60 protein-coding genes (2 of these 60 cut by a window edge) are annotated in these 53,225 nt (G+C 71.4%); 30 read left to right on the top strand and 30 right to left on the bottom strand.

Going from position 1 to position 53,225, the window contains the following annotated elements:
- Window positions 1-684 carry the 3' portion of an NAD-dependent epimerase/dehydratase family protein gene (locus tag DEJ29_RS17865; RefSeq protein WP_111094115.1) on the top strand. The gene continues 285 nt to the left of window position 1, outside the view, so the window shows 684 of its 969 coding nt (coding positions 286-969); its start codon lies beyond the left edge, outside the window; it ends in the stop codon at window positions 682-684.
- A gap of 23 nt (window positions 685-707) precedes the next feature.
- Here the strand turns inward: DEJ29_RS17865 and DEJ29_RS17860 are convergent, their stop codons facing one another.
- Window positions 708-1,154, bottom strand: a complete 447-nt coding sequence (locus DEJ29_RS17860) for a MarR family winged helix-turn-helix transcriptional regulator (protein WP_284173938.1) — start codon at window positions 1,152-1,154, stop codon at window positions 708-710.
- A 175-nt stretch (window positions 1,155-1,329) separates the two neighbouring features.
- On the opposite strand from DEJ29_RS17860, the gene DEJ29_RS17855 reads away from it, so the two are divergent.
- The 4 genes from DEJ29_RS17855 (at window position 1,330) to DEJ29_RS17840 (ending at window position 4,635) form a co-directional block, all read left to right on the top strand.
- Window positions 1,330-1,983, top strand: coding sequence for a COG1361 family protein (locus DEJ29_RS17855; protein WP_111094114.1), 654 nt, complete (start codon window positions 1,330-1,332; stop codon window positions 1,981-1,983).
- A 115-nt stretch (window positions 1,984-2,098) separates the two neighbouring features.
- Complete coding sequence (locus DEJ29_RS17850) at window positions 2,099-2,983, top strand: S26 family signal peptidase (RefSeq protein ID WP_111094113.1); 885 nt, start codon at window positions 2,099-2,101, stop codon at window positions 2,981-2,983.
- Complete coding sequence (locus DEJ29_RS17845; protein ID WP_111094112.1) at window positions 2,980-3,834, top strand: LamG domain-containing protein; 855 nt, start codon at window positions 2,980-2,982, stop codon at window positions 3,832-3,834. The genes DEJ29_RS17850 and DEJ29_RS17845 overlap by 4 nt, the downstream gene beginning before the upstream one ends.
- A 231-nt stretch (window positions 3,835-4,065) precedes the next feature.
- Window positions 4,066-4,635, top strand: coding sequence for a manganese efflux pump MntP (locus DEJ29_RS17840; RefSeq protein WP_027466883.1), 570 nt, complete (start codon window positions 4,066-4,068; stop codon window positions 4,633-4,635).
- Between the two features lie 82 nt (window positions 4,636-4,717).
- On the opposite strand, the gene DEJ29_RS17835 is transcribed toward DEJ29_RS17840, so the two are convergent.
- Window positions 4,718-5,050 (bottom strand): DUF4190 domain-containing protein, encoded by a 333-nt coding sequence (locus DEJ29_RS17835; RefSeq protein WP_071404111.1) that lies wholly within the window; start codon window positions 5,048-5,050, stop codon window positions 4,718-4,720.
- A 65-nt stretch (window positions 5,051-5,115) separates the two neighbouring features.
- Here DEJ29_RS17835 and DEJ29_RS17830 point away from each other — a divergent pair, with 65 nt between their 5' ends.
- Window positions 5,116-5,268, top strand: coding sequence for a hypothetical protein (locus DEJ29_RS17830; RefSeq protein WP_181438106.1), 153 nt, complete (start codon window positions 5,116-5,118; stop codon window positions 5,266-5,268).
- Between the two features lie 29 nt (window positions 5,269-5,297).
- On the opposite strand, the gene DEJ29_RS17825 is transcribed toward DEJ29_RS17830, so the two are convergent.
- Window positions 5,298-6,710, bottom strand: coding sequence for a hypothetical protein (locus tag DEJ29_RS17825; RefSeq protein ID WP_181438105.1), 1,413 nt, complete (start codon window positions 6,708-6,710; stop codon window positions 5,298-5,300).
- A 138-nt stretch (window positions 6,711-6,848) separates the two neighbouring features.
- Here DEJ29_RS17825 and DEJ29_RS17820 point away from each other — a divergent pair, with 138 nt between their 5' ends.
- Window positions 6,849-7,571 (top strand): SDR family NAD(P)-dependent oxidoreductase, encoded by a 723-nt coding sequence (locus tag DEJ29_RS17820; protein WP_111094111.1) that lies wholly within the window; start codon window positions 6,849-6,851, stop codon window positions 7,569-7,571.
- Window positions 7,572-7,587: 16 nt separating this feature from the next.
- On the opposite strand, the gene DEJ29_RS17815 is transcribed toward DEJ29_RS17820, so the two are convergent.
- The 3 genes from DEJ29_RS17815 to DEJ29_RS17805 all read right to left on the bottom strand — a co-directional run bounded on the left by DEJ29_RS17815 (window position 7,588) and on the right by DEJ29_RS17805 (window position 9,029).
- A complete protein-coding gene (locus DEJ29_RS17815) occupies window positions 7,588-8,541 on the bottom strand; it encodes an AraC family transcriptional regulator (protein ID WP_111094110.1) in 954 nt (317 codons plus the stop codon).
- Window positions 8,542-8,622: 81 nt separating this feature from the next.
- Window positions 8,623-8,814 carry a hypothetical protein gene (locus tag DEJ29_RS17810; RefSeq protein ID WP_146248278.1) on the bottom strand — a complete coding sequence of 64 codons (192 nt, stop codon included), beginning with the start codon at window positions 8,812-8,814 and terminating at the stop codon, window positions 8,623-8,625.
- The gene (locus DEJ29_RS17805) at window positions 8,811-9,029 is read right to left on the bottom strand and encodes a hypothetical protein (RefSeq protein ID WP_111094108.1); all 219 of its coding nucleotides are present in this window, start codon (window positions 9,027-9,029) and stop codon (window positions 8,811-8,813) included. The genes DEJ29_RS17810 and DEJ29_RS17805 overlap by 4 nt, the downstream gene beginning before the upstream one ends.
- Before the next feature lie 280 nt (window positions 9,030-9,309).
- Between DEJ29_RS17805 and DEJ29_RS17800 the strand changes: the two genes are divergently transcribed.
- From DEJ29_RS17800 to DEJ29_RS17770, 7 genes are all read left to right on the top strand, one after another.
- Window positions 9,310-10,002: a DUF6766 family protein gene (locus DEJ29_RS17800; RefSeq protein ID WP_258375876.1), complete on the top strand. Its 693-nt coding sequence runs from the start codon at window positions 9,310-9,312 to the stop codon at window positions 10,000-10,002.
- A 182-nt stretch (window positions 10,003-10,184) separates the two neighbouring features.
- The gene (locus DEJ29_RS17795) at window positions 10,185-11,195 is read left to right on the top strand and encodes a LacI family DNA-binding transcriptional regulator (protein ID WP_181438104.1); all 1,011 of its coding nucleotides are present in this window, start codon (window positions 10,185-10,187) and stop codon (window positions 11,193-11,195) included.
- 134 nt (window positions 11,196-11,329) lie between these two features.
- Entirely contained in the window at window positions 11,330-12,595 is a 1,266-nt protein-coding gene (locus tag DEJ29_RS17790; RefSeq protein ID WP_071404107.1) for an ABC transporter substrate-binding protein, read from the top strand.
- Window positions 12,596-12,620: 25 nt separating this feature from the next.
- Window positions 12,621-13,574, top strand: a complete 954-nt coding sequence (locus DEJ29_RS17785) for a carbohydrate ABC transporter permease (RefSeq protein ID WP_111028862.1) — start codon at window positions 12,621-12,623, stop codon at window positions 13,572-13,574.
- Window positions 13,571-14,443, top strand: a complete 873-nt coding sequence (locus tag DEJ29_RS17780; protein ID WP_071404106.1) for a carbohydrate ABC transporter permease — start codon at window positions 13,571-13,573, stop codon at window positions 14,441-14,443. The genes DEJ29_RS17785 and DEJ29_RS17780 overlap by 4 nt, the downstream gene beginning before the upstream one ends.
- Before the next feature lie 53 nt (window positions 14,444-14,496).
- Entirely contained in the window at window positions 14,497-15,774 is a 1,278-nt protein-coding gene (locus tag DEJ29_RS17775) for a family 1 glycosylhydrolase (RefSeq protein WP_111094106.1), read from the top strand.
- 86 nt (window positions 15,775-15,860) lie between these two features.
- Window positions 15,861-17,543: a CBM35 domain-containing protein gene (locus DEJ29_RS17770; protein WP_111094105.1), complete on the top strand. Its 1,683-nt coding sequence runs from the start codon at window positions 15,861-15,863 to the stop codon at window positions 17,541-17,543.
- 93 nt (window positions 17,544-17,636) lie between these two features.
- Here the strand turns inward: DEJ29_RS17770 and DEJ29_RS17765 are convergent, their stop codons facing one another.
- Window positions 17,637-18,032, bottom strand: coding sequence for a MerR family transcriptional regulator (locus DEJ29_RS17765; protein ID WP_071404104.1), 396 nt, complete (start codon window positions 18,030-18,032; stop codon window positions 17,637-17,639).
- A 94-nt stretch (window positions 18,033-18,126) separates the two neighbouring features.
- On the opposite strand from DEJ29_RS17765, the gene DEJ29_RS17760 reads away from it, so the two are divergent.
- Together DEJ29_RS17760 and DEJ29_RS17755 are read left to right on the top strand one after the other, a co-directional pair.
- Window positions 18,127-18,828 carry an SDR family oxidoreductase gene (locus DEJ29_RS17760; RefSeq protein ID WP_071404103.1) on the top strand — a complete coding sequence of 234 codons (702 nt, stop codon included), beginning with the start codon at window positions 18,127-18,129 and terminating at the stop codon, window positions 18,826-18,828.
- Window positions 18,829-18,950: 122 nt separating this feature from the next.
- Window positions 18,951-19,937: a matrixin family metalloprotease gene (locus DEJ29_RS17755; protein WP_111094104.1), complete on the top strand. Its 987-nt coding sequence runs from the start codon at window positions 18,951-18,953 to the stop codon at window positions 19,935-19,937.
- A gap of 75 nt (window positions 19,938-20,012) precedes the next feature.
- On the opposite strand, the gene DEJ29_RS17750 is transcribed toward DEJ29_RS17755, so the two are convergent.
- Entirely contained in the window at window positions 20,013-20,663 is a 651-nt protein-coding gene (locus tag DEJ29_RS17750; protein WP_111094103.1) for an NAD(P)H-binding protein, read from the bottom strand.
- A gap of 147 nt (window positions 20,664-20,810) precedes the next feature.
- On the opposite strand from DEJ29_RS17750, the gene DEJ29_RS17745 reads away from it, so the two are divergent.
- From DEJ29_RS17745 to DEJ29_RS17735, 3 genes are all read left to right on the top strand, one after another.
- On the top strand, window positions 20,811-21,296 hold the full coding sequence (locus tag DEJ29_RS17745; protein WP_163342984.1) for a DUF4126 family protein: 486 nt from the start codon (window positions 20,811-20,813) through the stop codon (window positions 21,294-21,296).
- Between the two features lie 99 nt (window positions 21,297-21,395).
- Window positions 21,396-22,367 carry an NAD-dependent epimerase/dehydratase family protein gene (locus DEJ29_RS17740; protein WP_111094102.1) on the top strand — a complete coding sequence of 324 codons (972 nt, stop codon included), beginning with the start codon at window positions 21,396-21,398 and terminating at the stop codon, window positions 22,365-22,367.
- A gap of 30 nt (window positions 22,368-22,397) precedes the next feature.
- Window positions 22,398-22,595, top strand: a complete 198-nt coding sequence (locus DEJ29_RS17735) for a helix-turn-helix domain-containing protein (protein WP_111094101.1) — start codon at window positions 22,398-22,400, stop codon at window positions 22,593-22,595.
- A gap of 1 nt (window position 22,596) precedes the next feature.
- Here DEJ29_RS17735 and DEJ29_RS17730 read toward each other — a convergent pair whose 3' ends face one another.
- The 5 genes from DEJ29_RS17730 to DEJ29_RS17710 all read right to left on the bottom strand — a co-directional run bounded on the left by DEJ29_RS17730 (window position 22,597) and on the right by DEJ29_RS17710 (window position 26,975).
- The gene (locus DEJ29_RS17730; protein WP_111094100.1) at window positions 22,597-23,790 is read right to left on the bottom strand and encodes an MFS transporter; all 1,194 of its coding nucleotides are present in this window, start codon (window positions 23,788-23,790) and stop codon (window positions 22,597-22,599) included.
- On the bottom strand, window positions 23,787-24,485 hold the full coding sequence (locus DEJ29_RS17725; RefSeq protein WP_111094099.1) for a carboxymuconolactone decarboxylase family protein: 699 nt from the start codon (window positions 24,483-24,485) through the stop codon (window positions 23,787-23,789). Before DEJ29_RS17725 ends, DEJ29_RS17730 begins: the two co-directional genes overlap by 4 nt.
- 61 nt (window positions 24,486-24,546) lie before the next feature.
- Window positions 24,547-24,879: a hypothetical protein gene (locus DEJ29_RS17720; protein ID WP_111094098.1), complete on the bottom strand. Its 333-nt coding sequence runs from the start codon at window positions 24,877-24,879 to the stop codon at window positions 24,547-24,549.
- Between the two features lie 4 nt (window positions 24,880-24,883).
- Window positions 24,884-25,762 carry a helix-turn-helix transcriptional regulator gene (locus tag DEJ29_RS17715; protein WP_111094097.1) on the bottom strand — a complete coding sequence of 293 codons (879 nt, stop codon included), beginning with the start codon at window positions 25,760-25,762 and terminating at the stop codon, window positions 24,884-24,886.
- Window positions 25,763-25,817: 55 nt separating this feature from the next.
- Window positions 25,818-26,975: a PQQ-dependent sugar dehydrogenase gene (locus DEJ29_RS17710; protein ID WP_111094096.1), complete on the bottom strand. Its 1,158-nt coding sequence runs from the start codon at window positions 26,973-26,975 to the stop codon at window positions 25,818-25,820.
- A gap of 110 nt (window positions 26,976-27,085) precedes the next feature.
- Between DEJ29_RS17710 and DEJ29_RS17705 the strand changes: the two genes are divergently transcribed.
- Window positions 27,086-27,484, top strand: coding sequence for a (R)-mandelonitrile lyase (locus DEJ29_RS17705; RefSeq protein ID WP_071248546.1), 399 nt, complete (start codon window positions 27,086-27,088; stop codon window positions 27,482-27,484).
- Entirely contained in the window at window positions 27,481-28,152 is a 672-nt protein-coding gene (locus DEJ29_RS17700) for an SDR family NAD(P)-dependent oxidoreductase (protein ID WP_111094095.1), read from the top strand. Before DEJ29_RS17705 ends, DEJ29_RS17700 begins: the two co-directional genes overlap by 4 nt.
- A 121-nt stretch (window positions 28,153-28,273) precedes the next feature.
- Here the strand turns inward: DEJ29_RS17700 and DEJ29_RS17695 are convergent, their stop codons facing one another.
- Window positions 28,274-28,708, bottom strand: a complete 435-nt coding sequence (locus tag DEJ29_RS17695) for a hypothetical protein (protein WP_111094094.1) — start codon at window positions 28,706-28,708, stop codon at window positions 28,274-28,276.
- A gap of 263 nt (window positions 28,709-28,971) precedes the next feature.
- Here DEJ29_RS17695 and DEJ29_RS17690 point away from each other — a divergent pair, with 263 nt between their 5' ends.
- A complete protein-coding gene (locus DEJ29_RS17690; protein ID WP_111094093.1) occupies window positions 28,972-29,613 on the top strand; it encodes a hypothetical protein in 642 nt (213 codons plus the stop codon).
- Between the two features lie 81 nt (window positions 29,614-29,694).
- On the opposite strand, the gene DEJ29_RS17685 is transcribed toward DEJ29_RS17690, so the two are convergent.
- The 7 genes from DEJ29_RS17685 to DEJ29_RS17655 all read right to left on the bottom strand — a co-directional run bounded on the left by DEJ29_RS17685 (window position 29,695) and on the right by DEJ29_RS17655 (window position 36,453).
- Complete coding sequence (locus tag DEJ29_RS17685) at window positions 29,695-32,517, bottom strand: ABC transporter permease (RefSeq protein WP_111094092.1); 2,823 nt, start codon at window positions 32,515-32,517, stop codon at window positions 29,695-29,697.
- A complete protein-coding gene (locus tag DEJ29_RS17680) occupies window positions 32,514-33,242 on the bottom strand; it encodes an ABC transporter ATP-binding protein (protein WP_027466859.1) in 729 nt (242 codons plus the stop codon). The genes DEJ29_RS17685 and DEJ29_RS17680 overlap by 4 nt, the downstream gene beginning before the upstream one ends.
- Window positions 33,239-33,817, bottom strand: a complete 579-nt coding sequence (locus tag DEJ29_RS17675; RefSeq protein WP_258375874.1) for a PadR family transcriptional regulator — start codon at window positions 33,815-33,817, stop codon at window positions 33,239-33,241. The genes DEJ29_RS17680 and DEJ29_RS17675 overlap by 4 nt, the downstream gene beginning before the upstream one ends.
- A gap of 154 nt (window positions 33,818-33,971) precedes the next feature.
- Complete coding sequence (locus DEJ29_RS17670) at window positions 33,972-34,853, bottom strand: aldo/keto reductase (protein ID WP_027466858.1); 882 nt, start codon at window positions 34,851-34,853, stop codon at window positions 33,972-33,974.
- A 74-nt stretch (window positions 34,854-34,927) separates the two neighbouring features.
- Window positions 34,928-35,515, bottom strand: coding sequence for a YdeI/OmpD-associated family protein (locus DEJ29_RS17665; RefSeq protein ID WP_111094090.1), 588 nt, complete (start codon window positions 35,513-35,515; stop codon window positions 34,928-34,930).
- 32 nt (window positions 35,516-35,547) lie between these two features.
- Complete coding sequence (locus tag DEJ29_RS17660) at window positions 35,548-36,093, bottom strand: acyl-CoA thioesterase (protein ID WP_111038397.1); 546 nt, start codon at window positions 36,091-36,093, stop codon at window positions 35,548-35,550.
- A gap of 123 nt (window positions 36,094-36,216) precedes the next feature.
- Window positions 36,217-36,453, bottom strand: a complete 237-nt coding sequence (locus tag DEJ29_RS17655; RefSeq protein WP_111094089.1) for a hypothetical protein — start codon at window positions 36,451-36,453, stop codon at window positions 36,217-36,219.
- Window positions 36,454-36,564: 111 nt separating this feature from the next.
- Here DEJ29_RS17655 and DEJ29_RS17650 point away from each other — a divergent pair, with 111 nt between their 5' ends.
- Window positions 36,565-37,551, top strand: coding sequence for an aldo/keto reductase (locus tag DEJ29_RS17650; protein ID WP_071248528.1), 987 nt, complete (start codon window positions 36,565-36,567; stop codon window positions 37,549-37,551).
- A gap of 164 nt (window positions 37,552-37,715) precedes the next feature.
- Here DEJ29_RS17650 and DEJ29_RS17645 read toward each other — a convergent pair whose 3' ends face one another.
- The 5 genes from DEJ29_RS17645 to DEJ29_RS17625 form a co-directional block, all read right to left on the bottom strand.
- On the bottom strand, window positions 37,716-38,198 hold the full coding sequence (locus tag DEJ29_RS17645) for an FBP domain-containing protein (protein WP_071406263.1): 483 nt from the start codon (window positions 38,196-38,198) through the stop codon (window positions 37,716-37,718).
- A 181-nt stretch (window positions 38,199-38,379) separates the two neighbouring features.
- Complete coding sequence (locus DEJ29_RS17640; RefSeq protein WP_111094088.1) at window positions 38,380-39,111, bottom strand: class I SAM-dependent methyltransferase; 732 nt, start codon at window positions 39,109-39,111, stop codon at window positions 38,380-38,382.
- Window positions 39,112-39,142: 31 nt separating this feature from the next.
- A complete protein-coding gene (locus DEJ29_RS17635; protein WP_071406260.1) occupies window positions 39,143-40,054 on the bottom strand; it encodes a helix-turn-helix transcriptional regulator in 912 nt (303 codons plus the stop codon).
- Between the two features lie 226 nt (window positions 40,055-40,280).
- Entirely contained in the window at window positions 40,281-41,555 is a 1,275-nt protein-coding gene (locus DEJ29_RS17630; protein ID WP_111094087.1) for a hemolysin family protein, read from the bottom strand.
- Between the two features lie 161 nt (window positions 41,556-41,716).
- On the bottom strand, window positions 41,717-42,835 hold the full coding sequence (locus DEJ29_RS17625; RefSeq protein ID WP_110865319.1) for a M23 family metallopeptidase: 1,119 nt from the start codon (window positions 42,833-42,835) through the stop codon (window positions 41,717-41,719).
- Window positions 42,836-42,997: 162 nt separating this feature from the next.
- Between DEJ29_RS17625 and DEJ29_RS17620 the strand changes: the two genes are divergently transcribed.
- Window positions 42,998-43,492, top strand: a complete 495-nt coding sequence (locus DEJ29_RS17620; protein WP_111094086.1) for a hypothetical protein — start codon at window positions 42,998-43,000, stop codon at window positions 43,490-43,492.
- 3 nt (window positions 43,493-43,495) lie between these two features.
- Here DEJ29_RS17620 and DEJ29_RS17615 read toward each other — a convergent pair whose 3' ends face one another.
- Window positions 43,496-43,861: a hypothetical protein gene (locus tag DEJ29_RS17615; RefSeq protein ID WP_111094085.1), complete on the bottom strand. Its 366-nt coding sequence runs from the start codon at window positions 43,859-43,861 to the stop codon at window positions 43,496-43,498.
- A 193-nt stretch (window positions 43,862-44,054) separates the two neighbouring features.
- Here DEJ29_RS17615 and DEJ29_RS17610 point away from each other — a divergent pair, with 193 nt between their 5' ends.
- Complete coding sequence (locus DEJ29_RS17610; protein WP_111094084.1) at window positions 44,055-46,265, top strand: NADP-dependent isocitrate dehydrogenase; 2,211 nt, start codon at window positions 44,055-44,057, stop codon at window positions 46,263-46,265.
- A gap of 223 nt (window positions 46,266-46,488) precedes the next feature.
- Here DEJ29_RS17610 and DEJ29_RS17605 read toward each other — a convergent pair whose 3' ends face one another.
- The gene (locus tag DEJ29_RS17605; RefSeq protein ID WP_111094083.1) at window positions 46,489-46,944 is read right to left on the bottom strand and encodes a DUF3817 domain-containing protein; all 456 of its coding nucleotides are present in this window, start codon (window positions 46,942-46,944) and stop codon (window positions 46,489-46,491) included.
- Between the two features lie 82 nt (window positions 46,945-47,026).
- The gene (locus tag DEJ29_RS17600) at window positions 47,027-48,466 is read right to left on the bottom strand and encodes a DUF4832 domain-containing protein (protein WP_111094082.1); all 1,440 of its coding nucleotides are present in this window, start codon (window positions 48,464-48,466) and stop codon (window positions 47,027-47,029) included.
- 141 nt (window positions 48,467-48,607) lie between these two features.
- On the opposite strand from DEJ29_RS17600, the gene DEJ29_RS17595 reads away from it, so the two are divergent.
- Window positions 48,608-49,384 (top strand): ThuA domain-containing protein, encoded by a 777-nt coding sequence (locus tag DEJ29_RS17595; RefSeq protein ID WP_258375873.1) that lies wholly within the window; start codon window positions 48,608-48,610, stop codon window positions 49,382-49,384.
- Window positions 49,381-50,538, top strand: a complete 1,158-nt coding sequence (locus DEJ29_RS17590) for a PP2C family protein-serine/threonine phosphatase (RefSeq protein ID WP_111094081.1) — start codon at window positions 49,381-49,383, stop codon at window positions 50,536-50,538. The genes DEJ29_RS17595 and DEJ29_RS17590 overlap by 4 nt, the downstream gene beginning before the upstream one ends.
- 54 nt (window positions 50,539-50,592) lie before the next feature.
- Here the strand turns inward: DEJ29_RS17590 and DEJ29_RS17585 are convergent, their stop codons facing one another.
- Window positions 50,593-51,036, bottom strand: coding sequence for a disulfide bond formation protein B (locus tag DEJ29_RS17585; RefSeq protein ID WP_110865313.1), 444 nt, complete (start codon window positions 51,034-51,036; stop codon window positions 50,593-50,595).
- 90 nt (window positions 51,037-51,126) lie between these two features.
- Between DEJ29_RS17585 and DEJ29_RS17580 the strand changes: the two genes are divergently transcribed.
- The 3 genes from DEJ29_RS17580 to DEJ29_RS17570 all read left to right on the top strand — a co-directional run.
- Window positions 51,127-51,777: a ScbR family autoregulator-binding transcription factor gene (locus DEJ29_RS17580; protein WP_111094080.1), complete on the top strand. Its 651-nt coding sequence runs from the start codon at window positions 51,127-51,129 to the stop codon at window positions 51,775-51,777.
- A gap of 117 nt (window positions 51,778-51,894) precedes the next feature.
- Entirely contained in the window at window positions 51,895-52,770 is an 876-nt protein-coding gene (locus DEJ29_RS17575) for an aminoglycoside phosphotransferase family protein (RefSeq protein WP_111094079.1), read from the top strand.
- 58 nt (window positions 52,771-52,828) lie between these two features.
- Window positions 52,829-53,225, top strand: partial view of a DUF6197 family protein gene (locus DEJ29_RS17570; protein ID WP_111094078.1) — the 5' portion only. The gene runs 206 nt beyond the window's last position; 397 of the gene's 603 nt are visible here — the first part of the coding sequence; the start codon lies at window positions 52,829-52,831; its stop codon lies off the right edge, out of view.

Here is a 53,225-nt window from a genome sequence, read left to right as displayed (position 1 = left end):
CTGGTGTCCACGGTCTCGGTGTACGCGGACAACGACGAACCGGGCGCTGACGAGTCCGCCCGGCTGGTGGAGCCGAGGGACCCGTCCGAGTACGCCGACGCGAAGGTCCTCGCCGAGCGCATGACGCGGCTCCGGCTCGGGTCACGGCTGCTCATCGCCCGCCCGGGGTTGATCGTCGGCCCCGGCGACCCGAGTGACCGGTTCGGGTACTGGCCGGCACGCCTCGACCGCGGTGGGCCGGTGCTGGTGCCGACGACGGCGGAGCGGTTCGTCCAGGTGATCGACGTCGCAGACCTCGCCGCCTGGCTCGTCCGTGCCGGGAGCGACGGGTTCGTCGGCACGGTCAACGCCGTGGGCGCTCCGACGCCGATGCAGGAGTTCTTCCGGTGCGTGGCGGAGGTCACCGGGTTCGATGACGAGCTGGTCGCGGTCGACGACGACGTCCTGCTCGCGCACGACGTGGCCTACTGGGCCGGACCGCGATCACTCCCCCTGTGGATCCCGGTGTCGGAGGGCGGGTTCGCACAGCGCTCCACCGTGGCCTTCAGGGACGCCGGCGGAGTGACCCGACCCCTCCGGGACACCGTCGTGCTCGTGCTCGAGGACGAGCGCGCCCGCGGGACGGCTCGGGAACGCCGTGCCGGCCTCACCTCGACGGAGGAACGGGCGATCCCCACCAGGTAGACGCGCGGTCCCCGCGAGCGAGATCAGGACGCGGCGGCAGCCTGTTCGTACAGACTCGTCGCCAGGTCGTTCAGTACCTCGTGCAGTTCGCCCTTGTGCGCCCCGTCGACGGCCCGGAGCATCGCTGTGTACCGCTCTTGGTAGTCCGACACGACGACATGCCCCGGGGGCAGCAGCCGCAGCAGTGAGCCGCGGCGATCCGCCGGGTTCGGTGCGCGCTCGAGCAGGCCGGCGGTGCTCATCCGGTCGATCATGTTCGTCACCGCGCCCGAGGTCAGCCCCAGGTACCCGGCGACCTCGGTCGGCGTGGAGTACCCGGTGTCACTGATGAGGACCAGGGCGCGGAGGGCGTTCTCGTGCACGCCCGCACGAGCGCTCAGCTGACTCACCAGGCTCGCGTTCGCACGTACGACGGCGGTGAACGCGGCCATGAGGTCGGCCGCGTCGTCGTCGTTCGGTACTGCTGCCACGAGGGCCTTCTTCCGTGTCGGGGACCGGGGGACAAAGAGCGTCCCCCGCACTGGGGTAAGTATACGAGTGGTCAACTTGGTGAATCAGTGACTATCTTAACCATTGAAGCAAAACAGCCCGAACGCCTTGCTTCCCCCGACTTCCTGCAACCACCACCGAACGAAGAGGTACCCCGTGTCCACCAAGCTCCGCACCTCCGCACTGAAGCGGATCCGCTTCGCCCCCGTGGCGCTCCTCGCGGGTATCTTCGCCGCCGTCCTGCTCTCCCTCTCGCTCACCGGCACCCTCTCCGGGTTCGCCGCGAGCATCACCAACAGCAGCAACACCGCCGGCAGCGGCACGCTGATCATGCAGGAGCAGAACGCCGGCGCGACCGTCACCTGCCTCAGCACCGACGGCGGCTCGGTCTCGACGAACTCGGCGACCTGCTCGACGATCAACAAGTTCGGCGGCAGCACGACGATGACCCCGGGCAACACGGTCAACACCGCGATCTCGATCAAGAACACCGGCACCGCGAACGCCAGCACCTTCACGCTGAACCCGGGCACCACGTGCACCCAGTCGGCGAACGGCTCGGCCAACGGCACCGCGACCGACCTCTGCGCCAAGATGAACCTCGTCGTCACCTCCGGTTCGACCACGGTGTTCAGCGGCACCCTCGCCAGCTTCAAGGGTGCGGCGGCGTCGGCCTTCACGATGCCGCAGGCCCCGGCCGCCGGCGCGAGCGTCCCGTTCAACTTCGCGGTGACCCTCGACTCCTCGGCCGGCAACACCTACCAGGGCCTCGCCGCCTCGGTCCCGATGACCTGGACCTTCACGGCCTGATCCAGCCTGATCCGGCCTGATCCGCCCCCCATCCCCCTCCCCCAGACCGGCGACGCTCGGCCGACCCCCCTCCGGTCGAGCGTCGCCATTCCCCTGAATCCCCGGAGCAGAGCCCATGAGCCAGACCGCAGCGATCCCGCTCAGCGGCATGCTCGACCGCCCGGTCCTCCGCGGCCGTCAGGTCACCCGCTCCGAGACGGTCCTCGCGTGGTCGGTCGCCGCGATCGCCGCACTGCTCCTCACCGCCGCTGTCCTGTTCCTCTCCGCCGGCGGCCGCTGGTTCGTCGTCGAGACCCCCTCGATGGGCGAAGCCGCCCCCGTCGGCACCCTCGTGCTCGACCTGCCGGTGGACGTCGCCACGCTCAGCGTCGGCGACATCGTCTCGTTCGAGACCTCCGCCAACCCGGACGTCGTCTACACCCACCGCATCGTCTCGATCGACGCGGACGGCGGGCTCCACACCCGTGGTGACGTCAACGGCGCGACCGACCCGTGGACGCTCACCCAGGCCGACGTGATCGGCACCCCCGCGCTCCTGGTCCCGCGCATCGGCTGGCTGCTCCGCGCCGCCCCGATCCTGCTCATCGGCACGCTGATCATCCTGACCCTGACCAGCGCGTTCACCGACCGGGTGACCCGCACGTGCCTGCGGATCGCGGGCAGCGCCCTCACCGCCTCGTACGCGGCGTTCGTGTTCAAGCCGTTCGTCAACGTGACGACGATCACGAACACCTCGAGCCCGACCGGCGTCGAGGCCACCGTGATCTCGTCGGGGATCTTCCCGGTCCGCGTCGACGCCCACGGCGGCAACAGCGTCCACCTGGTCGACGGCGAGATGGGCAAGGTCGTCATCCACGAGCTGACGAAGAACGGGCACTACCAGCTCATGTCGAACATCGACCTCGACCCCCTGGGTTGGGTCGCCCTGTTCGCCGTGTGCCTCGTGCCGCTCGTGGCGTGCCTGGCGGTCGGCCGCGTCGAGGCGGTGCGTCCCTCGTGATCCTCCGTCACCTGCGCGATGGTCGCGTCGTCGCCGTCCTCCTCGTGGTCGCCCTGGCCGTCGTCGTCCTGCTGAACCAGTTCGCCCCGACCCGCTCGGCGTACACCGCACGCGTGACCAACAGTGCGAACACGGCCGCGACCGCCCCGTACTTCACGTGCACGGGTGCCGTCGGCGCGGACACCGCGAACGCCCTGTTCGCCTACCGCCTGACCGAGGCCTCGGGTTCGCGGACGGCCACCGACTGGTCGGGCCGCGGCGCGAACGGCACCTACCAGGGCACCATGACCGCGACCACGCCGAGCCCGAACGCCTGCCCGCGTGACAGCGGGAGCGCCTACGCGCTCAACGGTTCGACGAGCTACGTCTCCACCCCGCGCTCGTACGCCAACCCGACGACCTTCAGCGAGGAGGTCTGGTTCCGAACCACGGTCGCCGGCGGCATGCTCATCGGTTTCGGCAGCAGCCAGACCGGAGCGTCGAGCCAGCACGACCGGAAGCTCTACCTGACCACCAGCGGACAGCTCGCGTTCGGCACGTACAGCGGCGCCACGCAGGTCCTCACCTCGCCGAAGGCCTACACCGACGGCGCCTGGCACCACACGGTGGCGACGATGTCGCCCACCAACGGCATGCGCCTGTACGTCGACGGCACGCTCGTCGCGTCGAACGCGGCCTTCAAGAGCCCCGAGAACTTCACCGGGTACTTCCGCGTCGGCTACGACGTCGTCAGCGGGTGGCCGGGTGCCACGAACAACCCGTACTTCACCGGGTCGATGCGGTACGCCGCCGTCTACGGCACCGAACTGACGGCCAGCCAGGTGGCCGCGCACGCGGCCGCCGGTTCCTGACGCACTGACTGCCGGACTGGAGGCTCGTGGCCGTGCCCGCCACGAGCCTCCAGTCCGTCCCCTGGTCACGTCGAGAACGTGGGCCGGGTTGGCGGACCGGGCCCACCAACCCGCGGATTCGGGGCGACGAATCCCGCTGATCAGGCCTTTTCGTGCCCGGGACCGTGCCAGGATCGTCAGGTCCTGAGACGTCGGAGTCTCCATCCGACCGTCTCGAAAGGCGCCACCCCCATGTCGTTCTGGGCCCTCTTCCTCATCGCGCTCGGCGTCTCCGCGGACGCCTTCGCCGTCGCCCTCGGCAAGGGCCTGCACATGAAGCGCTTCGACGTGCGGCACGCGATCGTGATCGCGCTGACGTTCGGGGTGTTCCAGGCGGTGATGCCGTTGCTCGGCTGGCTGCTCGGGTCGGCGTTCGCGCAGTACATCGCGGCCTTCGACCACTGGGTCGCGTTCGGGCTGCTCGCGTTGATCGGCGGGAAGATGCTGTGGGAGGCGTTCTCGAAGCACGAGGACACCGAGCAGGACACCGATCGGCTGCCGGTCCGCGAGCTCCTCGTGCTGGCGGTCGCGACCAGCATCGACGCCCTGGCGGTGGGCGTCACCCTGGCGTTCCTGCCCGTCTCGATCGGCGGCGCGGTGCTGCTCATCGGGATCACCACCGCGGTGCTGTCGTTCGTCGGGGTCCTGGTCGGTCGCCGTGTCGGTGCCCGTTTCGGCAAGCCGGCGGAGATCGCGGGTGGTGTCGTCCTGATCCTGATCGGTCTGAACATCGTGCTGGAGCACACCGGCGTCATCGGCTGAGGCCACGGGTCGGAACCGACACCGGACAGACGGGAGGCCCGCGGCGAGCTGCCACGAGCCTCCGGTCTGGTGCTGGTGGACGTCAGTAGCTACCCAGGCTGCCCGCCGGAGCGTTCGCGACGACAGCGATCACGAAGATGATCCAGATGATGCCGAACACGAGCGACAGGGCGCTGATGATGATGCCGGCGAGGGCCAGGCCGCGGCCGCGCTCCCCGGTCTTCTTGATCTGCGAGAGCGCGATGATCGACACCACGAGGCCGGCGATGTTCACCACGAAGGCCAGGACGAACCCCACGATCGCCATGACGTTGAAGCGGTCGGACGACGGCTGCATCGGAGCGCCGTAGGGCTGCCCGCCGGCGGCGTAGGGGTTCGGGTTCTGCTGGTTGTACTGGGGCGTGCCGTCACTCATGGCGCCGCGTCCTCTCTGGTCAGGGGGATGTCTACACAGGGAACGTACAGGACCAGCGGGCCGCAATGTGCGGTGGGAACATCGGAGGATGGGATGGCTTCGTCGACAGCTGCTGCACGGCGGCCGGTACGACGAGCGAGTACGCCGACGGGGCGGGCGGGCTGCTTGAGGACCTGAACGCCGTGGCGCTCGAGCTGCGCGCCGTCGCCGAGGTCTGATGAGGCACTGACCGGCAGCGCAGCGCCCGTCAGATGTCGAGCACCCCGTCCACCGCGTCCGACCGGTCGGCGATGTGCCCGCTGTCGATGTCCTCGTCCAGGTGCACGCCGACGTAGGTCCAGTCCTCCACGTGCCCGGCATCGTCGAACACCCGGTAGCGCCGACGGAGCCGCAGGTACGGCACGGTGCGGTGGTCGAACGACACCACGACCTCGGTCGCCGGCCACTCGCTCTCGACGGTGACCTCGACGGCTCGGTAGTCGCTCGCCGACCGCCGGGGTTCGGGGTGGTCGCGGGTCCACAGGATGCCGGGCTGGTCGAGCGCCTCGAACACGCCCACAAGGTCCGCGACCGCGCGCTCCCGTGCGGCAGCGTCCAGGTCGTGCAGCGGCCAGTACGCGCCCTCGACGTCGGTCAGGTCGAACTGCTCCGTCCACGGAGCGCGGGCTGCTTCCAGACGCTCCTGTTCGTCCTCCCACGACGTCTCGTCCTCGTCGCTCGCGGCACGGGACGGCAGGTCATCGGTGGTGACGACGCTGGGCAGGCCGACAGCGACGTCGAGGTCGACCTCCCGAGCGTCGTAGTGGTAGGTCAACCCGCCCGTCAGATCGGGCGTGCGCCGGGGTCCGGTGGGCATGTACCGGATGGTGAGGACCGAGCCGGTGCGGCGGACGTCCTCGACCAGGTGGTCGACGGTGATCGTCGTCCGGCTGCCGTCGGTCCGGACGAGCACGAGCTCGGTCGGCGGGGTCGGCAGGGGTGGTGCGGGCTCGGCCGGTGGTCCCGACCGACGAGGGAAGTCGTCCTCGTCGGCGTCGGATCCGGCGCGCCAGAAGTAGCGGGGGCCGTCGTCGTCATCGTCGTCGTCCAGCAGCTCGGGGTCGTCGTCCTCCGGCTCCTCGCCGGCCGCCAGCGTCGCCGCCCACTCCTCCGGCGACGGCCAGAACGGCTCCGACGGCGCCCACGGCAGGGTCTCCGGGTCGACGCCGTCGAGCGGGTCGTCCGGGTCCCCGTCGTCGTCCTCCGGATCCTCGAAGCCCTCGGCCTCGGAGTCCTCGTCCTCGTCATCGTCGCCCATCCACATCGACGCGTCACGCGGGTCGCCGATCCACAGCCCGTCGACGTCCGCCCCGAGGACGCGTCGGTCACCGAGGTCGACCGCGCACGTCACCCCGGTCGGCGTGACGTGCACGGCGGTCCGGGACGTCTCGTCGAGGTCATCGCCCACTTCCTCGCGCGACCCGTAGACGACCCAGGCGCCCTCGTCGGCCGCGAGGACCCCGACCTCGTCGACCGCACCGTCCGGCAACGGGGCGTCCGGCCACGTCACCCACCGCACGTCGTCGCCCGTGACGACCGCCGCGACCGGTCGTGTGGCGTCCGGCACGATCGTCGCGTCACCGACGCGGACGGCGTCGATGGGCTCGAGGAAGCTGCTCATGCAGCGACCGTACCGCGGCCCTGTGGCCGGCCCGTGAACGGCCGGGAGGCCCGTGGCGGACCCGCACCGCGCTTCCCGTCCGCGCGTTGCCGGTCCACCTGCCGGACCCGCCGCACCCATCCGGCGCATGATGGGCGGATGGCACGCATCCTCGTCACCGGATCCACCGACGGCCTCGGGCGGGGAACCGCCGACTCGCTGCTCCGCAGCGGACACGACGTCCTCGTCCACGCACGCAACACGGCCCGCGCCGCGGCGGTCGCCGACCTGGTGGAGCGCGGCGCCGAACTCGTCGTCGCCGACCTGGCCGACCGCGACGCCGTGATCGCCACCGCCCGCGAGCTCGACGCCGGCACCCCGCTCGATGCCGTCGTGCACAACGCCGGGGTGATCTCGGGCCGGTCGCTGATCCCGGTCAACGTCGTGGCCCCCTACCTGTTCACCGCGTTGCTGCAGGCCCCGAAGCGGCACGTGTACCTGAGCAGCGGCATGCACCGGGGTGGCCGCCCGCGCCTGGACACCGTCGACTGGACCGGTGGTTCGGAGACGAACTCGTACTCCGACACGAAGCTGTTCGTGACGGCGCTCGCCGCCGAGGTGCCGCTGCGGCGTCCGGGCGTGCTGAGCAACGCCGTCGACCCCGGCTGGGTGGCGACCAAGATGGGCGGGGCGGGCGCTCCGGACGACTTCGAGCTCGGCCACCGTACGCAGGAGACGCTCGCGACCGATCCGGACCAAACCGTGACGGGTGGTTACTGGTTCCACGGGAAGCAGCAGGAACCGCACCCGGCGGTCGCCGACCAGCGGTTCCGCACCGAGCTGCTCGACGCACTGGCGACGGCCACCGGCATCACGCTCTGAGTCGCGCCCACCGCCGTCAGGAGCGGCGGAGCGTCTCGCTCGGGTACTCGCCGTGCCGGTCGGCGTAAGCGGCCGAGAACCTGCCGGCGTGGGCGAAACCCCAGTGGCGGGCGACGTCGGCGACGTTCGTGGTGGCCGGGTCGGACGCCAGCAGCTCGGTCCGGATGCGGTCGAGCCGGACCGCCCGGATGTAGGCGTTGGGCGACATGCCGAGCAGTCGGCCGAACGCGCTCTGCAGGGCACGGAGGCTGAGGTTCGCCATCGCCGCGAGCTCGGTGCTCGTGATCGGCAGGTGCGGGTGCTCGTGGACGTACTCGACGACCTGTCGGATCCGACGGTGCTGGGGCAGGAGCAGCTCCGGCGGCAGGTCGACGGTCGCCCGGGGGTAGAGCTCGAGCAGGGAGACGGCCGCCAACCGGTCCATCTCCGCCTGCAGCAGCGGCGAGGCCTCACGGTCCACCGTCGTGATCGAGATCAGCTGCACGGTCTGCCGCCACTGCCGGATCGCGGCGTCGTCGATCTGCGCGGTGTGGTCGAAGCGACGGAGTGCGAGTCCGCGCTCGGCCGCCACCCCCTCGACCAGAGCCCGGTTGACCTGCACGAGCCGCTGCTCGTAGTCCTCGAAGCGGAACCGGAACGGCTCGGTCGGCCACATCTGCGGCCGGCCCGGCACCAGGTGGATCGCACCGCCCGCGCCACCCAGGATGCCCAGCCCCCTGGTGATCCACTGCACGACGAAGTCGTCACCTGTCGGCATCTCGCCCGTCAGCCGCCCGCCGAAGTGCACGGCACGGAGCGTCATGGTCGCGTCACCCGCGGCGGCGTACCGGTACTCGAAGCCGTCCCCGGTGGCGTCCGCGGCCCACTCCATGCCGTCGTACGCCGTGGCGAGGGTCCGCTTCGCTGCGGCGAGGTCGGTGCCGCGTTCGTCGAAGCGGATGCGCGCGGGCTGCTCGGTGTGGTCGGTCATGTCACTCGAGCGGTAGTTTCACACCACCGCTCGGGCGCACCACGCCATTGTCCAGAAGCGGTCAGGACCAGGAGGGCGTGCTCACCCGCCGGCGAAGAAGTCGGCGTACGTGGGGTCCGCCGGGACACCGCGGACGGCGCCCGCCAGTCGGCGGGCGATGATCGCGTCGAGCTCGGCCGGCGGCGTCAGGCCGCGGCGCCGCCACTCGACCGGCTCGGACCGCAGGACGTCGAGCACGGCGTCGTCGTGCACGTGCCCGGCCATCGCGCTCACGCGCCCTGGCCGATCACGACGACGGCGGCGGACGCCGTGGCGGTGACCGAGACGATGCCGGTGGTGGTCGCGACGATCATCAGTGTCCGCAGGCGCGCGTTCTCCCGGATCTCGGTGAAGGGGCTGCGCTCGGACACGCAGCGGGCTCGCCGTGCGAGAGCGCGGTGGGCGTGCTTCGGTTCGAGTGCGCCGTCGGTGGTGGTGAACGTGGTCATGGGGCCCATTCCTCTCTCGGTGCTGCTGGCTCGGGCGACCCGGATCACCCGGGCCGCACTCGACGGTAGGTCGCGGTCCGCCCACCGTGGCGACCCGGCAGCCCCGGACAGCGAAACCCGGACAGCGGCTCGGCGGAAGGCGTCCCGAACCGGCTGCCGGGCCAGCGCGATCCGGCCAGCGCGGTCGTCCTGCGAGGGCGGTCGTGGAGCCGAGACCAGAATGGCGACGGCGCCACGACCGGGCGCCGTCAACAGCTCGGTGCATCGAACGGAGGACCCGGTGACCCTCGCCCTGCGAGACCGATCGAGTGCGCGGTCGAGGATCCGACGACACGGCCTGTTCCTGGCGAACGTCGTGGTGTTCCTCGCCTGTTTCGTGGGGATGGTGCTGGCCGGGTGGCGGGTGTCCGTGGCGGACGCTGTGCAGCACGGGCAGGCCGCGGAGTCCCTGTGGGGGTTCCTGTCGAGCGGCGACTTCGCCGAGGCCACGTTCGAGAACTGGGAGAGCGAGTTCCTGCAGATGGGCGCGTACATCGTGTTCACCGCCTTCCTGTTCCAGAAGGGGTCGAGCGAGTCGAAGCCCCTCGACGACGCATCTCCGTCGGACGACGATCCACACGACCACCGCGACGACCCGGGTGCGCCGTGGCCCGTCCGTCGGGGCGGGCTCGCACTCGTCCTGTACGAGAACTCGCTGCTGATCCTGTTCGCGGTGCTGTTCCTCGGCAGTGTCGTCGGGCACGTGATCGGAGGCGCTGCGGCCTACAACGAGGAGCAGCTCGAGCACGGCGACAGCGTGGTCTCGGCGTGGGGCTACCTGGGCACGAGCCAGTTCTGGTTCGAGTCGATGCAGAACTGGCAGTCGGAGTTCCTGGTCATCTCCGTGATGGTGATCGCCACCGTGTCCCTGCGGCAACGAGGGTCGAGCCAGTCGAAGCCCGTGGCGGCGCCCACGGAGCAGACCGGGAGCTGACGGTTCCTGACGGACCGATCCGGGCCCTGGACGGGCCGGAGGGCGGACGGGAGGCCCGTGGCGGGCCCGCCACGGGCCTCCCGTCCGGTCCGCACCACGCTGGTGCGGTAGGTTCCTGCCGAACGCAGTCCGCACGTGAGAGGGGGCGCCCGATGGCGCAGGGGCACCGCTCTCCGCCCACGATGAGCGACGTCGCCGCCGTGGCAGGTGTCTCGAAGAAGACCGTCTCGAACGTGCTGTCCGGCTACGAACACGTCTCCGTCCGCACGCGCGATCGCGTGATGGCCGCCGTCGACGAGCTCGGCTACGAGCTCAACGTCTCGGCCCGGAACTTCCGCGCCGGACGCTCCAAGGTGCTCGGGCTCGCGGTGCCGGAACTGCGGCAGGCGTACTTCGCCGAACTCGCCGATGCCGTCATCCGCGCTGCCGGAGCCGTGGGCTACACGGTGCTCATCGAGCAGACCGCGAGCGGCGTGCGCGAGGCGGACGCGATCACCCGGATGCGCGAGCACTCCATCGACGGCATCATCTACAGCCCGCTGACCGTCCGGCCGAGCGACGCCGCCGCACTCGAGGTGAAGTTCCCCCTGATCGTGCTCGGTGAGCCGATCCCGGAAGCCCCCGTGCCGTTCATCGCGATGTCGAACGCGGACGCGCTGCGGGACGCGACCGCCCACCTGCTCGACGCCGGCCGCCGGTCGATCGCGTTCATCGGCTCCGACCCGTCCGGCCCCGTGCGCACGGCGCAGGAGCGACTGCGGGGCTACCGCGAGGCGCTCGACGACCACGGTGTGCCGTTCGCGCCCGAGCGGGTGGTGCCGACCGCGCTGTGGCACCGGGCCGAGGGTGCGGCGGCCGCACGGCAGCTCCTCGACGCCGGCGTGCCGGTCGACGGGATCGTCTGCTGCAACGACGCGCTGGCACTCGGGGCGATGAGTGCCCTGCAGCTCGCGGGCCGGACCGTGCCGGACGACGTCGCGGTCGTCGGGTTCGACGACATCGAGGAGTCGGCGTACTCGACCCCGGCGCTGACCACGGTGTCGGCCGACCTGGACCGCGTCGCGGCGACGGCGGTCGGGGTGCTCGTCGCCCAGCTCGAGGAGGGCGCCCCGGCGACACCGGGGGTGCTGCGCTCCCCGCACGCACTCGTCGTCCGGGCGTCGTCCGGACCGTTGCGTCCGGTTGCTGCCTGACCCGTTGACCACCGGTGCTCCCCGACCCCTTGACCGGGCGGTCGAGCACCGGCTACTGTCCACATTTACACCGGTGTAAATCCGGGATGGACGAGGTCCGCACACCGACGTGCCGGACGGATGGCAGGTTTTCGATGAAGAAGCACATCGCGGTCGTCGCGCTCGCAGCAGCGGCGTCGCTCTCCCTCGCCGGGTGCGCCGGCTCCCCCGGGTCGTCGGGTGACGGCGGCCACGTCGACCTGACGTTCTGGCACGGCTACACCGAGGCCGACGGCAAGGTCCTGGACGGCATCGTCAAGGACTTCAACGCCTCGCAGGACAAGGTCACCATCACGACCCAGACGAAGACCTGGGCCGTGATCGACGACACGATGCTCCCCGCACTGTCCGCGAAGAAGGGCCCGGACCTCGTCGCGATGACCTCCGACCGGCTGCCGGTCTACGCGCAGAAGAAAGCGCTGGTCGACCTCAGCGACTTCTACGCCGACGACGCCAACAACACCGGGGACCTGAAGGAACAGGCCGTCGCGATGGAGCGGGTCGACGGCAAGGAGTACGGCGTGCCGAGCGGGTTCGTCCCGCTCTCCGTGATCTACAACAAGAAGCTGTTCGCAGCGGCCGGCATCGACTCCTTCCCGACCACCTGGGACGAGTGGGTCGCCGACGCGAAGAAGCTCACGAAGGACGAGAACGGCGACGGCACCCCCGAGCAGTACGGGCTCGTGCTGCCGGACCACCAGACCGTCGGCAACGGCATCTGGCCGAGCCTGTTCGCCGGCAACGGCGGATCGATCACGAACGAGGCCGGCACGAAGTCCACCATCGACTCCGCCGCGAACGCCGAGACGCTCGAGTACTGGGCGAAGGCGGTGCGCGACGACAAGATCTCGCCGACCGGTGTCGACGGCATCGCCGCGGACAAGCTCTTCACCGCCGGCAAGACCGCCATGGAGATCGGCGGCCCCTGGATGGCCGGCGTCGCTGAGGCCTCGGACATCGACTACGGCATCGCCGCGATCCCGGCGGGCCCCGAAGCACAGGTGGCCTCGGCCATCGGCATCTCGCTCGGTGTGACGGCCCAGACCGACGACGCGAAGCAGGCCGCGGCCGAGCGGTTCCTGCGCTACTTCAACGAGCAGTCCGTCGCGACGAAGTGGGCCCTCGGGTCCGGCTGGCCGCCGCTCCGCACGGACGTCACCGCCGCCGACGTCGACGAGAACCCGACCGTCGCGACGCTCACGGGGCTGCCGGGCACCACGATCCCGCTCCTGCCCGGCGTGGTCGACAGCGCTGACGTGCTCACCGCCGTGGACACCGCGACCCAGAAGGCGATGGCGGGCGGGGACCCCGGATCGCTCCTCGCCACCGCCGACGCCGACGTGCAGTCGGCCCTGAAGTAGCAGCAGCGGCCCTCGGAGGACCCTCGTGACCACGCAGCAACTCGGCCGACGCCGTCGGTACCGACCACCGGGCCAGCTCGGCGGACGATCGCCCCTGAACGGCACGTTCCGCCGCCGCGCCACCATCGTCGGGTTCCTCGCACCCGCGATCGTCATCCTCGGGGCGTTCGTGCTCTGGCCGATGCTCTCGGCGCTCCAGCTGTCGTTCACCGACGCCAGCGGGTTCGGCGACCCGTCGTTCATCGGCTTCGCGAACTACGTCCGGGTCTTCACCGACCCCGACGTCCTGCGGTCCATCGGCAACACCGCGCTCTACTCGGTGCTCTTCACCCCCGTCGCGATCGTCGTCGCCCTGGTGCTCGCCCTCGTGCTGAACCACCCGGCCCTGCCGTTCCGCGGGTTCTTCCGGTCGGCGCTGTTCCTGCCGTTCATCGTGTCCCTGGCCGTCGCCGCGTTCGCGTGGTCGTACCTGCTCGACCCGCAGATCGGCCTGCTGAACCACTGGCTGCAGCTCGTCGGCATCCGGCTCGGCAACGTGCTGCAGGACCCGACACTCGCGATGCCCACCGTGGTGCTCGTGGCCGTGTGGAAGAACTTCGGCTTCTACATGGTGATCTTCCTGGCCGGGCTGCAGGAGATCCCCACGAGCCTGTACGAGGCCGCGCAGCTCGACGGGGCGAACGGCCGCCAGCGGTTCGCGAACGTCACCTTCCCGATGCTGAGCAACACGATGGCGTTCGTCGTGATCGTCGCCCTCATCGCCGCGCTGCAGGCGTTCGACCAGATCTACGTCCTGACCGGCGGTGGTCCGTACCGGTCGACCGAGACGATCGTCATGCAGATCTACCAGTCCGGCTTCAAGGACCTCGACCTCGGGTTCGCGAGCGCCCTGGCGTACGTGCTCCTCATCGCGACCCTGCTGCTCAGCCTCGTGCAGTTCCTGTTCTTCGGGAAGCGCGGAGAGGACACCGCATCATGACCGCGCTCCCCCGTCCCGCGACGGTCGTCCGACGCAGCACGGTGGCCCGTCGACAGCCGTCGATGCGCTGGCTCGGCTTCGCAGCCGTGGCCGTCGTGACCCTGGCGGTGCTGCTCCCCGTGCTCGTGATCGTGTTCACGGCGTTCAAACCGGCGAGCGAGGTCAACGCCTACCCGCCGACGCTGTTCCCGCACACCTGGACGCTCGACAACTTCCGGGCGATCTTCACGCAGCTGCCGTTCGGGCGGCTCATCCTGAACAGCTTCGCCTTCGCCGGCGGTGTGACGGTGTTCGCGCTGGCGTTCGACGCGCTCGCCGCCTACGCCCTGGCACGGCTCGACTTCCGGGGCAGCAAGGTGCTGCTCATCGTGATCGTCGCCAGCCTGATGATCCCGTTCCAGGCGACGCTCATCCCGATCTACCAACTGGTGTCCGACCTCGGGTGGGTGAACACGTTCGCGGGGCTGATCGCGCCGCGGGCGGCCGACGCCTTCGGGATCTTCTTCCTGCGCCAGTTCTTCGTGTCGCTCCCCCGCGACCTGGACAACGCGGCGCGGATCGACGGGGCCTCGGAGTGGCGGATCTTCCGGAGCGTCGTCCTGCCGAACGCCGTCCCCGCCCTGCTCACCCTCGGCATCTTCACCTTCGTCAACAACTGGAACGACCTGCTCTGGCCGCTGGTGTTCACCACCGACCAGGACATGGGGACCATCACGTCCGGCCTCACCCTGCTGACCGGGCCCGGCGGGATCATCCCGCAGGGCGTGATGATGGCCGGCGCCCTGATCGCCGTGCTGCCCCTCGCCGTCATGTTCCTGCTCGTGCAGCGCCGCTTCATCGAGAGCGTCGCCAGCACCGGGCTCAAGTGACGACGACACCGCACGAGCCCGGAGCGGCCGTGCCCACCACGAAACGAGACACCATGCACTGGTCCGACGACGGCAGGCTGCACTTCGCCCTGGGCATCGAGGACACCTTCGTCCCGCAGGCCCGACCGGGTGAACGGCCCATCGACGAGTACGAGCTCACCGACCACTACCGGCAGTACGCGGCCGACCTCGGGCTGGCGGTCGACGTCGGCGCCGAGCTGCTCCGCTGGGGCGTCCCCTGGTACCGCGTCGCCCCCGAGCCAGGCGTCTGGGACTGGTCGTGGGTGGACGGCGTCATGGCGCGGTTCCGCGAGACCGGCCTGCGGCCCGTCGTCGACCTGCTGCACTACGGCACACCGCTCTGGCTCGACGGGCAGTTCGCCCACCCCGACTACCCGGCGCACGTCACCGAGTACGCCGCCCGGTTCGCGGCGCGGTACGGCGACGTCGCCACCGACTACACGCCCGTCAACGAGCCCGTCATCCACGCCCTGTTCTCGGGTGAGTACGGGTACTGGCCCCCGTACCTGACCGGGGCCGAGGGGTCGGCCCGGATCGCGTCCGCCCTGGCGAAGGGGTTCGTCTCGACGCAGCACGCGATCACCCGCGAACTCGGAGACGCCGCCACCTTCGTGCACGTGGACGCCGGCATCCGGTACGTCGGCGACGTCGACGCCGCGGAACACCGCGACACGGTCGCCCGTCTGCGCGCCCAGACGTTCCTGGTCGAGGACCTGGTCACCGGTGGCGTCGACGACGCGCACCCCCTGGTCGGTCGGCTCCGGTCGGGGGGCGTCACCGACGCCGACCTCGACTGGTTCCGGCAGCACGCGGTCCGGCCCGACGTGATGGGCGTCAACTACTACCCGCTGCACTCCACGGAGGTGTTCGAGGCGGGGGTGCACCACGGCGGCGGATTCGCCGACCCGCGGCCCTACGAGGACACCGGCGTCGAGGGGCTCCGCGACGTGCTCACCACCTACGCCGAGCGCTACGGCGCCCCGGTCATGCTCACGGAGACGTGCGTCACCGGTTCGGTCGAGGAACGCATCGGCTGGCTGGACGCGTCGGTCACGGCCGTGCGGGAGCTCCGCGACGAGGGGGTGCCGGTCGTCGGCTACACCTGGTGGCCGCTGTTCGACATGTACGAGTGGACCTGGCGGCACACGGACGCCCCACGCCAGGAGCACCTGCTCACGATGGGCCTCTTCGACCTCGTCGAGGACGGCGCCGGCGGCCTCGACCGTCGCCGCAACCCGGTCGCCGACGCGTTCGCCGCGCACACGCGACAGGAACGGGCCGTGGCAGCGGCCCTGTCCGCGACCCCGTGACGGACGGGAGGCGCGGGTCGGGTCGGTCCCGCGCCTCCAGTCCGCCTCCGCGCACCACCACCGCACCACCAACCGAACGGAGCACCATGTCCCTCCGCCTCGGCGCCGCTCCGGCGCCTCGTCGACGCCGAACGCTCGCGCTCGTCGTCACCGCTGCCGCCGCCGCGGCAGCCCTCGTCGCCGGCGTCACCGGCCCCCTCCCCGCACAGGCGGTCACGACCGGCAACGGAGCCCTCGTGTACTCGCCGGCAGCGGGTTCCTCGTTCAACCCCGAGGGCGGCCGCGCTGCCGGCACCACCTACGCGAAGAACATCGTCCTGAAGAACAGCGGATCGGCCAACGGCCAGCAGTTCGTCACCTTCGACCAGCTCGTGCTCGAGAACGGCGTGCAGGTCTACCCGATCTACCGGAGCACGGACAACGGCACCTCGTGGAGCCGCGTCGCCACGGTCAAGCCGAGCACCCAGTTCCCGACGCTCACCCGCACCGCGCAGCCCTCGCTGTACGAGACCCCGGTCCAGCTCGGCACGATGCCGGCCGGCACGCTGCTGCTGAGCGGCATGATCATGCCCACCGACCGCTCGAGCAGCCGACTGGTCATGTACAAGAGCCTCGACCACGGACTGACCTGGTCCTTCGTCAGCACCGTCGACACCGGAGGCCCGGCCACCTACGACCCGAGCCCGAGCTCGACGACCACGACGGTGTGGGAGCCGTCCGTCGCCGTCGATGCGAACGGCGGGCTGGTCACCTACTTCTCGGACGAGCGGCAGAAGGCGAACAACGTCCTGCAGGCCGTCAGCTACCGGCGCTCCACGGACGGCGGCCTGACCTGGGGTTCCCTGGTGAACGTGTCCGCACCGACCAACAAGAGCGACCGTCCGGGCATGATCACGGTGACGAGGATCCCGAACGGCAACTACGTGGCGACGTTCGAGGTCGTGAACCGACCGAGCCAGACGAACAACACGGCGCCGGTGTACTTCAAGACCTCACCGGACGGTCTGAACTGGAGCCCCGAGACGAGCATCGGCACCAAGATCGCGCTGCCGGACGGCCGTGGCGTCGGGTCGTCGCCCGAGGTGCGCTGGGTGCCGACCGCCGGCAACGCCAACGGCATGATCGTCGTCTCGTCCAAGTGGTCCCTCGACAGCGCGGGCAACATCGACGGTGGCCAGAACTTCGTCGTCAACCGCAACCAGGGCACGGGTTCGTGGGAGCAGCTGCCGTACGCGGTGACGTACGACGCGCGGGATGCCGAGGGCGGGACGTTCAGCGGCTTCGCCCAGGGCTTCGACTCGAGCGCCGACGGCAAGACGCTGTACCAGGCGACGAACGTCGAGAACCTCACCACCACGTACAACGACGTGCGGGTCGGGTCGATCCCGATCAACGCGCAGCGGTACGAGGCCGAGTCCGCGGTCCGGAACGACACGAACACCGTCACCCAGGCCGACGCGGTCGGCGGCGCGAAGGTCGGCAACATCAACAACGCGACGAGTTCCGTGCAGTTCACGGTGCAGGCCGCGACCGCGGGGACGTACACGGTGAACGTCCGGTACGACAACGGCACGGGTGCGACGAGCACCCACGCGCTCGCGGTCAACGGCACCTCGGCCGGTTCGGTCAGCTACGCGCCGACCGTCAACTGGGGCCGGTTCGGATGGGCGCAGAAGACGGTCACGCTGAAGGCCGGCGCGAACACGCTCACCTTCACCAAGGGGACCGGGTTCGCCGAGCTGGACCAGATCCAGGTGTTCCAGCCCTGACGCCGCACCCGCGGCCCTGGTCGTGACCAGGATGCGGACGGGAGGCCCGTGGTGGACCCGCCACGGGCCTCCCGTCCGTCCTGGTGCCGCGTCTCAGGCCGCGACCGGCTCCGCAGGTCGGTCACGCAGTGCCGGGCAGTGCTCGGCGGTGGGGTGCTCGGTGATCGCGATGACCTGGTCGAGGCGCCCCCGGACCGCCTCGAGCTCGGCCAGCTGCGCGGTGATCCGGTCCCGCTCGGCGATGAGGAGCGCGAACGACTCCGGCGTCGACTCCCCACGGTCGACGCAGGGCAGCAGCTGCACGATCGTGCGGCTCGCGAGCCCGGCGGCGAACAGCTGCTGCACGAGCTGGACCCGCTCGACGGCTGCGTCCGTGTAGACCCGCTGCCCGCTCGCGGTGCGCGACGCGGTGAGCAGCCCCTGCTCCTCGTAGTACCGCAGCGAGCGGACGCTGACGCCGGTCTCGGCCGCGAGGTCACCGATGCGCATGTTGCTCCGATCCGGGCTTGCCCCTGACATGGATGTGAGGTCTTAGCGTAGCCGAGCCGCTGCGGGAGACACCCGCGCGGCAGGAGGAGACACCATGGACATCGCTGGATCGGTCGCACTCGTCACCGGCTCGAACCGCGGCATCGGACGCCGCTTCGCCCTGGAGCTGCTGGAGCGCGGAGCGTCGAAGGTCTACGCGACCGCACGCCGACCCGAACTCGTCGACGTCGAGGGCGTCGTCGCGCTGCCCCTCGACATCACCGACCAGGCCTCCGTCGACGCGGTGGCCGCAGCCGCGGGGGACGTGACGCTGCTCGTGAACAACGCCGGCATCTCGACGCAGGGCTCCCTGGTGACCGACGACCTGACCATCGTCCGGAAGGCCATGGACACGCACTTCTGGGGCAGCCTGTCGATGATCCGCGCCTTCGCACCGGTGATCGAGCGGAACGGCGGCGGCGCGATCGTCAACGTGCTGTCGGCCCTGTCGTGGTTCGCGGCGCCCGGCGCGGGTGGCTACGCCGCGGCGAAGGCGGCCGAGTGGAACATGACGAACGCCGTCCGCCTGGAGCTCGCCGACCGGGGCATCAGCGTGCAGGGACTCCACCTCGGTGCGGCCGACACCGACATGATGGGCGACTACGACGGCCCGAAGACGGACCCGACGGACGTGGCCCGTGCGGCACTCGACGGTGTGGAGCGTGGCGTGGCCGAGGTGCTCGTCGACGACTGGAGCCGGATGGTGAAGGCGTCGCTCGCTGATGCACCGGAGCCCTTCTACGCGCAGATGGCCTGAGCCGCCGCCCCTGACTGGGGGCGTGTCCCCGCAGCGCAGTCCTGGACCCGCTGCGTGGTCATCGGCGAGCATGGACCCCGATCAGGAGCGGGGGGCACGTCGCCTGCCGCTGGAAGGGAACCATGCGTCCTGTCAGGAACGCGCTGAGCACCGGGGCGATCGTCGCGATCCTCGCCGGCCTCACCATCACCGCAGCACCCGCCCAGGCGGCGACCCCGGGGGCCGGCGCGAGCTGCGCCCCCGGGACCCTGTCGGTGCAGACGCTCGAGAGCGGCTGCACGGCGACGTCCGGCACGGTCGTGACGCCGGACGGCCGCACCTTCGCGCTCCCCGCGCCGGGTGAGAGCGTCATGGCGAGCAGCTCGGCCGCCCCCGGGGCGCCCGAGCTCGCCGACGTCCTCATCGCGAACAACGGCTCCGCCGGTGTCGCCGTCCGCGTCGACGAGGCCTGGACCGGTTCGGCCCCCGCCGTCCAGCAGGAGCGTGCGCAGAGCCAGGCCGCGACGGCACAGGCCGCTCCCGCCGCGACGACCGCCGCGACCACGAAGTGCACGAGCACGGCGTACAAGGCGTCCGGCTACACCTGGCCGAGCACGGTCAAGTGGTACTACAACCAGACCGGGCAGAAGTCGACGTACGCCAAGGACGCCCTGCGCAAGGGGGCGAACGCCTGGAACGGCACGATCTCGGCGTGTGACCGGACCGTCACGTCGACGGCGAAGAACGACTACCTGCGTCTCGCGACCCAGAAGCCCAACCTCACCGACCAGGGCGGCTGCTCGCGGAACAACGGCTACAACGTGATGGGCTGGGGCAAGCTCCCGACCGGGACCCTCGGTGTCACGTGCGTCTGGTTCGACGGCAACGGCAACGCCCGCGAGGCCGACCAGCGCTACGCCACCGGCTTCAAGTGGAGCTCGACGGCCACCTGCTCGGGTGCGCGCTTCGACACCCAGGTCGTCGCCACGCACGAGTGGGGCCACCTGTACGGCCTCGACCACGTCGCCACCGGCACCGGCCAGGTCATGGAGCCGTCCGGCGGCTACTGCGAGCTCGACGGCCGCACGCTCGGCCGTGGCGACATGACGGGTATCTCGACGCTCTACTGAGCTCGACGTTCTGCAGAGAGACGGACGGGGTCGTGGCGGAGAACCGCCGCGACCCCGTCCGTCTGTGGGTCTCGGTCAGACCGCGGCGGCGCGCAGGAACTCCGCCACCGGGGTGGACCCCGTGTTGAACCGGAACGTGTTGCCGGCCGTGCCGGGGTTCTCGACCACGTCGGCGACCACGTGCGCCACGTCACCGCGCGGCACCTGGGTCGACGAGCCGTCCCAGTCGACGGAGCCGGTCGGCTCGTCGTCGGTCAGGGTGCTCGGGGCGACGATCGTCCACTGCAGCCCCGAGTCGCGGAGCACGGCGTCGGCGATCATCTTCGACTGCGCGTACGCGAAGAAGTCCTGGTCCTGCGGGACGCCGTGGTCGAGCTGCGAGCCCGAGAACGACACCATCACGTAGCGGTCGACGCCGGCCTGCTTCGCGCCCTGGATCGACAGCACCGCAGCGTCGCGGTCGATCGCCCAGGTCCGGTCGACGGACCCGCCACCGGCACCGGCCGACCACACCACGGCGTCGTGCCCGCGGACGAGTTCGGCGAAGTCGTTCAGGGACTGCTGCTGGATGTCCGCGACGAGCGGTTCGCCGCCGTGCGCTCGGATCTCGTCGGACTGCTCGGCGTTCCGGATGACGGAGGTGACCGTGTGTCCGCGCTCGGACAGGATGCGGGTGGCGAGGAGTGCGACCTTGCCGTGGCCGCCGAAGACGATGACGTTGCTCATGGGCCGGACGCTACTCGGGGCGGCTCCGTGCCCGGGGAACGCCCGGGGAACGCCCGGGGAACGCCCGACGTCCGCCCGTCGCCCGCGATGCTCGGAACACCCGAGGTCACCGTGCGTACCGTCGGGGGCAACACGACAGGAGTCACGATGAGCAAGCAGCACGAGCAGCACACCCTGGTCCGCACCCTGGTCCTCGGCATCATGAGCGGCGGCCGGAGCGCCACCCCGCTCGCCGTCCTCGCACTGAACCACGACCGGTCCTCGCTGAAGGGTTCGTGGCAGCAGTGGAAGGTCTTCAGCACCCCGGTCGGCCGTGGGCTGCTCGTGGCCTCCGCCATCGGTGAGCTCATCGGCGACAAGCTGCCGAAGACCCCGAACCGCATCGCCCCCTCGGCACTGCTCGGACGGGTCGCGTCCGGTGCCCTCGCCGGTGCCGCCCTCGGCACCACCGGCAAGCGCGACCTGCGCATCGAGGGCGCGATCCTCGGTGGCGTCGGTGCCCTCGTCGGCAGCTTCGTCGGCTGGGGTGCTCGCAAGGCCCTCGGGGGTGCGGGCCTGCCCGACCCCGTCGTCGCGCTCGCCGAGGACGCCGCGACCATCGCCGGTTCCGTGAAGGTCATCACCGCCGACTGATCGCCGCTTGTGCGTTTCGTGAGCAGGAACGGTCGGGTCGCACCGCCGCACCCGACCATTCCTGCTCACGATCCGCACGCCTCGGCCTACGGTGGCCCCATGCACATCGTCGTCATCGGAGCCACCGGTCACATCGGGTCGTTCCTCGTCCCCCGGCTCGTCCGCGCCGGGCACCAGGTCGTCGCCGTCACGCGCGGCACGAGCACCCCCTACGTCGACAGCCCGGAGTGGGAGCAGGTCGAGCGGGTCGTCGCCGACCGCGAGCAGGAGGACCGGGACGGCACCTTCGGCGGCCGGATCGCCGCACTCGGCGCCGATGCCGTCGTCGACCTCGTCTGCTTCACCGAGTCCTCCGCCGCAGCGCTGGTCGACGCGCTCCGCGGTACCGGTACGCACCTGGCGCACTGCGGCTCGATCTGGCGTGCGGGGGCGTCGCACGTGCTGCCGATCACCGAGCAGAACGCGACCCCGCCGTTCGGTGACTACGGCGTCCAGAAGGACGCCATCGCCCGGATGCTCAAGGAAGAAACCGCATCAGGCGGTTTGGTCACGACGTCGCTGCACCCCGGGCACATCAGCGGTCCGGGCTGGACGCCGATCGGTCCGCTCGGCAACCTCGATCCCTCGGTGCTGACGAAGCTGTCCGCCGGCGAATCGCTCGAGGTCCCCGGTCTCGGCGCCGAGACGATGGCCCACGTGCACGCCGACGACGTCGCGCAGGCGTTCCAGCTCGCCCTCGAGCACCGCGAAGCGGCGGCCGGCGAGGACTTCTTCGTCACGGCTCCGACCGCCCTCACGGCGCGCGGGTACGCCCACCTGGCAGCGTCGTGGTTCGGCCAGGAGGCCCGGCTCGACTCCGTCACGTGGGACCGGTTCCGCGAGACCACGGCACCAGAGCACGCGGACGCCAGCTGGGGGCACCTGTCCCGCAGCCAGGTGTTCAGCACCGAGAAGGCGACCCGTCTGCTCGGGTACGCACCGGCGTTCACCGCCGAGGAGACCGTGCTGGACGCGGTGCGCTGGCTCGTCGACCACGGTGACCTCGAGATCGCGAGCCCCCTGCTCCGCTGAGCCCTGTGGAACCCCTTGCGGAGCCTGGCGATGGTGCGTGAAGCGGGGAAGCGCACGCAGGCCGAGATCGCACACGAGCTCGGCATCAGTCAGGGGGCGGTGTCGCAGACGGAACGGCGCGAGGACGTGTTGCTCTCCACCCTCCGCAGCTCCATCACCGCGACCGGTGCCGAGAACCCACGCATCATCGTCACGGTCAACGGCCGTGACGTCGAGTTGGCGATCTGACTCAGGCCCGCTCCGGCTCGACCACGAGCCCGCGGTTCCGGTGCACGGCCCAGACCGTCGCGGCGAACCCGGTCAGCACCGCGGCGCCGACCGTCACTGCCGTCCAGCCCCCGGCGGTCCAGAGCACCGACGCCAGGGCGGAGCCGATCGCGCCGCCGATGAAGTTCGACGTGACGAAGGCCGTGTTGAGCCGGCTCCGCGCGGCCGGGTCGACCGAGAAGAGCCGGGTCTGGTTGAGCACGTTCGCCGCCTGCACCGCGACGTCGAGCAGGAGCACGGCCAGCAGCACCACGATGATCGAGTGCGCACCGATGCCGGCGACCACCAGCGAGACGAGCAGGAGCACGATCGCTCCCCCGGTGACCGGTACCGACAACCCGCGGTCGTGGAGTCGCCCGACCCGCTGCGCCGCCACGGCACCCGCGAGCCCCACCAGTCCGACCAGGCCGATGCGGCTGGTGGAGAAGCCGTAGGGGTCGCTGCTCAGCAGGAACGTCAGCGCGGTCCAGAACATCGTGAACACGGCGAACACCGACGAGCTGATGACCAGCGTGACCCGCACGGTCCGGTGGGTCCGGACGGCACGGAACACCGACTCGATGAGCTGCGGGTACGGCACCCGGCTGCGTGGTTCGAGCACCGGGACGGCCCGTCGCAGCAGCACGGCGAGGACGAGGGCGACGACCGCGGCCGCCACGTAGATCGCACGCCACCCGAAGGCGTCGGCGACCAGCCCGCTGATCGTCCGTGACACCAGGATGCCGGTGAGCACGCCGGACGCGATCGTGCCGACCACGCGGCCGCGCTGCGCGGGGTCGGCGAGGTCCCCGGCCAGCGGGATGAGGAGCTGCCCGGCGACCGTCGTCAGGCCGACCAGGGCCAGGGCGACCAGGAGCGTCACGAAGCTCGGCGCGATCGCGGCGAGCAGCAACGCGACGGCCGAGGCGACGAGCACCCAGGGGATGAGGCGTCGGCGGTCGAGGACGTCCCCGAGCGGCACCACGAGCAGGATGCCGAGGGCGTAGCCGACCTGGGTCAGTGTGACGAGCAGCCCGGCGAGCGACGCCGAGGTGCCGAGCGATGAAGCGATGTCGTCGAGCAGCGGCTGCGACCAGTACAGGTTGCCGACCGCTGCTCCCCCGGCGACGGCGAACAGCAGGGTCCGGCCGGTCGACATCCGGTGCTCCGAGGTCATGCGGCGGGTGCTCCCTCGTTCAGGGCGGCCAGTGCGTTGAGCGTGCGGGGGTAACCGAGGAGGGGGACGAGCACGGTCAGGACGTCCAGCATCTGCTGTCGGGTGTTCCCGACGTTCAGGTTGCCGGCCACGTGCGCCTGCACCTGCGCGTCGGCCCCGCCGAGCGCCGCGAGCATCGCGAAGGTCAGCAGCTCGCGGGTCGGCAGTCCGAGGCCGTCGCGGCCGACGGTGTCCCCGAAGCAGTTGCCCGACAGGAACCGCTGGAAGTGCAGCGCATCCGCCGGTGCGTGCTCGTACAGCGCGTCGACGCGGTCGGCACCGACGACGGCGCCCTGCACCTCGCGACCGCGTGCGACCCGGTTCGTCGGCGTGGTCGTCGACTGCCCGGGCAACGGCAGGGCGACGCCGCGGGCGACGAGCAGCTCGTTGGTGATCGCCAGGAACTCCCCGACCCGTGCGGACCCGACGTAGGCGACGGCCTGGTACACGATCTCCTTGGCCTCGGTGGGTGACAACGGACCGTCGAGCGCCGTCCCCAGCAGATCCCGGAACGCGGCCGGTGCTCCGGCAGCGATCGTGGCGCCGAGCTGGACGACCGCGCGGTCGTGCTCGCTGAGCGTCACCTGCTGCAGGGTCTCGTCCACGAAGTCGGCGTGGTACCGGGCGAACTCGGGGTCGGTCTCGGTGATCGTCATGGTCTCGACGCTAGGACCGATCCGTGGGGCGGTGAGAGGTGCTGCCGTCCCCCCTCAGCCGTCACCGCCGTCGGAACAACTCCCCCAGGTGCCAGGGCCCCGGCGCGAGCCGCACGGCCGCCTCGGCACGGACACGTGCCTCGAGCTCGCGGTCGTGGGTGAGCTCGTGGATCTCCTGCTCGGCGCGCAGCCGGAAGCGCAGCCGGCCCAGGAACCCGGTCGTCGGTGCGGGGAGGACCGTCCGGACGGAGTCGGTCTCGTTCATGCGCTGGTCGCGCCCTTCCTCGTCGTGACTGTGGACACCTGGTGCGGCGGTGCGACGCGACCACGTCACGGCCGGGAGGCGCGGTGCCGGCTGGCCCCGTGCCTCCAGGACGGCGGTGGTCGCGACCACCGCATCAGGCGAGCTGACGCGCCCGCTCCGCGATGCCCTCGGTCGCCGCCCACGAAGCCAGCACCCGCAGGGCGTCGGCCGTCGGGCTGCCCGGCGTCGCCAGGTAGATGGTGAGCGCGAGCCCCGGGTCCTCGGCGAGTTCGAGGGTCTGGAAGTGCAGCTCGAGCGGCCCGACGACACCGTGCCGGAACGACTTCACACCGGCGTAGTGCCGGCGGACGTCGTGCGCGGCCCACAGCGCGCGGAAGTCGTCGCTCCGCATTGACAGCTCGCCGATGAGGGCCGCGAGGTCCTTGTCGTTCGGGGTCCGACCCGCTTCACGTCGCAGGATCGCGACGTTCGTGTGCGCAGCCCGCTGCCAGTCCTGGTAGAAGTTCCGCGCCTGCGGGTCGAGGAAGATGAAGCGCGAGAAGTTCATCGGCCGGGCCGGTGCGGCCACCAGGTCCGAGTGCATGGCGTACCCGAGTGCGTTCGCGGCGACGATGTCCTGGCGGTTGTTGATGATCATCGCCGGGGCGTCCGTGACGACGTCGAGCAGGTACTGCAGCTCGGGTCGGACGGCGGCCACCGGCACGACGCGACCCGCGCGACGCGGGGTTTCGTTCTGGTGCTGTGCGAGGTCGCGCAGGTGCTCCTGCTCGGCCGGGTCGAGCTGCAGCGCCCGGCCGATGGCGTCGAGCACGCTCTCGGAGACGCCCTGCAGGTTCCCCCGCTCGAGTCGCGTGTAGTAGTCGATGCTGACGCCGGCGAGCCGGGCGACTTCTTCTCGGCGCAGCCCGGTCACGCGGCGCCGGGTGCCGAAGGTCTCGACGCCGGCTTGCTCGGGGGTGATGCGGGCGCGACGGCTGGAGAGGAAGTCGCGCGCTTCGTCGCGGTGGTTCATGCCGTCACGGTACTTCGCCCGGTCGGGCGGGAGCGAGGGGCTGCGGGAACCCCTTTCACGTGCGCGTGAACGGAACGGAGACGATCCGGTCGTCGTCACTCGACGGCGTCCCGCGGCCGTCGGTGTTGTTCGTGACGAACCAGAGGGTGTCCGACGGGCCCTCGAGCACGGTGCGGATGCGGCCGAAGTCCCCCGCGAAGTACTCGGTCGCGGTTCCGGGGTCGTCGGCCGGGATCGCGCGCAGCACCTCGCCCCGCAGGTTGGCGACGAAGACGGTGTCGTCGACGACGGCGAGGCCGCTCGGGGACGCCTCGTCGGTGGACCACTGCTGCACGGGGTCGACGAAGCCACGGCCCTGGCCGCCGGTGCCCTCGACCTCTGGCCAGCCGTAGTTCGCGCCGGGCTCGATGACGTTGAGCTCGTCGTGGGTGTTCTCGCCGAACTCCGACGCGAACATCGTGCCGTCCGACGACCACCCCATGCCCTGCACGTTGCGGTGCCCGAGGCTCCACACCGGTGACCCGTCGATGGGGTTGTCGGCGGGGACGTCGCCGTCCGGGGTGAGCCGCAGGATCTTGCCCGCGAGCGACTCCTCGTCCTGCGCGTCCGTGCTCGCGCCGGCGTCCCCGACGCTCGCGTAGAGCATGTCGTCGGGCCCGAACGCGATCCGCCCGCCGTCGTGGAACGTGTTCTTCGGCAGCCCGTCGATGATCGTCGTCGCCTCGCCGAGACCCCACGACCCGGTGCTCCCCGTCAACTCGTACCGCTGGATCCGGTTGCCGTCGTCGGCCGTGGAGTACACGAACAGGTCGTCGTCGTGCAGCGCGAGCCCGAGCAGTCCGCCCTCGCCGCCGTGGCTGACTCCGTCGACGGTGCCGACCTGACGGGTGGTGCCGTCGGACCGCAGCTCGAGCACCCGGGCCGAGTCGCGCTCGCTGACCAGTGCGTCGCCGTCGTCACCCGTCAGGACCACCGACCAGGGAGCCTCCAGGCCGGTGACCACGTCGGTGGTGTCACCGTCGAGCGCCACCTGACCGGCCGACAGGTCGGCGGGCGCGGTCGCGCGCGCCGACGGCGAACCGCCCCGGTCGGATCCGTCCCGCTCTGCTCCGTCGCCGCTCGTGCAGGCGGTGAGGGCCAGCGCTGCGACGGCGGCGAGGCCGGCCACCGACAAGAGGCGGCGGCTGCGGGGCGTTCCGGCGGGTGTGTCCACGATGATCCTCCCGGGGTCGTGGGTCGATCACACACGCTGCGTTCGGGAATCCCCTGAGGGGGTCTGTCGGCACCTCCCGACGGTGCGCACGGCGGCCTACCGTCGTCGGCATGCAGATCGAACCGAAGCAGCCGACCGTCAAGAACCCGCCCGAGCAGTTCACCGGCGACGTGTACCTCGACGCCATCGCCTCGCCGAAGGAGCCCGGTCAGACGATGACCGTCGCCAAGGTCCGGTTCCTGCCCGGCGCCCGCACCGCCTGGCACTCGCACGCCAAGGGCCAGACCCTGCACGTCACCGAGGGCGTCGCGCGGATGGGCACCCGGGACGGCCGCGTCATCGAGGTGCAGGCTGGACAGACCGTCTACACGCCGGCCGGCGAGGAACACTGGCACGGCGCGACCCCCACCGACTACATGGAACACCTCGCGATGCTCGAGGCCGCCGACGACCCGGCGACGACCACCACCTGGCTCGAGCACGTGAGCGACGAGGAGTACACCGCATGACCACCATCGCCATCGTCGGGGCCGGCAAGGGCCTCGGCCTCGCCGTCGCCGAGCGCTTCGCCCGTGAGGGCTTCGCCGTCGCCCTGATCTCCCGCAACCAGGACCGCCTGGACGGCCTCGCCGCAGAGCTGCGTGAGCGCGGCCACACCGCAGCCGGGTTCGCCGCGAACGTCCGAGACGGGGACTCCCTGCGCACCGCACTCGAGCGCGCCACCGAGCAGCTCGGCCCCATCGAGGTGCTGCAGTACAGCCCGCTCCCCGCCAAGGAGTACATGCGCCCCGTGCTCGAGACCACGGCGGACGACCTGGTCGGCCCGATCGAGTTCTCGGTCTACGGTTCGGTCAACGCCGTCCGGCAGGTGCTGCCCGGCATGCGCGCCATCGGCCACGGCACGATCCTGTTCGTCAACGGCGGCAGCGCGGTCCGACCGGGAGCCCGCGTCACCGGCACGTCCGTCGCCTTCGCCGCCGAGAGCGCCTACGCGCAGCTGCTGCACGACGCCGTCCGCGACGAGGACGTCCACGTCGGCCAGCTCATCATCCCGTTCGGCATCGACGACGGGCAGCCCGAGCACTCCGGGGAGTCCATCGCCGACCGCCTGTGGGCGATCCACACGGAGCGCGGCGACTTCCGCACCTACGCGGAGGCGCTGCCCGAGCTCCCGTGATCGCGGCGCTCGCCGCTTCGTGAGCAGGAATGGTCGGGTCCGGCACAGCGACCCGACCATTCCTGCTCACCATGTGACGGACTGGAGGCCCGTGGCGACGCCGCCACGGGCCTCCCGTCCGTCAGTCCGGCAAGTGCACCTTCGCGAGATCCATCGACGCGTCTCGCCAGGAGCGCGCGCGGGCGGTGCTCATCACCGCGACGTGCGGTTCTGCCCATTCGGTGATCGCCGGCCCGCGCATCAGTCGACCGGTGTGCGCGATCACGTCTCGGAGTGCGGCCTCGGTCAGCTCGGCCGCGAACGCCTCGCCCCCGGGCACCCCCGCGAGTTCGGTGAGGTAGGCATCCCCGAATCGTTCCGCCGCCGCCGCGCGCAGATAGGGGCTGTCGAGGCGCTCGTACCAGCGCCGGACGAACGCGTCGTACGGAGCCATGTCCACAGCGAAGCCGCCCGAGGCGAAGAGCAGGTCGGCGACCCGGTCGGGAGTCAGCCCCTGAGCTTCGGCGACCGCGGCTTCGATCGCTCCGGCATCGACGAGCCGTGCAATATCGCTCATTTCACCCATCCGTTGCTGATGTGGCCACTCAAGGACGTCCGCACTGTGATCGTTCGGTTGTTGTGAAGGACGGCGGCTATCAACATGGATGAAAGAATGCCGCGGCGCATGCCAGCATCCAAGCATCCAAGCAAATAAAATACCAACTTGAAGTATGAAGACCGCTTCGTTCGTAGGCTACGAGTAGGCGGGAGAATGTGTCTGCGGGTGGAGTCTCAGCGACAACTCGCCGCGCTGCGCGACGGTCCCGCTAGCGTCGGGGCGTGGAACCACGAGCCTTCGACGGTGCAGCCTGGGCAGCCCTGATGCTGCTCATGCCGACGTCGGTGCTGTTCGTCGCAGCGGCGCTCCGTCGACTCCGGCTCCCCCGCTGGACGTGGCTGCTGTACTTGCTCGGCGTCGCAGGCGGACTCGTGTTCCTGCACGTCGCCGGGCACACCCGGTACGAAGCACCGGACACCGGATCCGGATCGAACTGGTGGGACTTCGGGCAGTTCGTCGGACTCGGCCTCGGGCGGATCGGCGTCGGCATCAACGCGGTCGCGGCGACGGTGTGGATGCTGCGTCGTCCTCGGCTTTCCGACGACAAGCTCGACCGACGTGAGAACTGCCTGGTCGTCCTGTCCTACCTGGTGATGGCGGTGGCGTCCGCACTGCCAGCGATGTGGTGGGGCATCGGTCTCGGGATCGTGCCACTCCTGATCGAACTGCCGATCGTGGTGGTGGGTTGGGTCGGCCTGGCGGTGCCGGTGGTCCTGTACCGCCGCCGGATCCTCGGGGTGCCGGGAGCCGACCGCTCCCTCGGGCCCGTGTGGCCTGTCGACGCGATCGTGGTCGCCTGGCTCGTGGGGACGCTGGCCGTCGGCCCGCTGTTCGCCGGGAGCGGTCTTCCGGTCACTTCGTGAGCAGAAGACGTCGAGTCCGAGCAGCCGACTCGACATCTTCTGCTCACCAAGCGAAGCGGAGCGCACGAGGCAGCGCGCGCGTCAGTGCGCCCGTCGCACCGCCACCCGCCGCCGACCCCGCGAGGTCAGCCACGCCCCGGCCGTCACCACGAGGGGCAGGCCGATCGCGAGCAGCGCCAGCACCGGCCAGTCCGGCACGAACGGCATGTGGTTCACCCCGACCGGACTCTCGGTGAACCGCAGGGTCAGGGCGCGGATCGGCAGGAGTCCGAGGAGTGTCCCGATCACCGAGCCGACCGTGGCCAGGATCGCCGCCTGCCAGGTCGACACCCCGCGGCGCAGGCGCGGTGCGGCACCGATGGCGTCGAGCACCTCGTCGTCCCGCCGGCCGTCGGACCGTGCGAGTCCGATCGCCACCGCCGTCGCACCGATCGTGACGGCCGCGGCCAGTGCGAGCACGATCGCCCGGATGATCGCCTCGTTGTCGGTGGGGCCGGCCTCGTACATGAACGACGGGCCGCTCCACCGGGCGCGGTCGTCGCCGCCGAAGCTCTGCCACGCCGAGCTCAGCTCGTCCGCCTGAGCCGGGTCGAGGTCGTGGGGCAGCGTCGTGACGAGCATGCCGTCGACCACGGGCACGCCGTACTGCTCGGCGGTCGCCTTCGTCATGAAGACGCCGACCTGGATCCGCGGGGTCTGCACGTCGAGCACGGCGGGGATCGAGACGCTGGCCGCCGGTCGGCTCCGCTCGGTGATGGGGTCGCTCTCCCACGTCCGGTCGTGGAAGGTGTCGACGCGGACCGCACCGTCGTGGGCGTACTCGGGCCAGAGCGACACGGCCCGACCGTCCTCGAGTGCGCCCCGGACGGCGGCTGAGGGGCGGTGCCCGGTGAGCACGGCGTAGTCGTCGACGGTGCCCGTCCAGATGTGCGGACTGGTCGCGGTCGCCGTGTCGAGGTAGTACGAGCAGCTCGTCGTGTCGTTCACCGGGCAGTCGTACGCGCTCCAGCGGTGCGGGATCGTGACGGTCGAGGGGGTGTCGCCCGGCTGCTCCTGCGCGACACCGAGCACCCGGATGCGGTCCTGGTCGAAGACCCCGGACACCACCTTCGCGGCGTGGGCCGTCAGTTCTGCGTCGTGGCGACCGGTACTGCCGCCGTCCTTCGTCTCGGTCTGCACCTCGGCCGTCGCGACCCCGACCGCCGTCGTGTACTCGTACCCACGGACGTACTGGGCGTGGCTCGACGCACTCCACGTGATCACGACGGAGGCCACGAACACGACGCTCATCACGCTCGCCAGCACCGGCACCGTGCGGACCGGGTTGCGGCGGGCGTCGCGGGCGGCGAGCCGTGCAGACAGCCCCGCGCGGGCGGTGAGCCGGGTGATCAGGGCGAGCAGCCACGGTGAGCAGATGGCGATGCCGAGCTGCATCAGGCACGGCCCGATCGCGACGCCGACACCGACGACGTAGGCCCACCGGTCCTGCTGCACCGGACGGTCGTTGAGCATGAGCACGCCCACACCGCACGCCAACGTCATCACGGCGCCGAGGACCACGAGCAGCGGCCCCCAGATGCGCCGACGACGGCGGGCCGGACGGCTGACGGGTACCGGACGGAGCGAGCCCCGCAGTGCCGCGAGCACGTTGATCCGGGTCGCCGACCGTGCGGCGACGAGCGCGGAGACGAGTCCGGCGAGCACCCCCGCGGCGGCGATGGACAGCAGCAGGAGCGGCGGCACGTGCAACCCGGGGAACGACGCCACGTTGCCGTTGTCGATCAGTCGGTAGGCGAGCACGCCGATCCCGGTGCCGGCGGCGACCCCGAGGACCGCGCCGACGAGGCCGAGCACCACGCCCGACCCGGCGACGATCGTGCGGACGAACCGTTTGTCGCCGCCGACGCTCGTGACGATGGCGTACGAGCGGGTGTCCGCCCGGGTACCGACCAGGAACGCAGCCCCGGCGAGCAGGGCGACCTCGAACATCGCGAAGACGCCGAGCAGTCCCATCGCCCCGAGGTACCAGCCGAGCGACGAGCCCAGCTGCCCACCGGGGAGCCGGGCGTCGGGCGGGTCGAGCACGACCGGCCGTGACTGCACGACGATGCCGTGCGCGTTGAGCTGCCGGATCTCCGACCACGTCGGGGCGTCCGACGGCAGGTACACGGTGACGTCGGTGAGCCCGACGTCGTCGGTGGTGTCGGTCGTCGAGAGCGTCGTGCCCCAGGGCAGGAACACGCCCTGCGAACCCGGGTCCGTCCCCAGGTCGGTCATGGTCCCGGTGATCGTGAAGCGCTTGGTGACCGGGTCGGTCAGGTCCACCGTGTCGCCGATGTGCGCCCCGAGGCGGTCGAGCGTCGCCGGCGTGACCATGAGCTCACTGCGCGTGGTCGGCGTGGAACCGTCGAGCACGTGCCAGTGGCCCTCGAGCGACGGGTCCCAGACGCTGCCCTCGACCGCGGTCAGGCCGACGGGACCCTTCGGCCCCTGGACCACGACGGGTGTGCCGCCGACCGGGATCGACAGGGCGCCGTCGGGCACGTGCGCCAGGACGTTCGCGAAGGGGGAGTCGTCGTCCGACTTCGTGACGGGGCTGTTCCGTTTCGAGTCCGTGGACTGCCACTGGACGGGGTCCTGCACCATGCCGGGCAGGTCCGGGCCGGACACCCGCATCTGCGCCGATGCCTGGCCGAGGTCGTAGTCGAGCCGCTCGGTTGCGGTGGCCTGTGTGGACTGCACGACGACGGCGACGGCGGCGAACCCGGCGGTGGGGATCCCGATGAGCGCGATGATCAGTGCCGCGCGGCCCGCCTTCGCGAACGCCAGTCGACGCCCCAGACGGAGCGCCGGTCTCAGGGCGAACGGCGTCCGGCCGGTCCCGGCACGCCGACCCCGGCTCACGAGGCGGTCCGGTCCGTCAGCGCCGCCTCGACGCCCGAGTACACGGTCTCGTCGACCACCCGACCGTCGCGCAGGAACACGATCCGGTCCGCCCAGGCCGCGTGCCGGGCGTCGTGGGTCACCAGGAGGGCACCGGCTCCGGCGTCGACGTGTCGACGGAGCATGCGGAGCACGACCTCGCCGGTCTGCGAGTCGAGGGCTCCGGTTGGCTCGTCGGCGAGCACGAGCCGGCGCTCGCCGACCACGCCGCGGGCGATCGCGACGCGCTGCTGTTGCCCGCCGGACAGGTCGTCCGGGTAGGCGTCGGCTCGGTGCGACAGCTCGACGTTGTCCAGCGCGAGCTCCGCGGCACGGCGGGCCTGCGAGGCCTTCCATCCATCGAGCTCGAGCGGCAGTGCCACGTTCTCGACCGCGGTCAGCGAGGGGATCAGGTTGAAGTCCTGGAACACGAACCCGATGAGTCGTCGGCGCAGCGCTGCGAGTTCCTTGGCAGGACGGTCGGACACGAAGGCGCCGTCGATCAGCACCTCACCGCTCGTCGGCGGCAGCAGGGTGCCGGCGCAGGCGAGCAGCGTCGACTTGCCCGACCCCGAGGTGCCCATCACGGCCACCATCTCGCCGCGCTCGACCCGCAGGTCGATGCCGGCCAGGGCCGTGACGGCCTTCGCGCCGGAGCCGTAGTGCACGCTCACGGCATCGAGCTGCAGGAGCGGTGCGGCGGTCACCGTGCGCTCCGGGCAGCGGCAGCGGAGGCGTCGGTACTGGCAGGCGCCGCCGGGTGCTCGTCCGGCCGGTACCGCGCGACGCTCGACTCCACGTGGTCGAGCCAGCGCACCTCGGCCTCGGCCTGGAACACCATCGACTCGAGCACGAGCGACCACGCCAGGTCCGTCGACGGGTCGGTCGTCCGCTTCAGCCGCGTCAGGTCCTGCAGGTTCCGGATCGCGGCACCGCGCTGCACCTGCACCAGCCGGGCGACGTCGACCCCGGGCACGGTCACGGCGAGGGCGAACTTGATCGCCAGCTCGTCGCGGCCGCGCTTGGCCGGCACGGGCTCGCTGAACCAGCGGGCCACCTCGGCCCGACCCGCGTCGGTCGCCGTGTAGACGACGTGTCCGTCGTCGTCGGCGTCGCCGCGGGCCACGAGGCCGTCGCGTTCCAGGCGGTCCAGGGTCGTGTAGACCTGGCCGATGTTCAGCGGCCAGCTCCCGCCGGTGCGGTGCTCGAACTCCCCCCGGAGCTGGTACCCGTAGCCGGGTCCCCCCACCAGCAGCGCGAGTACGCCCATCCGAACGCTCATGACACTTCCCCTGTCTCGGGCCACCGTGGCCATACTGAGTATGCACATACCCGGTATGCGTGCGCAAGCACGGATCTGTACAGGGCGGAAAACGGACGGGAGGCGCGGTGCCAGCTGGCACCGCGCCTCCCGTCCGTCTGCTGGTCGCGTCGGGTCAGTGACCCAGCTTCGCCAGCTCCTCGAACTCGTCGTCGGTCAGCTCGACCGTGGCACCCGCGAGGTTGTCCTCCAGGTGCGCGACGCTCGACGTGCCGGGGATCGGCAGCATCACCGGGGAGCGCTTGAGCAGCCAGGCGAGCGCGAGCTGTGCCGGGGTGGCACCCTTGCGCTCGGCGATCTCGGTGAGCGGCGAGTCCTCGCCGGTCAAGCCACCCGTGGCCAGGGGGAACCACGGGATGAAGCCGATGCCCTGCTCCTCGGACCAGTCGAGCAGCTCCTCGGCGTCACGCTTCTGCAGGTTGTAGAGGTTCTGCACGGAGACGATCGTGGCGATCTCCTGCGCGGCCTTGACCTCGTCGACGGAGACCTCGGACAGGCCGATGTGGCGGATCTTGCCCTCGTCCTGCAGCTTCTTCAGCTCGCCGACCTGGTCCTCGAGCGGGACCTTCGGGTCGATGCGGTGCAGCTGGAACAGGTCGATGCGCTCGAGGCCCAGGCGGCGGAGGCTCATCTCCGCCTCTTGCCGGAGGTACTCCGGGCGGCCGACGGGCGGCCAGACGTTCGGGCCGGTGCGGGTGAGGCCGGCCTTCGTGGCGATGACGACGTCGTCGCCGTAGGGGTGCAGGGCCTCCTTGAGGAGCTCCTCGGCGACGTAGGGGCCGTACGAGTCGGCGGTGTCGAAGAAGTTCACGCCGAGCTCGACTGCGCGCTTGAGGACGCGGATCGCCTCGTCGTGGTCCTTCGGCGGTCCCCAGACGCCGGGGCCGGTGAGCTGCATGGTGCCGTAGCCGAGCCGGTTGACCTCGAGGTCGCCGCCGATGCGGAAGGTGCCGGAGGACGCGGCCGGACGGTTCGTGGTGTCAGTGCCTGTGGTCATGTCCCCGGTCTACGCCCGGTGCGTTGCCGGTCCCTGAGTCGGTGTCCCCCGACCGCTTTCCGGGTTCGCAGGGACTACGGACGGGTGGGTCGCGGGTACGGGGTCTCGCCGCGTTCGAGTCCGCCGACGAGCTTGGTGAGCCGGTTCGTCCGCACCGTGGCGTTCGGGGCGGTGGTGATGCGGTGCAGCACGGCGTACCGGTTGGTGGCGTCGAGCTCGGCGAACAGCGCGGCGGCTGCGGGGGCGGCGTCGAGCGCCGCCTGCAGGTCCTCGGGCACCGTGGCCGTTGCCGAACCGGCGTAGGCGCGGTCCCATCGGCCGTCACCCTTGGCGCGATCGATCTCGGCGTGCCCGCGCTCCCGCATCCGTCCCTCGGCGATGAGTGCCGCGACCAGGCCGAGGTTCCGCTGCGACCACAGCGAGGCCTTCCGGCGCGGGGTGAACCGCTGGCGGTAGGTGGTGTCGTCACGCCCGCGCCGCTGCCCGTCGATCCACCCGGAGCAGAGCGCCTCGTCGAGGGCCGTGTCGTAGGTCAGCGTCGTCGGCTCCGTGACGCCCTTCTTGGCGAGGACGAGCCACACCCCGTCGGGTTCGTGCTCGTGGTCGTCGAGCCAGGCACGCCACGCGGCGACGTCCGGCAGCACCAGGTCGACGATGTCCATGCGGTCATCGTAGGACCGGCCGGCCGCTCGGGTCAGGCCGCGCTGCTGCTGATCCGGGTCGCACTCGCCCAGTCGTGCACCCAGTCGGGCACGGTCAGGTCGCGGTCCGCGCCACCCGCCGCTTCGAGCAGGTCCGCGGTCGGCACCGTCCCGCCGGAACGTCGCAGGAACCGGGCCTGCACCACGGCGCGGGCCATCACGGCACCCTGCCGCACGAACGTCTGCTCCAGGTACACGGCGCGGTCGTCAACCCCGAGCACGTGGGTGCGGAGCTCGAACCGCTGCCCGAGCGTCAACGACCGCTTGTACGTGATCGTCTGCGCCGAGACGACGGGGTACCAGCCACGTTCGGACAGCGTTGCCCAGTACCCGGAGCGGAGCATCAGGTCGAGCCGACCGAGGTCGAGCATCGACAGGTACTTGCCGTTGTTGACGTGGCGCAGCGGGTCGAGGTCGGTGGGAGCGACCCGGAACGGCGTCCGGACCTCGTCCCAGAGCGACGCCCGGCGGCGTCCACCGACCCGAGCGCGCAGACGGGTCCGCAGCTGCAGCAAGAGCAGTCGGAAGTACAGGTTCACGGATTGATCACACCAGTGCGCGGAGCAATCGTGCGAGCACCTTGGAGGAACCTCACGAAGCGCCGGTAGCCCTGGTCACCGCGGACCCGCTGCTTCCGACAACCGCCGGAGCGGCCGGGTGGGTCAGCCGGAGAACATCCCGCTGGAGGCGCTGCCACCCGGGTGCGCGGTCCTCGACACCCCTTCGGCCGTCGATCGAGCGGCGTCGGCCTCGACCATGGCACGTGACCCGGCCGTGGGGTCGGAGAAGTCCTCGAGGTCCGCGAGCGCTCGCCGGCGACGGCGGTTCTGCACCTCGAGCACGACGAGCAGGGCGCCGAGCACGACGACCACGGCGACGACGATCCAGATGACGACCATGACACTCCCCCGAGCCCGGGGCGTCTGCCCCGTCCCTCGCAGCGTAGTGGTGCGGAGGCGGGTACAGCCAGTGCCTCCCGCCGTCAGGGGAACCGGGAGTAGACCTGCAGCATGCAGACACGCAAGCTCGCAGACCTCGAGGTCGGACCGATCGGCCTCGGAACCATGGGCATGAGCGCCTTCTACACGGGCGCCGGCACCGACGACGACGAGTCGATCCGCACCATCCACCGCGCGATCGACCTCGGCGTCACCCTGTTCGACACCGCCGAGGCGTACGGCCCCTACACGAACGAGGAACTCCTGCGCCGCGCGCTCGAGGGCCGCCGCGACGACGTCGTCATCGCGACCAAGTTCGGCCTGTACCACCACGAGGCCGGTGAAGAGACGCCGACGCAGCAGCGCGGGATCTCCAGCAAGCCAGAGTCCGTGCGCGAGGCGCTCGAGGGCTCACTCCGGCGCCTCGGCACGGACCACATCGACCTCTACTACCAGCACCGCGTCGACCCGGCCGTCCCGATCGAGGACGTCATCGGCCAGCTCGCCGGCTTCGTGCAGGAGGGCAAGATCCGGCACATCGGACTGTCCGAGGCCGGTGCCGAGACCATCCGCAAGGCCCACGCCGTCCACCCGATCACCGCGCTGCAGAGCGAGTACTCGCTGTGGACGCGGGACCCCGAGGGCGACGTGCTCGACACCCTGCGCGAGCTCGGCATCGGCCTGGTGCCGTACTCGCCGCTCGGCCGCGGGTTCCTGACGGGTGCCATCACGAAGCCGTCCGACCTGGACTCCGACGACTTCCGCCTGGCGAACCCGCGCTTCCAGCAGGAGGCGTTCGAGCAGAACATGCGCATCGTCGACGCGGTCAAGGAGATCGCCACCGAGGCCGGCGCCACCCCGGCGCAGGTGTCGCTCGCCTGGCTGCTCGCCCAGGGCGACGACATCGTCCCGATCCCCGGCACGAAGCGGGTCTCCCGCCTCGAGGAGAACGTCGGCGCAGCCGACCTGACCCTCACCGCGGACCAGCTGTCACGCCTGTCGGCGCTGCCGGTCCCGACCGGTGACCGCTACCCCGACATGTCGACCATCGGTCGGTAGACGCGACCGGTTGACGGCCTGGAGGCCCGTGGCGGATCCGTCACGGGCCTCCCGTCCGTCGTCAGTCGCGTTTGCGGACGCGAGACGCCGGCGTCAGCGCGAGACGCCTCCGAATCCGGCGGCGTCTCGCTGACTCGGCGGCGTCCTTCGAGGACGCCGGCGTCTCAGACCTCGGCGGCGAAGGACGCGGCCCGGACCTGCAGGTCCTCGATGCGCCGGAGGCGCGCGGCCTCGACGTCGTAGCCCTCGTAGGCGGGCGGCGGGAGCTTCCGGACGTTCCGCGAGCACTGGAAGTCCTGGCAGACCAGGGTGCCGACGGTGTTGCCGTTCCGGCCGGCCGGCCCGGACCGTTTCGCGCTGTAGAACGCGACGTCGTTCGGCAGCTTGACGTCCTGGCACCACGAGCACTGGGCACGGGAGCGGGGCGAGGCCTCGGCCTGCCGGAACAGGATGCCGATCAGGTCGCCGTCCAGGGTCGGCACGACGGCGTACGCACGCCGCCCGATCTTCGGGTCGCGCCAGCCGAGGTAGTCGAGCGCGTCCCAGTCGAGCGTCTCGAAGTCGGCGGGCAGCGTGAGGTCGGACACCTCCTTGCGCGAGGCGTTGACGAAGGACGTGCGGAGGGTCTTCTCCACGATGGGGAGCATGGGTGATCGCTTTCGTGCGGGCCCGGGGCGTGCAGACGCACACCGCACCGGGCGGAGGAGGTCAGGGTTCGACGAGGGCGGCCGCACCCGAGGGCACGACCGAGGGCCTCACGCCCTGATGCCGGCGATACGGGCGCCGACCACCTCCTGGAAGCTCACCCGACCAGCCTACGACCGGGTGTCAAGCCCGCCCGGCCAGGCTCGGCCGCGGTCGGTTCGGCGTCGCCGTGACCAGGACGACCGAGCCCTCGTACGTCGGGCGGATCCGCAACGAGCCGTGCCGCCGGTCCCACTCCCCCGACTCCAGCGCGGTCCGGAGCGCTGCCACCGACCGCCGGACGGTGAACTCGTCGACCAGGCCCCACGTCGGGTCCGCCTGGCGCACGCCGGGGTCGAGCAGTCGCTCGGGGCGGGCGTAGTACGCCTCGGCGAACCCGTCGACGCACGTGAACGGGATCGGCAACGGGGTGCTCGTCACGGTGTCGTCGCCCAGTGCGTCGGCGATCCGCGGCAGTGCGGGGTGGCGACGGGCGTCGGCCGCCAGCACCTCGGGCGCGTACTCGGCGAGCCAGGAGCGCTCGATGCGGTCGGGGTCGAACGTCAGCACCACGATCGGGCCCCGGGTCACGCGACGCACCTCGGCGAGCCCGCGTTCGAGGTCGTCCCACTCGTGCAGCGAGAAGGTCGTCATCGCGGCGTCGAAGATGTCGTCGGCGAAGGGCAGGTCTCCGGCGGGCTCCACGGCGGTCACATCGCGGTCGGTCGGCGCGTACGAAGGGGAACCGGCACCGATGTCGAGGACGGTCCGGGCGTCGCCGAGTGCCTTCGCGACCGCGCGGGCGAACGCGGGTTCGGGCCGGCGGTGCTGCCGGTGGTCCGCGTCCCCGGCTGAGCCGTCCGTGGTCCTCGTCACGTCTCCACCCTACGAACCCGCGGGGGCCGGGTCAGTCGACCGACTCGGACTCGGACTCCGACTCGCGCAGGGCCGCGTACTGCTCTGCCCGCTCCGTCGCGGCCCAGCTGCCGAGCAGCGCGAGCGACCGCTCGGACTCGCTGCCCGGTTCGGCCGAGTACGAGAACAGCGTCAGGCCGGGGTCGGCGACCAGGTCGAGCGCCTCGTAGGACAGCCTCAGCTCCCCCACGATCGGGTGGTCGATGCGCTTCTTGCCGGTGCGCTGCATCCGGACGTCGTGGGCGGCCCACCAGCCGCGGAACTCCTCGCTCCGGGTGGAGAGCTCACCGACGAGCGTGATGAGCCCCGGCTCGCAGGGGTTCGACACCGCGGCGGTCCGGAGCACGGCCACGGCGTCCTTCGCGGTCTGCGCCCAGTCGGGGAAGAAGTCGCGGGCGGCCGGGTCGAGGAAGGTGAAGCGAGCGGTGTTCACCGGGCGTCCGGGGCCCGCGAAGAGCGGAGCGTAGAGCGCACGGCCGAGTTCGTTCGTCGCGACGACGTCCCCGCGCTCGTTCCGCACCCAGGCCGGTGCGCCGGTGATGGCGTCGAGCAGCCGCTGCACGCCGGGGCGCACGCGGGTCGGCACGTTCCGGTGCATGACCTTCGCGCCGGAGTTCGCCAGGCGCGTGAGGTCCCACAAGTGCGCACGCTCGTCCTCGTCGAGCTGCAGGGCGCTCGCCAGGCCCTCGAGCACGCTGTCCGAGACGCCCTTGAGCGAGCCGCGCTCGAGTCGCGTGTAGTAGTCGACGCTGACGCCGGCGAGCATGGCGACCTCGTGCCGACGCAGCCCGGGCACGCGTCGGACCCCGCCGCCGAACGACGGCATGCCGACCTGCTCGGGGGTGAGCCGCGCCCGTCTGGAGGACAGGAAGTCGCGGATCTCGTTGCGCACGTCGATACCCATGCGACGAGCGTACGTGCCCGGACCGTGCGTGCGGCACGCAGGGGCGGTGCCGTCAGGTCCGGTCTGCCGAAGCGACACTTCCCCGGGACGCCCTGCCGTTCAGTTCGCGAAAGCGACAGATCGCGCCGGAACGTTCGCGGGAGTCTGTCGCTTTCGCGGGGTGGACGGGATCAGGGCAGGATAGGAGGCACGTGGCGAGGCCGCTGAGCGGGGTGGACGCGCGCACTCAGGGCGCGGCGTCGGCCCCGATGCGCACCCGCGCCACGCGGTGACCGTCCATGGCGGTCACCTCGAGGCGGTGGCCGCCGGCCAGGACGACGTCACCGACCTCGGGTACGCGGTCCAGCTGCACCTGCACGAGCCCGCCGACAGTCTCGTAGTCGCCGTCGGGCAGGACCGGGCCGCCGTCCGCAGCCAGGTCCTCGAGCACCGTGGCCCCGTCGACGCCGTCGTGGGCCAGCATCGACTCGTCGTACTCGGTGGAGTCCCACTCGTCGCGGATGCGGCCGACGAGGTCCTCGAGCAGCGCTTCGAGCGTGACCATGCCGGCGCTGCCGCCGTACTCGTCGACCACCAGGGCGATCTGGTGGCCGTCGGTGCGCATGTCCGCGATCGCACCCGAAAGCGACTTCGTCTCGGGCAGGGCGAGCACCGGCCGGACGAGCGTGGCGACCGGTGCCGAGGGGTCGACCGGACGCAGCAGGTCACGGAGGTGCACGAAGCCCCGGACCTCGTCGCGCCCGCCGGAGGTCACGAGGTACCGGGTGTGCCCGGCCGCGATGGCCTGGTCGGTGGCCTCGGCGAGGGAGAGGCCGGCATCCAGCGTCGAGACGTCGTACCAGGGGCGCATCGACTCCCGCAGGGTGCGGTCACCGGCGTCCAGGGCGCTGCGGGCGATCCGGCGTCCCTGCTCATCGACGCCGGTGTGCTCGTCGACCAGGCCGCGGAGCTCCTCGGTGCTCATCGACTCGCTGCGGGCGTTCGGGTCGCCGCCGAGCAGTCGCACGACGGTGTCGGTGGACTTCGAGAGCAGCCAGATCACCGGCCGCATCAGCACCGCGAAGCGCTCCAGGGTCGGTGCGACGGCCATCGAGAAGCCCTCGGCACGCTGCAGGGCGAGCCGCTTCGGCACGAGCTCGCCGAACACGAGCGACAGGTACGCGATGACGAGGGTCATCAGCACCAGCGCGACGGCTTCGGCCGTGCCCTGCTCGAGGCCGAGCCCCTGGAACAGCGGTGCGACGTCGGGTGCGATCGAGGACGCACCGTACGCGGCGGAGAAGAACCCGGCGACGGTCACGCCGATCTGCACGGCGGACAGGAACCGGTTGGGGTCACGGCCGAGCTCGGCGACCCGCATCCCGCGGGGGCCGCGGCGTTCGAGCTGCTGCAGCTGGGATTCGCGGAGGGAGACGAGTGCGATCTCGGCGGCCGCGAAGACCCCGCCGACGAGCACGAAGAGGATGACGAGCCCGAAGGCGATCCAGGTGTCGGCGCCCATCAGTGGGCAGCCACCTCGGATCGACGACGGGCGGGCGGTCTGTGGGGATCGTCCATGCCTGTGAGTCTGCACAGGCCGACTGGGACATCGCCGTGCTGCCGCTCGACAGCGGCTGTGGATCCCCCGTCGCGACGGGGAGCGGTCGGTGCGGGGAGCGGTCGCTACAGCGTGAGCGAGCGACCGATGCGGGCTTCGAGCCACGCCTTCGGGTCGATCGGCGTGACGCCGTCCATCAGGACCTCGAGGTGCAGGTGCGCACCGGTCGAGACGCCGGAGGACCCGACGAGCCCGATGAACTGCCCGGCCGCGACGGTGTCGCCGACCTTGAGCGGCGAGGAGCCGGGGATCATGTGGCCGTAGAGCGTGGAGACCTGACGGCCGTCGACCACGTGGTCGATGATGACCGCGTTGCCGTACGAGAAGTAGGTGCCCGAGACCCGGACCTTGCCCGCGGCGACGGCGCCGATCGGCGTGCCCATGCCCGGGGTGAAGTCGAGGCCCTGGTGCAGCGACGAGCACGCTCCGCACGGTGCCGAGCGGTACCCGAAGCCGGAGCTCATCTGCACCGGGCCGGGGAACGGCGAGCGGACCGCGCCGCCGAACGACACGGCGCCTCCGGCGGTCGCCGCGGAGTCGGCGGAACCAGCAGTCTTCGTGGTGACGGTCGAGCCGCCGCCGACGGTGAAGCCGTCACGGTCGAACCCGGCGGCCGTGACCGCCTGGGTCACGGCGTAGTCCTGCGTGCGCACGATCGGTGCGATGGTCGAGGTGGCCATCGAGGTGCCGGCGCTCGCGTGGGCGGGCATCGCCGAGGCGGCGAACATCGCGATGGCGGCCGCGGCGCTGGTGAGCGTGATGCGTCCGGCGCGGGCCGACCGGGAGGCCCGGGGTGCGCTGGCGACGCGGGTCACCTTGGGTGCGGGGCGACGGACGACGCGCTGGATGCGGTCGTCGACGTGCTCGGTGGTGGCGCGTGCGGCTGCGGAGCGGCGGCCGGCCGGCTCGGTGGCCGAGGACGCGGTCGCGAGGACGACGGCCTGCACGGGCTTGGCGACCTTCGCGGCCTTCGGCGCCTTGGCCGGCTTCGCGGCCTTCGCCGGCTTGGCGACCTTCGCTGCCTTGGCCGGCTTCTCGGGCTTGGCGGCCTTCGCGACCGGCGCCGTCTTGCTGCGACGCTGCGGTCCGCGGGCTGCTGCGCGCTCGGCCTCGAGGGCGGCGCGACGGGACAAGTGCACCACCGGGGTCTCCGGGTGCTGGTCGAGTTCGGGTGCAGTCGTCATGGCCGCCCACCATTCTGCACGACTCTGTCGCTTTGTACAGGCCCTTTCGTGATCTTTTCGTTACCGAGTGCGCTGGGAGGCCCCTGATCCCCGCGGGCGGAAGCGTCCCCCGGGCCCTCTGTATCGGTACGGTCAGGGGAAAGCGACGGAAGGACCCGCACCATGGCCCGATCCCCGCGTGAGCGGTACGGAACGGTCGACCTGGCGTCGGCCGACGTCGTGCTGGCCGGCACCCAGGAAATCCTGCCCGTGCTCCGGGCCGCGGCCGTGCGCGCCGGGATCGACGCCGCGCGGATGCGGGTCATCGGGGTCGACGACCTGCCGGACCCCGAGGAGACGTGGGACGCGGCGTTGGCCGTCATCGCGATCCGTCGCCCCGGTGACGACCCCGCGTTCCACCGGGCGCAGGCGGCTGCCGAGCTCATCGCACCGATGCTCGCGCCGCACGCCGTCCGCATCGTCGTCACGGTGTCCGGGGTGACCCGCCTGGCGCCGAAGCTCGAGCGCACCCTGACGTCCGAGGTCCTGCACCAGATCGATGCCGCGTCGGCGTCGTCCGGGTTCCGCCGGCCCTTCCGGCCCCTGCGAATGCGGCTCGGGCTCGCCGGGCTCCGTGCCGCCGGCGTCCGGGTGTTCCGCGTCTCGATCGGCGACTGAGGCTCAGGCTCCGTCGGGTCCGGAGCCCTGCGCGGCACTCGCCTGTACCGACGGGTGTGGCGGAGCGGCGTGCGTGACGACGGAGACACTGCCGACGGCGAGCACGAGCGCCAGCGCTCCGGCGGTGCAGGCAGTCCCGATCCGCCGCAACCGCGACCGGCTGCCACGCTGACGCGGTGCGAACCGCTTCGTGCTCCGTCGGGGTTCGGGGCCGACGAGCCAGGGACCGGAGCCGTCGGGGTCGTACGAGAACGGGCCGGAGCCGTCCGGCGCGTACCGGTAGGGCCCGCTGCCGTCCGAGGCGTAGGCGGACCGCAGGTCCTCCGCGGTCCAGCCGAAGTCGTCCGGGGTCTGCCGTGTGGTGGTCATGCGCGCTCTCCCTCGCTCTGGTGCTGCGGAAGACCAGTCCACGCACCGTTCCTATGTGTCGACAGTGCGCCTCCAGGGTGTCGGCCGAGCATCTGCCGCGCGGAAGCGGGGGCCATGTATCTTGATGTCGAGACATCCTGCGCCACGAGTACCGTGGACGTACCGACGGTCGAACAAGGGAGTACCCGCCAGCATGGCCAAGATCATCTACACCCTCACGGACGAGGCGCCGTTCCTCGCCACCCACTCCTTCCTCCCGGTCATCCAGGCCTTCGCCGGCACCGCGGGTGTCGACGTCGAGACCCGCGACATCTCGCTCGCCGGCCGGATCATCGCCCAGTTCCCGGAGCGGCTCACTGACGAGCAGCGCCTGGACGACGCCCTCGCCGAGCTCGGCGACCTGGCGAAGACCCCCGAGGCGAACATCATCAAGCTGCCGAACATCTCGGCGTCGATCCCCCAGCTCAAGGTCGCGATCAAGGAACTGCAGGCGCAGGGCTACGACCTTCCCGACTACCCGGACGAGGCCACGACCGACGAGCAGCGCGACGTCCGTGCCCGCTACGGCCGTGTCCAGGGCAGTGCCGTCAACCCGGTGCTGCGCGAGGGCAACTCCGACCGCCGCGCACCCCTGTCGGTCAAGAACTACGCCCGCAAGCACCCGCACCGCATGGGCGCCTGGTCGCGTGACTCGAAGACGAACGTCACCACCATGGGCGTCGACGACTTCCGGTCGAACGAGAAGTCCTGGATCGCCCCCGCCGACGACGTCCTGACGATCACCTTCGTGGCCGAGGACGGCAGCGAGCAGGTCCTCAAGCAGTCGATCCCCGTCCTGCAGGGCGAGGTCGTGGACGGCACCGTGCTGCACGTGGCCGCACTCGAGTCGTTCCTGCGGAAGCAGATCGAGCGCGCCGCGGCCGAGGACGTCCTGTTCTCCGTGCACCTCAAGGCCACGATGATGAAGATCTCGGACCCGATCATCTTCGGCCACGTCATCAAGGCGTTCTTCCCGTCGGTGTTCGAGCGCTACGGCGCCGACCTCGCCGCCGCGGGCCTGACCCCGAACGACGGCCTCGGTTCGATCCTCGCCGGCCTCGGTGCGCTGCCGAACGGCGCCGAGATCGAGCGTGCCTTCAAGCAGGGCATCGCCGACGGCCCCGAGCTCGCCATGGTCGACTCGGACAAGGGCATCACGAACCTGCACGTGCCGAGCGACGTCATCGTCGACGCATCGATGCCCGCGATGATCCGCACCTCGGGCCACATGTGGGGCCCGGACGGCGACGAGCACGACACCCTCGCCGTCATCCCCGACTCGAGCTACGCCGGCATCTACCAGGCCGTGCTCGACGACTGCCGCGCCCACGGCGCCTTCGACCCGTCGACGATGGGCTCCGTGCCCAACGTCGGCCTGATGGCGCAGAAGGCCGAGGAGTACGGCTCGCACGACAAGACGTTCGAGCTCCCCGGCGCCGGTGTGGTCCGCGTCACGACCGCCTCGGGCGACGTCGTCATCGAGCACGACGTCGAGCCCGGCGACATCTGGCGCGCCTGCCAGACCAAGGACGTCGCCATCCGCGACTGGGTGAAGCTCGCCGTCACCCGCGCCCGTGCCTCCGCGACGCCGGCCGTGTTCTGGCTCGACGAGACCCGCGCGCACGACGCGAACCTCATCGGGCTCGTTCGCCAGTACCTCGGCGAGCACGACACCGAGGGCCTGCAGATCGATATCCTCGCGCCCGAGGACGCCATGCGCTTCTCGCTCGAGCGCATCCGCCGCGGCGAGGACACCATCTCGGTCACCGGCAACGTCCTGCGCGACTACCTGACCGACCTGTTCCCGATCATGGAGCTCGGCACCTCGGCGAAGATGCTCTCCGTCGTCCCGCTGCTGGGCGGTGGCGGCCTGTTCGAGACCGGTGCCGGTGGTTCCGCCCCGAAGCACGTGCAGCAGCTCGTGCAGCAGAACTACCTGCGCTGGGACAGCCTGGGCGAGTTCCTCGCACTGGCGGTCAGCCTCGAGCACCTCGCCGGTGTGACGGGCAACGAGCGGGCGAAGATCCTGGGCGAGACCCTCGACCGTGCCACCGGGACGTTCCTGGAGCAGGACAAGTCCCCGGGTCGGAAGCTCGGCTCGATCGACAACCGCGGCAGCCACTTCTACCTGGCGAAGTACTGGGCCGAGGAGCTCGCGGCGCAGACCCAGGACACCGAGCTCGCGGCGTCGTTCGCGGACCTCGCGGCGAAGCTCGGTGAGCAGGAGCACACCATCGTCGACGAGCTCGTCTCGGTGCAGGGTCACCCGGCCGACATCGGCGGCTACTACCGCCCCGACGACGCCAAGACGAGCGCGGTCATGCGTCCGTCCGCCACGTTGAACGCGGCGCTGGCAGCGCTCTAGCAGCGACCAGCCGACGGACGGGAGGCCCGGTGCCAGCTGGCACCGTCCCTCCAGGCACGGCCGTCACCCCGCTGGCGCGGTGCGCCGGTACCGGCTGGTGGGGCCCACCTCCCGTCCGTCCGTGGTCGCGACCACGGCCGCGCTTCGTGAGCAGGAATGGTCGCGTCCGCACCACGCACCCGACCATTGCTGCTCACGAAGTGACGCGTGGGCGCTCGTCGCGTCAGCCGCGGGACGGCACGGGCGTGCCGGCGGCCAGCAGCCCGGTGAAGACCAGGGCGACGGCCACGACCCCGATGCCGGCGGCCACGGCGGGCCGACGCACCACGAAGAACAGCAGGCGGTCCCAGAAGCCCGAGTGGGCGTCCGGCGAGCGGCGCCAGGAGCCCTCGAGCATGCCGCGGCGGGCGACCGCGACCTCGAACGGCACGGTGGCGTACGGCACGACGGCACTGGCCCAGCCGAGCACGAGCGCACCGAACGACCACCGCTGGTTCACCGCGACGACCGTCGTGACCACCAGGTACGCCAGGAACACGAAGCCGTGCACCCCACCGCCGATGCGGACGCCCCAGTCGCCGGCGTCCAAGCCGTACTTGAGCACCATCCCGAGGATGAGCAGGGTCCAGGTCACGAGTTCGGCGACCGCGGCGGCGCGGAACAGGGAGCGCGGAGTCATGGCCTCCATGGTGGCGGACCCGGTTGACAGACAGCAGGACGCCCCGGACCGATCGACCCGGGGCGCCCTGCTCGTCGTCGGCTCAGTGCTGCACGAGCACCGTCTGACCGAGCCGGTTCACACCCGTGCTCGCGTCCCACGTACCGGTGTTCGCCGTCTGGATCGCGAAGGCCGGGTTCGCCGCCACCGAGGCCTCCGGCGCGGGGAGGGCGAGTGCGACGCTCCAGCGCCCGTTCGGCACGTCGGCCAGCGATACCCGGACGGTCACGGTCTGCCCCGGCTGCCAGGACGACGCGTCGGCGGCCACGGGCACGGTCACCCGGCGGTCGCCGTCGGTCAGGACGAGCTGCACCGGGCGGCTGTTGTACGGCGCCGCCCAGCCGTCGTTCCGGATCGACACGGCCACCGACGGCTTCGCGCCCGAGGTGGCGGTGCTGGACGTCATCGTGAAGCGGTAGCCGAGCTTCTTCGCGGCGTCGGTCATGCCGTCTGCACCCCAGGTCGCCAGGACGTCCTTGTTGTAGTCCAGGTTGAGGTAGCTGTAGTGGTACTTCGCCATCTCGGCCGAGGCGGACGGGTAGTCGGTCCGCGGCGCGTTCACGGCGCAGGTCTCGCCACCGACGGGGACGTACCGCGACTCTGCCGCCAGGTAGTCCTGGTCGAGCGACAGCGGGTTGCTCAGGAACGTGCCGAAGTCGTCCGGCGAGGCGAGGAAGCAGTCGTTGTGGTGCCCGATGCGCGACGCTGCCGATCCGTCGTGTGCCTGTTGCGGGGTGAGCGCCCCGGCCGTGCCGGACGGGGTGCGGAGGGCGTCCTGCTTCATCTGCATCGTGCGGACCTGGACCGAGCGGCTGGACGGCAGGGCGGCGAGTTCGGCCTGCAGGACCTGTCGTCGGGCGTCCTTGTCGGCCTCGGTCAGCACACCCGGGTTCGCCGGGTCACTGGCGAAGTGGTCGGTGTAGTAGCCCTCGCCCCAGAGCCCGATGAATCCCCCCTGCAGGGTCGGGATGACGTCGGCGTTCCGGCGAAGCGTCGGGGTGAGCTGCTCGATGTGCGCGAGCACGGTCGGCAGGTCGGCGTCACCGTACGGCGCCGAGTACGGGTACGAGCCACCCTGGACGTACGCGAACCGGGTGATCACACCCACGCCGGCGGCGCGCGCGGTGTCGTAGTCGTGCTGCACGAGCGCGAGCCAGGCCGGGCTGAGTTGCCGCTGCTGGACGAACGCCTCCATGTAGAACACCCGGACGACCTGCGTGACGCCCTCGGCCCGGTAGCCCTGGAGGGTCGCGGCGTCGAGCGGCGTGTACCCGGTGCCGTCGGCGCGGTAGTGCGTCTCGGTGGTGTGGTCGAACCCGCGCGAGGGGTTCGGGATGACCGCGTCGCTCGCCGTGTAGGTCACGGTCGAGGTGGTCGCGGTCCGTTTCGAGTGGTGACCGGTGGGTGATGCCCACGCGGTGGTCGGTACGGCGAGTGCGAGCACCGCCGCGAGTGCGACGGTGGTGATGGTGCGGTGCTGCATCGGACGAGCCCCTGTCCTCGGCGCGGACGGTGATCGGCGCCCCCTGGCGCTGCCGTCCTGCGCGAATGTGATCTGAAGGTAGGCCAAACGATCAGAAAACGCCAGTGTATGCGCGAACCGAGCACGGGTAGCGTTGCCTGCATGTCGCCGTCGACCGAGAACCGTCCCCTGAACATCGTCGTCTGGAACGAGAACGTGCACGAGACCCGCGGTGACGCGACGGTCATCGGGCACTACCCCGACGGCATGCACGCCGTGATCGCCCAGGCGCTCCGGCAGCTGCAGCCCGGGGCCGACGTCTCCACCGCCACCCTGCAGGAACCCGACCACGGCATCACCGCCGAACGGCTCGCCACCACGGACGTGCTGTTCTGGTGGGGGCACGCCGCCCACGACGAGGTGAGCGACGCCGTCGTCGACCTGGTCGTCGACGCCGTGCACGCCGGCATGGGCCTGGTGGTGTTGCACTCCGGCCACTACTCCAAGCCGTTCAAGCGCCTGATGGGCACGACCTGCTCGCTGAAGTGGCGGAACGACGGCGAGCGCGAACTCGTCTGGACCGTCGCGCCCGAGCACCCGATCGCCGCGGGGGTCCCGCACCCGATCGTCATCGACCGGCAGGAGATGTACGGCGAGTACTTCGACATCCCGCGCCCCGACGAAGAGGTGTTCCTGTCGACCTTCGCCGGCGGCGAGGTCTTCCGCTCCGGCGTCGCGTACCGCCGGGGGCTCGGCAAGGTCTTCTACTTCTCGCCGGGCGACCAGGAGTACCCCGTGTACCACCACCCGGACATCCAGCGCGTGCTGTCGAACGCCGCCGCCTGGGCTGCCCCGGTCTCCGAGCGTCGCGAACTGACCGCCGACCCCCACCCGAGGGACTGGTTCCTGTCGGCCGATGGGGGTAGACAGGCCGGGTGACCAACCATCTCGACGGTGCGCACAGGCGCACCGCGGTGATCGAGGCGCTCGCCATCTTGGGATCAGGGCCCGAGGAGCGCTTCGATCGCATCACCCGCATGGCCCACGAGGCGTTCGACGTCCCGTTGACCTTCCTCAACCTCGTCCACCACGACCTCGTCACCACGCAGTCGACCTTCGGCTGGCACCAGGGATCGAGCGTCCCCGCCAGCGAGCAGTTCTGCGCGACGACGGTGCTGACCCGCGAGCCGATGGTGATCCCGGACGCCTCCCTGGACCCGCGGTTCTCCGAGACGGCGGCGGTGGCGGAGCACGGCATCCGCTTCTACGCCGGCGCCCCGTTGACCATGGTCGACGGCACGCGGGTGGGCACGCTGTGCCTGATGGACGCGGTGCCGCGGGCGTTCTCGGCGGAGGACATCGCCCTGTTGGGCGACCTGGCTCGGTGGGCGGAGCGGGAGCTCGGCGTCGCGATCGACCGTGGGCGGGTGCGCCGGGTGCTCGACGGACTGGTGCCGGACCCGGTCGCGGTCCCCGGGTACGACCTCGACGTCCTGGTGGCCCAGCACGACGACGGCGGGGGTGACGTCGCCGACTGGCGCGTCGCACCGGACGGCGCCCTGCACGTGACCGTCGGCCGGGTGAGCGCGGCCGGCCCGGCGTCGGGCCTGCTCGCCGCGGCGGTCCGCGGTGCCGTGGCGGCACGGACCGGCACCGACATGTCGGACGCGATCGTCGGTCTGGAGGCGCAGGTCACCGCCGACCTGTCGGCTGCGGACGCCGTCGGCTCGCTGTTCCACCTGCGGCTCGACCCGACGTCGGGTCACGTCGACTTCGGCGACGCCGGACACGGACTCGCGGTGCTCGTCCCCACGGACGGCCCCGCGCGCGTCCTGCACCCGCTCGACCTCCCGCTCGGGCTGCAGCCGGAGTCGATCCCCCGGTCGCCCGGCGTGCTCGACCTGGAACCCGGTGACCGGTTGGCGATCTGCACGCAGGGCGTCCTGTCGCTGGACGGGCTCCGGCACCTGGACGACCTCGCTGCGCTGGTGCGCTCGGCTCCGGACGGGGCCACCGTGGTCGAACGGGTGCGCACGGCCGTCCCCACGGACGCCGTGGTCGACGTCACGCTGGTGGTGCTCACGCGGCACTGAGCGTGCGTGCTGCGCCATCCGGTCGTGCCGCGCCAGCTGATCGTGCCGCGCGCGTCAGGAGCGGAAGCGGTCCGGCCGCGGGCGCGGAGTGCCGGTCAGCGAGACCACGAGCAGCGTGGCGAGCAGGGCGAACCCGGCGAGCTCGATGCCCAGGCCGGCGAGCTGCCAGTACGCGCTGCCGACGTGCTGCGGCTGCGTGATCGATTCCGGCCACCACGACTGGATGAGCGGGAAGGAGCCGGGGAACGGGTCGAGGCCGAACACGACGAGGCCACCGAGCAGCAGGACGACCCCGAGGCCGGCCATCGCCCCACGGGACCGGCGGAGCATGTGCACCACGAGGGCCGCACCCATGCCGGCGAGCCCGACGACGGCGATCAGGAACGCGAGCACCACGATGGTCTGCGGCGCGAGCGCGACCCAGTCGAGCACCGCGATCGGCAGCAGCAGCCACCGACCCGTCCGTGCCCAGCGCGCAGGGTTCCGCCATCCGTCCATGGCGACCGACCGTAGGGCACCCGGCCGAACGCCTGCCGAATGCGGCCAGTGGACCCCGGCGGCAGCGTGCGCTGACTACGATCGGACCCCATGGCGCAGGACCGACCGACCCGGCAGCAGCGGTCGCTCGCGACCCGGACGGCGATCATCGAGGGCGCGGCCGCGGAGTTCGACGAACGCGGGTACGTCGGTGCCTCGATGGACGGCATCGCCGAACGCATCGGGATGACCAAGGGTGCGCTGTACTTCCACTTCACGTCGAAGGCCGACATGGCGGGCGCCGTGGTCGCCGAACAGCACGCGATCTCCCGCCGGTACGGCGAGGCCGCGCTGGCACGGGGCACCACGCCGCTCGAGTCGATCATGTGGCTGTGCCAGGGGCTGGCGGTCCAGATGACCGCCGAGGTCGTCGTGAGCGCCGGCGTGCGGTTGTCGACCGACGTGGCGGCGAGCGACGTCGCCCGTCAGGACCCGTACACGGACTGGGACGCCGTGGTCGCGGGGTTCGCGCGCCAGGCCGTCGACGCCGGCGAGATCGACCCGCGCTGGGACCCGGACCTGGTCGGCCGGGTGGTCGTCCGGGCCTACACGGGCGTGCAGACGGTGTCCGACGTGATGACCCGCCGGGACGACCTGTTCGCGGGCCTGCGGGAACTCTGGACGGTCCTGCTGGACGCGTTCGTCACCGAACGGCTGCGTCCGGAGATCCCGCGGCTCGTCGCGCTCATCGCTCCGGAGTGACGCGGGTCCCCCCAGGGAAACACCCACGTCACCTCGCCTCTGAGACTAGCGAGAAGGGGGTCGCGCCACCGGCCCCAGTTCGCGGGCATGTGTCCGGCGGCCCACTAGCCTGACGCGGTGCCCACACCCGCTGCCGAGGTCGACGTCGACGTCCCGCTCGTCCGGTCCCTGCTGCGCGACCAGCACCCCGACCTGGCCGGGCTCCCGCTCGAGGTCGTCGCGAACGGCTGGGACAACGTCGTGCTGCGTCTGGGCGACGACCTGGCCGTCCGGGTCCCCCGTCGGGAGCTGGCCGCACGGCTCGTCGAACACGAACAGCGCTGCTTGCCGGAAATCGCCGCCCGGGTCGGATCGGTCGTCCCGGTGCCGGCCCCGGTGCGCACCGGACGCCCCGCCCTCGGGTACCCGTGGTCGTGGAGCATCGTGCCGTGGCTACCCGGCACGGCGATCGGCGAACGGGCGGCCGGGGTCCCCGTCGCCGAGGCGCTCGCCGCGTTCGTCGGGCTCCTGCACGTCCCGGCCCCGCACGATGCCCCGGCGAACCCGTTCCGTGCGGTGCCGCTCGCGTCGCGGAGCGACGCCGTGCTGGCGCGACTCGACGAGCACGGCGTGCACCGGGCCGGAGAGCTGGCCACGCTGTGGCGGACCGCAGCGGCCGCGCCCGCGCACACCGGGCCTCCCGTCTGGGTGCACGGCGACCTGCACCCCTTCAACCTGCTCGTCGACTCGTCGGACGGAGCCGACCGCCTGTCGGCCGTGATCGACTTCGGGGACGTCACCGCGGGCGACCCCGCCGTCGACCTCGCGACCGCCTGGCTGACGTTCGACCAGCAGGGGCGTCGCGCGTTCCGGGCACGGGTCGCTGGCCCGGACGCCACCTGGCAGCGCGCACGCGGGTGGGCGGTCGCCCTCGCGTCCGCCCTGGCGACTGCTGACGAGCACGCCTTCCGGAACGTCGCGCGACGGAGCATCGACGCGGTGCTGGACGACTGAGTCCCCGCGGGGCTATCGTGACCGCACCATCCGTGCACAGCCGATCGGAGGGGCCACCATGACCCTCGAGCTCCGCGTCCAGCACGACGTCGCCACCGACGCCTCCCCCGCCCCCGTCCGACCCGGTCTCCGCGGCCTGCTCGACCGTCTGTCCGACCGCCGCGCCTCCGCCCGCGCGCGACGGGTCGACGACCGGGTGCGCGAACTCGGCGAACTCGTCCACCTGCTCTCCGATGCCCGCGCGGTCGTCGAACGCGGGTGGGTCCAGCACGCCTGGTTCGCCTACCTCGACGAGCACGGCCGCGAGCGCAAGGCCTCCAGCGCCGCCGCGATGGACGTGCAGGGCCGGCCGCTCGTCGGTGCCTGCCTGGTCGGCGCGGTCGTGTCTGCCGCCGGCGGGCCGCACGCGGTCCACGCGCCCCGGGTGCAGCACGCGCTCGACGTCGTGTGGCACG

It is taken from the genome of Curtobacterium sp. MCPF17_021, assembly GCF_003234605.2.
In the GTDB taxonomy this organism is placed as follows: domain Bacteria; phylum Actinomycetota; class Actinomycetes; order Actinomycetales; family Microbacteriaceae; genus Curtobacterium; species Curtobacterium flaccumfaciens.
Note: the sequence above shows the minus strand (reverse complement) of the source record. Positions and strands in the feature narration are given on the sequence as shown.

What these genes read in the sequence shown, in the direction of transcription:
- DEJ29_RS17850 (WP_111094113.1), top strand. Translation starts at nt 2,099, where the DNA reads ATGAGCCAGACCGCAGCGATCCCGCTCAGCGGCATGCTCGACCGCCCG.
- DEJ29_RS17840 (WP_027466883.1), top strand. Translation starts at nt 4,066, where the DNA reads ATGTCGTTCTGGGCCCTCTTCCTCATCGCGCTCGGCGTCTCCGCGGAC.
- DEJ29_RS17835 (WP_071404111.1), bottom strand. Translation starts at nt 5,050, where the DNA reads ATGAGTGACGGCACGCCCCAGTACAACCAGCAGAACCCGAACCCCTAC.
- DEJ29_RS17830 (WP_181438106.1), top strand. Translation starts at nt 5,116, where the DNA reads ATGTGCGGTGGGAACATCGGAGGATGGGATGGCTTCGTCGACAGCTGC.
- DEJ29_RS17825 (WP_181438105.1), bottom strand. Translation starts at nt 6,710, where the DNA reads ATGAGCAGCTTCCTCGAGCCCATCGACGCCGTCCGCGTCGGTGACGCG.
- DEJ29_RS17820 (WP_111094111.1), top strand. Translation starts at nt 6,849, where the DNA reads ATGGCACGCATCCTCGTCACCGGATCCACCGACGGCCTCGGGCGGGGA.
- DEJ29_RS17815 (WP_111094110.1), bottom strand. Translation starts at nt 8,541, where the DNA reads ATGACCGACCACACCGAGCAGCCCGCGCGCATCCGCTTCGACGAACGC.
- DEJ29_RS17805 (WP_111094108.1), bottom strand. Translation starts at nt 9,029, where the DNA reads ATGACCACGTTCACCACCACCGACGGCGCACTCGAACCGAAGCACGCC.
- DEJ29_RS17795 (WP_181438104.1), top strand. Translation starts at nt 10,185, where the DNA reads ATGAGCGACGTCGCCGCCGTGGCAGGTGTCTCGAAGAAGACCGTCTCG.
- DEJ29_RS17790 (WP_071404107.1), top strand. Translation starts at nt 11,330, where the DNA reads ATGAAGAAGCACATCGCGGTCGTCGCGCTCGCAGCAGCGGCGTCGCTC.
- DEJ29_RS17780 (WP_071404106.1), top strand. Translation starts at nt 13,571, where the DNA reads ATGACCGCGCTCCCCCGTCCCGCGACGGTCGTCCGACGCAGCACGGTG.
- DEJ29_RS17775 (WP_111094106.1), top strand. Translation starts at nt 14,497, where the DNA reads ATGCACTGGTCCGACGACGGCAGGCTGCACTTCGCCCTGGGCATCGAG.
- DEJ29_RS17770 (WP_111094105.1), top strand. Translation starts at nt 15,861, where the DNA reads ATGTCCCTCCGCCTCGGCGCCGCTCCGGCGCCTCGTCGACGCCGAACG.
- DEJ29_RS17765 (WP_071404104.1), bottom strand. Translation starts at nt 18,032, where the DNA reads ATGCGCATCGGTGACCTCGCGGCCGAGACCGGCGTCAGCGTCCGCTCG.
- DEJ29_RS17760 (WP_071404103.1), top strand. Translation starts at nt 18,127, where the DNA reads ATGGACATCGCTGGATCGGTCGCACTCGTCACCGGCTCGAACCGCGGC.
- DEJ29_RS17755 (WP_111094104.1), top strand. Translation starts at nt 18,951, where the DNA reads ATGCGTCCTGTCAGGAACGCGCTGAGCACCGGGGCGATCGTCGCGATC.
- DEJ29_RS17750 (WP_111094103.1), bottom strand. Translation starts at nt 20,663, where the DNA reads ATGAGCAACGTCATCGTCTTCGGCGGCCACGGCAAGGTCGCACTCCTC.
- DEJ29_RS17745 (WP_163342984.1), top strand. Translation starts at nt 20,811, where the DNA reads ATGAGCAAGCAGCACGAGCAGCACACCCTGGTCCGCACCCTGGTCCTC.
- DEJ29_RS17740 (WP_111094102.1), top strand. Translation starts at nt 21,396, where the DNA reads ATGCACATCGTCGTCATCGGAGCCACCGGTCACATCGGGTCGTTCCTC.
- DEJ29_RS17735 (WP_111094101.1), top strand. Translation starts at nt 22,398, where the DNA reads ATGGTGCGTGAAGCGGGGAAGCGCACGCAGGCCGAGATCGCACACGAG.
- DEJ29_RS17730 (WP_111094100.1), bottom strand. Translation starts at nt 23,790, where the DNA reads ATGACCTCGGAGCACCGGATGTCGACCGGCCGGACCCTGCTGTTCGCC.
- DEJ29_RS17725 (WP_111094099.1), bottom strand. Translation starts at nt 24,485, where the DNA reads ATGACGATCACCGAGACCGACCCCGAGTTCGCCCGGTACCACGCCGAC.
- DEJ29_RS17715 (WP_111094097.1), bottom strand. Translation starts at nt 25,762, where the DNA reads ATGAACCACCGCGACGAAGCGCGCGACTTCCTCTCCAGCCGTCGCGCC.
- DEJ29_RS17705 (WP_071248546.1), top strand. Translation starts at nt 27,086, where the DNA reads ATGCAGATCGAACCGAAGCAGCCGACCGTCAAGAACCCGCCCGAGCAG.
- DEJ29_RS17700 (WP_111094095.1), top strand. Translation starts at nt 27,481, where the DNA reads ATGACCACCATCGCCATCGTCGGGGCCGGCAAGGGCCTCGGCCTCGCC.
- DEJ29_RS17695 (WP_111094094.1), bottom strand. Translation starts at nt 28,708, where the DNA reads ATGAGCGATATTGCACGGCTCGTCGATGCCGGAGCGATCGAAGCCGCG.
- DEJ29_RS17675 (WP_258375874.1), bottom strand. Translation starts at nt 33,817, where the DNA reads ATGAGCGTTCGGATGGGCGTACTCGCGCTGCTGGTGGGGGGACCCGGC.
- DEJ29_RS17670 (WP_027466858.1), bottom strand. Translation starts at nt 34,853, where the DNA reads ATGACCACAGGCACTGACACCACGAACCGTCCGGCCGCGTCCTCCGGC.
- DEJ29_RS17665 (WP_111094090.1), bottom strand. Translation starts at nt 35,515, where the DNA reads ATGGACATCGTCGACCTGGTGCTGCCGGACGTCGCCGCGTGGCGTGCC.
- DEJ29_RS17655 (WP_111094089.1), bottom strand. Translation starts at nt 36,453, where the DNA reads ATGGTCGTCATCTGGATCGTCGTCGCCGTGGTCGTCGTGCTCGGCGCC.
- DEJ29_RS17650 (WP_071248528.1), top strand. Translation starts at nt 36,565, where the DNA reads ATGCAGACACGCAAGCTCGCAGACCTCGAGGTCGGACCGATCGGCCTC.
- DEJ29_RS17645 (WP_071406263.1), bottom strand. Translation starts at nt 38,198, where the DNA reads ATGCTCCCCATCGTGGAGAAGACCCTCCGCACGTCCTTCGTCAACGCC.
- DEJ29_RS17635 (WP_071406260.1), bottom strand. Translation starts at nt 40,054, where the DNA reads ATGGGTATCGACGTGCGCAACGAGATCCGCGACTTCCTGTCCTCCAGA.
- DEJ29_RS17630 (WP_111094087.1), bottom strand. Translation starts at nt 41,555, where the DNA reads ATGGGCGCCGACACCTGGATCGCCTTCGGGCTCGTCATCCTCTTCGTG.
- DEJ29_RS17625 (WP_110865319.1), bottom strand. Translation starts at nt 42,835, where the DNA reads ATGACGACTGCACCCGAACTCGACCAGCACCCGGAGACCCCGGTGGTG.
- DEJ29_RS17620 (WP_111094086.1), top strand. Translation starts at nt 42,998, where the DNA reads ATGGCCCGATCCCCGCGTGAGCGGTACGGAACGGTCGACCTGGCGTCG.
- DEJ29_RS17615 (WP_111094085.1), bottom strand. Translation starts at nt 43,861, where the DNA reads ATGACCACCACACGGCAGACCCCGGACGACTTCGGCTGGACCGCGGAG.
- DEJ29_RS17610 (WP_111094084.1), top strand. Translation starts at nt 44,055, where the DNA reads ATGGCCAAGATCATCTACACCCTCACGGACGAGGCGCCGTTCCTCGCC.
- DEJ29_RS17605 (WP_111094083.1), bottom strand. Translation starts at nt 46,944, where the DNA reads ATGACTCCGCGCTCCCTGTTCCGCGCCGCCGCGGTCGCCGAACTCGTG.
- DEJ29_RS17600 (WP_111094082.1), bottom strand. Translation starts at nt 48,466, where the DNA reads ATGCAGCACCGCACCATCACCACCGTCGCACTCGCGGCGGTGCTCGCA.
- DEJ29_RS17595 (WP_258375873.1), top strand. Translation starts at nt 48,608, where the DNA reads ATGTCGCCGTCGACCGAGAACCGTCCCCTGAACATCGTCGTCTGGAAC.
- DEJ29_RS17585 (WP_110865313.1), bottom strand. Translation starts at nt 51,036, where the DNA reads ATGGACGGATGGCGGAACCCTGCGCGCTGGGCACGGACGGGTCGGTGG.
- DEJ29_RS17580 (WP_111094080.1), top strand. Translation starts at nt 51,127, where the DNA reads ATGGCGCAGGACCGACCGACCCGGCAGCAGCGGTCGCTCGCGACCCGG.